The 41,811-nt window shown below is 70.2% G+C and carries 40 protein-coding genes, 1 pseudogene and 2 riboswitches; of the genes and pseudogenes, 22 read left to right on the forward strand and 19 right to left on the reverse strand.

All coding sequences use genetic code 11. The features are described from left to right. The 4 genes from ctaD to IM725_RS10020 form a co-directional block, all read left to right on the forward strand. The coding region (gene ctaD, locus IM725_RS10005) for a cytochrome c oxidase subunit I (protein ID WP_193780443.1) at positions 1 to 1,908 on the forward strand (1,908 nt) is incomplete at its 5' end. Beyond that, entirely contained in the window at positions 1,901 to 2,512 is a 612-nt protein-coding gene (locus tag IM725_RS10010) for a cytochrome c oxidase subunit 3 (RefSeq protein ID WP_193780444.1), read from the forward strand. The genes ctaD and IM725_RS10010, both read left to right, overlap by 8 nt. Then, positions 2,509 to 2,961 (forward strand): hypothetical protein, encoded by a 453-nt coding sequence (locus IM725_RS10015; protein WP_193780445.1) that lies wholly within the window; start codon positions 2,509 to 2,511, stop codon positions 2,959 to 2,961. Before IM725_RS10010 ends, IM725_RS10015 begins: the two co-directional genes overlap by 4 nt. 141 nt (positions 2,962 to 3,102) lie before the next feature. Then, positions 3,103 to 3,732, forward strand: a complete 630-nt coding sequence (locus IM725_RS10020) for a phosphoribosyltransferase (RefSeq protein ID WP_193780446.1) — start codon at positions 3,103 to 3,105, stop codon at positions 3,730 to 3,732. Here IM725_RS10020 and IM725_RS20720 read toward each other — a convergent pair. After that, positions 3,713 to 4,543: a bifunctional aminoglycoside phosphotransferase/ATP-binding protein gene (locus IM725_RS20720; protein WP_321576200.1), complete on the reverse strand. Its 831-nt coding sequence runs from the start codon at positions 4,541 to 4,543 to the stop codon at positions 3,713 to 3,715. The two genes, IM725_RS10020 and IM725_RS20720, sit on opposite strands and share 20 nt — an antisense overlap. 53 nt (positions 4,544 to 4,596) lie before the next feature. On the opposite strand from IM725_RS20720, the gene IM725_RS10030 reads away from it, so the two are divergent. Both IM725_RS10030 and IM725_RS10035 read left to right on the forward strand, forming a co-directional pair. Then, entirely contained in the window at positions 4,597 to 5,034 is a 438-nt protein-coding gene (locus IM725_RS10030) for a hypothetical protein (RefSeq protein ID WP_193780447.1), read from the forward strand. Positions 5,035 to 5,065: 31 nt separating this feature from the next. Next, a complete protein-coding gene (locus IM725_RS10035; protein ID WP_193780448.1) occupies positions 5,066 to 5,791 on the forward strand; it encodes a pseudouridine synthase in 726 nt (241 codons plus the stop codon). A 6-nt stretch (positions 5,792 to 5,797) separates the two neighbouring features. Here IM725_RS10035 and IM725_RS10040 read toward each other — a convergent pair whose 3' ends face one another. After that, a complete protein-coding gene (locus IM725_RS10040) occupies positions 5,798 to 6,568 on the reverse strand; it encodes an alpha/beta fold hydrolase (RefSeq protein ID WP_193780449.1) in 771 nt (256 codons plus the stop codon). Positions 6,569 to 6,637: 69 nt separating this feature from the next. Between IM725_RS10040 and IM725_RS10045 the strand changes: the two genes are divergently transcribed. From IM725_RS10045 to IM725_RS10085, 9 genes are all read left to right on the forward strand, one after another. Continuing rightward, positions 6,638 to 7,615 carry a YncE family protein gene (locus IM725_RS10045; RefSeq protein WP_456096191.1) on the forward strand — a complete coding sequence of 326 codons (978 nt, stop codon included), beginning with the start codon at positions 6,638 to 6,640 and terminating at the stop codon, positions 7,613 to 7,615. Continuing rightward, complete coding sequence (locus tag IM725_RS10050; RefSeq protein WP_193780450.1) at positions 7,581 to 8,423, forward strand: polysaccharide deacetylase family protein; 843 nt, start codon at positions 7,581 to 7,583, stop codon at positions 8,421 to 8,423. The genes IM725_RS10045 and IM725_RS10050 overlap by 35 nt, the downstream gene beginning before the upstream one ends. Before the next feature lie 6 nt (positions 8,424 to 8,429). Further along, complete coding sequence (locus tag IM725_RS10055) at positions 8,430 to 9,413, forward strand: sterol desaturase family protein (RefSeq protein WP_193780451.1); 984 nt, start codon at positions 8,430 to 8,432, stop codon at positions 9,411 to 9,413. Between the two features lie 48 nt (positions 9,414 to 9,461). Beyond that, complete coding sequence (locus IM725_RS10060) at positions 9,462 to 10,268, forward strand: competence/damage-inducible protein A (RefSeq protein ID WP_193780452.1); 807 nt, start codon at positions 9,462 to 9,464, stop codon at positions 10,266 to 10,268. Positions 10,269 to 10,471: 203 nt separating this feature from the next. Next, on the forward strand, positions 10,472 to 11,890 hold the full coding sequence (gene glnA / locus IM725_RS10065) for a type I glutamate--ammonia ligase (protein WP_193780453.1): 1,419 nt from the start codon (positions 10,472 to 10,474) through the stop codon (positions 11,888 to 11,890). 142 nt (positions 11,891 to 12,032) lie between these two features. Beyond that, complete coding sequence (locus IM725_RS10070) at positions 12,033 to 12,539, forward strand: hypothetical protein (RefSeq protein WP_193780454.1); 507 nt, start codon at positions 12,033 to 12,035, stop codon at positions 12,537 to 12,539. Beyond that, positions 12,526 to 13,620, forward strand: a complete 1,095-nt coding sequence (gene glnL, locus IM725_RS10075) for a nitrogen regulation protein NR(II) (protein ID WP_407692516.1) — start codon at positions 12,526 to 12,528, stop codon at positions 13,618 to 13,620. The genes IM725_RS10070 and glnL overlap by 14 nt, the downstream gene beginning before the upstream one ends. Before the next feature lie 36 nt (positions 13,621 to 13,656). After that, positions 13,657 to 15,177 carry a nitrogen regulation protein NR(I) gene (ntrC, locus tag IM725_RS10080; protein WP_193780456.1) on the forward strand — a complete coding sequence of 507 codons (1,521 nt, stop codon included), beginning with the start codon at positions 13,657 to 13,659 and terminating at the stop codon, positions 15,175 to 15,177. 231 nt (positions 15,178 to 15,408) lie between these two features. Beyond that, positions 15,409 to 15,612 carry a flagellar biosynthetic protein FliQ gene (locus IM725_RS10085; protein WP_193780457.1) on the forward strand — a complete coding sequence of 68 codons (204 nt, stop codon included), beginning with the start codon at positions 15,409 to 15,411 and terminating at the stop codon, positions 15,610 to 15,612. Between the two features lie 1,282 nt (positions 15,613 to 16,894). Here IM725_RS10085 and xth read toward each other — a convergent pair. From xth to IM725_RS10115, 6 genes are all read right to left on the reverse strand, one after another. Next, positions 16,895 to 17,683, reverse strand: a complete 789-nt coding sequence (gene xth, locus IM725_RS10090) for an exodeoxyribonuclease III (protein WP_193780458.1) — start codon at positions 17,681 to 17,683, stop codon at positions 16,895 to 16,897. A 10-nt stretch (positions 17,684 to 17,693) separates the two neighbouring features. Beyond that, positions 17,694 to 18,293 carry a DUF4337 domain-containing protein gene (locus IM725_RS10095; RefSeq protein WP_193780459.1) on the reverse strand — a complete coding sequence of 200 codons (600 nt, stop codon included), beginning with the start codon at positions 18,291 to 18,293 and terminating at the stop codon, positions 17,694 to 17,696. 1 nt (position 18,294) lies between these two features. Beyond that, on the reverse strand, positions 18,295 to 18,792 hold the full coding sequence (locus IM725_RS10100; RefSeq protein WP_193780460.1) for a dihydrofolate reductase: 498 nt from the start codon (positions 18,790 to 18,792) through the stop codon (positions 18,295 to 18,297). Between the two features lie 4 nt (positions 18,793 to 18,796). After that, positions 18,797 to 19,615 (reverse strand): thymidylate synthase, encoded by an 819-nt coding sequence (locus tag IM725_RS10105; RefSeq protein ID WP_193780461.1) that lies wholly within the window; start codon positions 19,613 to 19,615, stop codon positions 18,797 to 18,799. A gap of 72 nt (positions 19,616 to 19,687) precedes the next feature. Next, a complete protein-coding gene (locus tag IM725_RS10110; RefSeq protein ID WP_193780462.1) occupies positions 19,688 to 21,100 on the reverse strand; it encodes an FAD-binding oxidoreductase in 1,413 nt (470 codons plus the stop codon). Beyond that, positions 21,097 to 21,483 carry a DUF2069 domain-containing protein gene (locus tag IM725_RS10115; RefSeq protein WP_193780463.1) on the reverse strand — a complete coding sequence of 129 codons (387 nt, stop codon included), beginning with the start codon at positions 21,481 to 21,483 and terminating at the stop codon, positions 21,097 to 21,099. The genes IM725_RS10110 and IM725_RS10115 overlap by 4 nt, the downstream gene beginning before the upstream one ends. A 22-nt stretch (positions 21,484 to 21,505) precedes the next feature. Between IM725_RS10115 and IM725_RS10120 the strand changes: the two genes are divergently transcribed. Beyond that, the gene (locus tag IM725_RS10120) at positions 21,506 to 22,708 is read left to right on the forward strand and encodes a YihY family inner membrane protein (protein WP_193780464.1); all 1,203 of its coding nucleotides are present in this window, start codon (positions 21,506 to 21,508) and stop codon (positions 22,706 to 22,708) included. Between the two features lie 15 nt (positions 22,709 to 22,723). Here IM725_RS10120 and IM725_RS10125 read toward each other — a convergent pair whose 3' ends face one another. Next, entirely contained in the window at positions 22,724 to 23,545 is an 822-nt protein-coding gene (locus tag IM725_RS10125; RefSeq protein ID WP_193780465.1) for an alpha/beta fold hydrolase, read from the reverse strand. A gap of 2 nt (positions 23,546 to 23,547) precedes the next feature. Further along, on the reverse strand, positions 23,548 to 24,846 hold the full coding sequence (locus IM725_RS10130) for an O-acetylhomoserine aminocarboxypropyltransferase (protein WP_193780466.1): 1,299 nt from the start codon (positions 24,844 to 24,846) through the stop codon (positions 23,548 to 23,550). A gap of 97 nt (positions 24,847 to 24,943) precedes the next feature. On the opposite strand from IM725_RS10130, the gene IM725_RS10135 reads away from it, so the two are divergent. The 6 genes and pseudogenes from IM725_RS10135 to IM725_RS10160 all read left to right on the forward strand — a co-directional run bounded on the left by IM725_RS10135 (position 24,944) and on the right by IM725_RS10160 (position 29,544). Then, a complete protein-coding gene (locus tag IM725_RS10135) occupies positions 24,944 to 25,405 on the forward strand; it encodes a CBS domain-containing protein (RefSeq protein WP_193780467.1) in 462 nt (153 codons plus the stop codon). A 43-nt stretch (positions 25,406 to 25,448) separates the two neighbouring features. Beyond that, positions 25,449 to 26,555: a chorismate synthase gene (gene aroC / locus IM725_RS10140; RefSeq protein WP_193780468.1), complete on the forward strand. Its 1,107-nt coding sequence runs from the start codon at positions 25,449 to 25,451 to the stop codon at positions 26,553 to 26,555. Between the two features lie 74 nt (positions 26,556 to 26,629). Beyond that, positions 26,630 to 26,815 (forward strand): DUF3606 domain-containing protein, encoded by a 186-nt coding sequence (locus IM725_RS10145; protein WP_193780469.1) that lies wholly within the window; start codon positions 26,630 to 26,632, stop codon positions 26,813 to 26,815. A gap of 73 nt (positions 26,816 to 26,888) precedes the next feature. Then, complete coding sequence (locus IM725_RS10150; RefSeq protein WP_193780470.1) at positions 26,889 to 27,908, forward strand: SDR family oxidoreductase; 1,020 nt, start codon at positions 26,889 to 26,891, stop codon at positions 27,906 to 27,908. Between the two features lie 28 nt (positions 27,909 to 27,936). Beyond that, positions 27,937 to 28,585 (forward strand): annotated as a pseudogene (locus IM725_RS10155) (DsbA family oxidoreductase). Positions 28,586 to 28,773: 188 nt separating this feature from the next. After that, on the forward strand, positions 28,774 to 29,544 hold the full coding sequence (locus tag IM725_RS10160) for a sensor histidine kinase (protein ID WP_193780471.1): 771 nt from the start codon (positions 28,774 to 28,776) through the stop codon (positions 29,542 to 29,544). On the opposite strand, the gene gcvP is transcribed toward IM725_RS10160, so the two are convergent. The 9 genes from gcvP to IM725_RS10205 form a co-directional block, all read right to left on the reverse strand. Next, positions 29,535 to 32,444, reverse strand: coding sequence for an aminomethyl-transferring glycine dehydrogenase (gcvP, locus tag IM725_RS10165; RefSeq protein WP_193780472.1), 2,910 nt, complete (start codon positions 32,442 to 32,444; stop codon positions 29,535 to 29,537). The genes IM725_RS10160 and gcvP overlap by 10 nt on opposite strands. 65 nt (positions 32,445 to 32,509) lie before the next feature. Next, positions 32,510 to 32,884 carry a glycine cleavage system protein GcvH gene (gcvH, locus tag IM725_RS10170; protein ID WP_193780473.1) on the reverse strand — a complete coding sequence of 125 codons (375 nt, stop codon included), beginning with the start codon at positions 32,882 to 32,884 and terminating at the stop codon, positions 32,510 to 32,512. A 29-nt stretch (positions 32,885 to 32,913) separates the two neighbouring features. Beyond that, positions 32,914 to 34,077 (reverse strand): glycine cleavage system aminomethyltransferase GcvT, encoded by a 1,164-nt coding sequence (gene gcvT, locus IM725_RS10175; protein ID WP_193780474.1) that lies wholly within the window; start codon positions 34,075 to 34,077, stop codon positions 32,914 to 32,916. Positions 34,078 to 34,092: 15 nt separating this feature from the next. After that, positions 34,093 to 34,198, reverse strand: a riboswitch (glycine riboswitch). 21 nt (positions 34,199 to 34,219) lie between these two features. Beyond that, a riboswitch (glycine riboswitch) is annotated at positions 34,220 to 34,293 on the reverse strand. Between the two features lie 808 nt (positions 34,294 to 35,101). Then, positions 35,102 to 35,974 carry an acetyl-CoA carboxylase, carboxyltransferase subunit beta gene (accD, locus tag IM725_RS10180; RefSeq protein WP_193780475.1) on the reverse strand — a complete coding sequence of 291 codons (873 nt, stop codon included), beginning with the start codon at positions 35,972 to 35,974 and terminating at the stop codon, positions 35,102 to 35,104. Between the two features lie 31 nt (positions 35,975 to 36,005). Beyond that, positions 36,006 to 36,815 carry a tryptophan synthase subunit alpha gene (gene trpA, locus IM725_RS10185; protein WP_193780476.1) on the reverse strand — a complete coding sequence of 270 codons (810 nt, stop codon included), beginning with the start codon at positions 36,813 to 36,815 and terminating at the stop codon, positions 36,006 to 36,008. Then, complete coding sequence (gene trpB / locus IM725_RS10190; RefSeq protein WP_193780477.1) at positions 36,812 to 38,077, reverse strand: tryptophan synthase subunit beta; 1,266 nt, start codon at positions 38,075 to 38,077, stop codon at positions 36,812 to 36,814. Before trpB ends, trpA begins: the two co-directional genes overlap by 4 nt. 4 nt (positions 38,078 to 38,081) lie before the next feature. Then, positions 38,082 to 38,762, reverse strand: a complete 681-nt coding sequence (locus IM725_RS10195) for a phosphoribosylanthranilate isomerase (RefSeq protein ID WP_193780478.1) — start codon at positions 38,760 to 38,762, stop codon at positions 38,082 to 38,084. Beyond that, positions 38,759 to 39,541 (reverse strand): tRNA pseudouridine(38-40) synthase TruA, encoded by a 783-nt coding sequence (gene truA / locus IM725_RS10200; protein ID WP_193780479.1) that lies wholly within the window; start codon positions 39,539 to 39,541, stop codon positions 38,759 to 38,761. Before truA ends, IM725_RS10195 begins: the two co-directional genes overlap by 4 nt. A 22-nt stretch (positions 39,542 to 39,563) precedes the next feature. After that, the coding region (locus tag IM725_RS10205; RefSeq protein WP_193780480.1) for a FimV/HubP family polar landmark protein at positions 39,564 to 41,811 on the reverse strand (2,248 nt) is incomplete at its 5' end.

The following is a 41,811-nucleotide window of genomic DNA, read 5'->3' on the forward strand; positions in this document are numbered from 1 at the left end:
GCCGACGACCCCGCCATCGCGCCGCGCCTGCAGGCCCTGTGGGAGACCGGGCCCGGCCTCTGGGGCTGGCTGTGCAGCGTGGACCACAAGGCCATCGGCCTGCGCTACCTGGTGACCTCCTTCCTGTTCCTGCTCGCGGGCGGGCTGGAGGCGGCGGTGATCCGCTGGCAGCTGGCCCAGCCCGGCCAGCGCCTGCTCACGCCCGAGCAGTACAACCAGCTCTTCACCATGCACGGCGTGACCATGATCTTCCTGTACGCGCTGCCGGTGCTCTCGGGCTTCTCCAACTTCCTGTGGCCGCTGATCCTGGGCTCGCGCGACATGGCCTTCCCGCGGCTGAACGCCTTCTCCTACTGGGTCTTCCTGGCCTCCGGCATCTACCTGTACGCGAGCTTCCCGCTGGGCCGTGCGCCCGACGCGGGCTGGTTCAACTACACGCCCTACACCGGGCACGAGTTCAACCCGGGCATCAACATCGACGTGTACGCGCTGGGGATGGTGCTGCTGGGCGTGTCGACCACCGTGGGCGCGGTGAACTTCATCGTCTCGCTGCTGCGCACGAGGGCGCCGGGGATGTCCATCAACCGCGTGCCCATCCTGGTGTGGGGCACGCTCACCGCCTCGGTGGGCAACCTGTTCGCGGTGCCGGCGGTGAGCCTGGCCTTCTTCATGCTGTGGATGGACCGGCAGTTCCACTCCCATTTCTTCGACGTCGCGGGCGGCGGCCAGCCGCTGCTGTGGCAGCACCTGTTCTGGATGTTCGGCCACCCCTGGGTGTATGCCATCGTGCTGCCGGCCATGGGCATCGTGTCGGACGGCCTGCCCACCTTCTGCCGCCGACCCCTGGTGGGCTACACGCCGGTCGCGCTGGCCACGGTGACCACCATGGTGCTGGGCTTCGGCGTGTGGGTGCACCACATGTTCGCCACCGGCCTGCCGCCGGTTTCGCTCTCCTTCTTCAGCGCCGCCAGCTTCGCCATCGTGATCCCCAGCGCAGTGGCGGTGTTCTCGTGGCTGGCCACCATCTGGACCGGGCGGCCCGTGTTCAGGACGCCCTTCCTCTTCTTCGCCGGCTTCGTGGTGCTGTTCGTGATCGGCGGGCTGTCGGGCTTCATGACCGCCTCGGTGCCGGTGGACCGCCAGCTCACCGACACCTACTTCGTGGTCGCGCACCTGCACTACGTGATCATCGGCATCAACGTGTTCGCGGTGGTGGGCGGCATCTACTACTGGTTCCCCAAGTTCACCGGCCGCCTGCTGGACGAGCGCCTGGGCCGCTGGAACTTCTGGATCATGTTCGTGGGCTTCAACCTGGCCTTCTTCCCCATGCACGTGCTGGGCCTGCTGGGCATGCCGCGCCGCATCTGGACCTACAGCGCCGACATGGGCTGGGGGCCGCTGAACCTGCTGGTGAGCGTGGGCAGCGTGGTCTTCGCGCTCGGGGTCGCGATGCTGCTGGCCAACGTGGCGCTGAGCCTGCGGCGCGGCGCCCTCGCGGGGGACAACCCCTGGGACGCGCCCACGCTGGAGTGGTCCGTGCCCTCGCCGCCGCCGCCCTACAACTTCCTGGTCATTCCCCTTATCGCCAGCCGCCATCCCCTGTGGGAGGCGCGCCTGGACGACCGGCGCGCGCGCAGCCGGCTCGATGCGGGCCCGCTGCTGGACCATGGGCGCGAGACCCTGGGCACCACGGCCCTGGACGCCGAGCCCGACGTGATCCTGCGCATGCCGGGCGATTCGCCCGCGCCCCTGCTGCTCACCCTGTCGCTGGTGGGCCTGTTCACCGGCCTGCTGGTGCACGCCTGGTGGGTGGCCGGCGTGGGGGGCGCAGCGGCGGCGCTGGCGATGCTGTTGTGGTTGTGGCCGGAGCGCAAGCTGGGCCAGGTGCGGGAGGCGGCCTATGCCTGACGCCGCGATGGACCTGACGCAGGCGCTGCCGGTGGGCAGCAAGGGCCGGCTCTCCAGCGGCTGGTGGGGCATGTGGTGCGTGGTCGCGACCGAGGCCGCGCTCTTCGCCTACCTGCTGTTCTCCTACTTCTACATCGCCTCGCAGGCACCCGCGCCCTGGCCCGACGGCGGGCCGCCGCCGCTGGGCATCGCCGGCACCGGCACGCTGGTGATCGTGCTGGCCAGCCTGACGGTGTGGTGGGGCGAGCGCGGCATCATGCGCGGCGAAGCGGGTCGGCTGCGGCTGGGGCTCGCGGCCACGTTGGCGCTGGGCGTGTTCTTCATCGGCCTGCAGCTGCACGAGTGGCGCGGCAAGCCCTTCACGCTCTCCAAGGACGCCTACGGCTCGCTCTTCTTCACCATCACCGGCTTCCACATGGCGCACGTGATCGCCGGCCTGCTGGGGCTGGCCGTGCTGCTGGTGTGGTCGCTGCTGGGCAACTTCGACCGCCGCCGGCACGCCGCGATCTCCATAGGCGCGGTGTACTGGCACTTCGTCACCGTGGTCTGGCTGGTGGTGTTCGCCTCGCTCTACCTCAGCCCCTACCTGGGCCTTGCGAAATGAGGGCCGCACCCGCACCCCGCGACGCGGCGCTCGACGCCGGCCATGCCGCCCCGCACCGGGACCGCACCAGCGCCTGGGCCCTGGGCGCCGGCCTGGTGCTGGGGCCGGCGGCCTTCTTCCTGCAGATGGCCGTGGCCGTGCCCCTGCTGTCCAACGGCTGCGACCTGGGCTGGGAGCCGCGCGTGGGTGCCATCCCCGGCCTGCACGGCCTTGCCCTGGCGGTGGACGTGGTGGCCCTGGTGCTGGTGGTGTGTTCGGCCGCGATCGCGGCGGGCGCCTGGCGCCGCACCGCGGGGGAGAAGCCTGGCGGCGGCCACCGCCTGCTGGGCAGCGGTGACGGGCGCACCCGCTTCATGGCCATGGCCGGGCTGATCGCCAACCTCATCGTGGGGGCCGCGGTGCTGTACGTGCTGCTGGCCCATGCACTCCTGACCGTCTGCGGGACCTGACGGCAGGGCGTGGCCGACAACGCGACCGGGCGACGGCCGGCGCCGAGCCGTGGATGGGGCCTCTGCACGGCGCGCGCGCCTTGACGCCGATCAGCCTCCCCGCCTGCACGCGGTCCTAGACTGGGCGCGGAGGTGACGCCCATGTTCGCCGATCGAATCGACGCCGGCCGGCAGCTGGCCCTGGCCCTGGCGCGCTACCGCGGCACCCGCCCCGTGGTGCTGGGCATCCCGCGCGGCGGCGTGCCCGTGGCGGCCGAGGTGGCCCGCGCCCTGGCAGGCGATCTCGACATCGTGCTGGTGCGCAAGCTGCACGCCCCCTGGTCGCAGGAGGTCGCGATCGGCGCGGTGGACGAGACCGGCTGGACCTGGCTCGCGCGCGGCGCTGCCGCCAGCGGCGCGGACGCGCAGGAGATCGAGCGCCAGGTCCACGAACAGCGGGACGAACTGGCGCGGCGTCGTGCCTGCTACGCGCCCGGCCGGCCGCTGCCGGTGCTGCAAGGCCGCGTGGCCATCGTGGTGGACGACGGCCTGGCCACGGGGGCAACCATGGTGGCGGCGCTGCACGCGGTGCGCGGGCGCGGTCCCCGAACGCTGGTGTGCGCGGTGCCGGTCGCCTCGGCCGGTGCGCGCGCGCTGGTGCTGCCGCTGGCGGACGAGGTCGTGGCGCTCTCGGTGCCGCCGGATTTCCGCGCCGTGGGCGCGTACTACATGGATTTCCCCCAGCTCGCGGACGAGGCGGTGGTGGCGCTGCTCAGTCCGGCAGCCGGATGACGTGCGCGGCCTCGTCCGCGTCCAGCGGCTCGTGCGCCGCCTGCAGGCGCTCCAGCACCGCCTCGTCGGCCTCCGAGGGGTCGCCCTGGCGCGTGCGCAACCGCTCGCGCAGCACGGTCGCCGACGCCTCGCAGTGCAGGATGGCGAATGGCAGGCCCAGCGACCGCGCCAGCGCGGCCGCCGCCTCCCGTTCCGCACGGCGCAGGAAGGCGGCGTCCAGCACCACCGGCCAGCCCGCGGCCAGGGCCGCCCGCGCCAGCCCCATCAGCTGCGCGTAGGTGCGCGCCCCGGCCTCGGGGCCGTAGATGTCGAGCCCGGCACTGCGCGAGTCCTGGTCCTGGCGCAGGCCGAACAGGCGCTTGCGTTCCACGTCCGAGCGCAGGCGGATCGCGCCCTCGCGCTCCAGCCAGTGTTGCGCGGCAAAGCTCTTGCCGGCCCCCGGCAGGCCGTGCGTGATCGCCAGCCTTGGGGCGGGCTCCGCCATCCAGCGCAGCGCGGCCTGGACGTAGCGCCGCGCCCGCGCGGATTGGCCTTGCAGCAGGCCGACCTGGGCCCGCACCAGGGCGCGGCTGGCCAGGGCGAAGCGCAGCACCGCCAAGGCCCCGTGGTCACCGCTCCAGTCCAGCCAGCCGTTGAGCAGCCGGAAGGCCAGGTCGCGCCGGCCCTGCGCCTCCAGGTCCATGACCGGGAAGGCGATGTCGTCGGCGACGTCGATCCAGCGCAGGGCGGGGTCGAACTCGATGCCGTCGAAGGCCGCGACGCTGCCGTCGGGCATCTCCACCAGGTTCGCCAGGTGCAGGTCGCCGTGCACCTCGCGCACCCGGCCGGCCGGGCAGCTTCGATCACTTCGAGACGCCGCTGGGCGTGTTCCGCCACAGCCCGTCCAACCCGGACTTCCGGGCCGAGGGCAGCTTCAACGAGAACCACATCCGCGGCTATGGCCTGGCGGGCCTGCGGGTGTTCGATTTCGGCTGGCAGCCGGTGCCCAAGGGCTGGGGCGACCACGCCGTGATCGAGATGCGGCTGCAACTGCACGCCACCGACCCCGATGTGCTGGAGCCCCGGCTGGGCACGGCGCAGAGCAAGGGCTGCATCCGCGTGCCGGCCACGCTGGACCGCCTGCTGGACCTGCGGGGCGTGCTGGATGCCGACTACGAGGCCCTGGCGCGCGACGGCCACCGCCTGTGGGTGCTGCCGCGCGAGCGCGAGCCGCTGCAGTTCGCGGGCCGCTGGCTGGTGGTGCTGGACAGCGGCCGCAGCGAGCGGCCGGCCTGGAGCCCGCTGCCGCGGCCGCGGCGCTGAAAGCGGGCCGCCGGGCGGCGATACTCGCCCCATGGAGATCCAGGAGGTGTTGTATTCGCAGGGCTTCGGCACGCGGCGTGTGTGCGCGGGGCTGGTGCAGCAGGGCCACGTGCGTGTGGGCGGCCAGCCGGTCACGGACGCCACGGCCGAATTCGAGCCCCAGGGGCTGGTGTTCGAGGTCGACGGCCAGCCCTGGCCCTGGCACGAGAAGGCCTACCTGCTGCTGCACAAGCCGGCCGGCACCGAGTGCTCCCGCAAGCCTTCGGCCTGGCCCAGCATCTACACGCTGCTGCCGGGTCCGCTGCGCGCGCGCCCCGTGAAGGGCGCCGAGGACGGCGTGCAGGCCGTGGGCCGGCTCGACCAGGACACCACGGGCATGCTGCTGATGTCGGACGACGGCGCCTTCATCCACCGCATGAACTCGCCGAAGAAGCACGTGCCCAAGGTGTACGAGGTGGGCTGCAAGCATCCGGTCGCGCCCGCCCAGGTGCAGCGGCTGCTGGCGGGCGTGGTGCTGGACGACGACCCGAAACCGGTGCGGGCGGCCGCCTGCGAGGCCACGGGCGAGCAGTCGCTGCGCCTCACGCTCACCGAGGGCAAGTACCACCAGGTCAAGCGCATGCTGGCGGCGGTGGGCAACCGGGTGGAGACGCTGCACCGCTCGCGCATCGGCGGGCTCGCGCTGCCCGCCGACCTGGCGCCGGGGCAGTGGCGCTGGCTGTCGGCCGAGGACCTGGCCCTGCTGCGTCCGGCCTGAACGCGCTCAGGCCAGGCCGGCCAGGAATTCGGCGATGCGCCCGGTGACCAGCGCGGGCTGGTCCTTGTGCGGCGAGTGGCCGCACTGCTCGATCACCTGCATCTCGAAGCGCCCGCGTGTGGGCGCGATCTGCTCGACCTGCGCCAGGGTGCCGTAGGCGTCCTCGCGGCCCTGCAGCGCCAGCACCGGGTCGGCGATGCGCCTGCATTCGCTGCGGATGTCGAAGTCGCGGAAGGCCGGGTCCAGCCAGATATCGTTCCATTGCCAGAACGCCACCTCCACCGCGTCGTGGTAGCGCGCCAGCCGCTCGCGCAGCAGCGGCCAGTCCTCGCGCGCCTGGCGGATCGCCTGCACCGAGATGTCCTCGACGATCACGTGCGGCGCCATCGCCACGCAGGCCGCCACCGGGTGGTGCGCCGCATGGATGAGCGCGATGGTGCCGCCGTCCGAATGGCCCAGCAGCACCGGGCGGGCGATGCCCAGCGCCTGCAGCAGGGCGGGCAGCACCTCCAGCGCCTCCTTGTGCATGTAGTCCGGCCGGTGCCGGCCCTTGCCGCGCACGTCGTGGATGGGGGCGGAGCGGCCATACCCGCGGCGCGAGTAGGCGAATCCGGCCCGGCCGGTGGCCGCACAGACCTGGGCCGGCCAGTCGCGCCACAGGGCCACCGAACCCAGGCCCTCGTGCAGGAAGATGATGGGCGCGCGCGCCTGTGCACCGTCCGGAGCCGCGATGCGTTGTAGCTCCAGCGGGACCCCGTTGACGTCGATCAATTCCATGCCGGGAATGTTACGACGGGTGACGTGTGCCGCCGGGTAAACTCCGCGCTCCCCCTGGAAACGCTCCACGTGACACGCACCCCGCACCGCCGCGCACTCGCGGCCCTGGCCGCCGCCTTCCTGTCCCTCCCGGCGCTGGCTGCGCACCCCATCTTCGTGCTCAATTCGCTGGACGCGAACGTCAGCATCATCGACCCGGTCACTTGGCAGGAAATCCGCCGCGTGCCCACCGGCAAGGAACCGCACCACCTCTACCTCACGCCCGACGAGAAATCGCTGATCGTGGCCAACGCCCTGAGCGACTCGCTGACCTTCTTCGACCCCCGCACGGGCGAGGTGCAGCGCACCGTCACCGGCATCCTGGACCCCTACCAGCTTCGCTTCTCGCCCGACATGAAGTGGTTCGTGGTGGTCGGCAACCGCCTCAACCACGTGGACATCTACCGCTGGGACGGCGCCAACCTGCAGCTGGCCAAGCGCATCTCCACCGGCAAGACCCCCAGCCACACCTGGATCGACGCCGCCAGCCGGATCGCCTACGTCAGCATGCAGGACAGCGACGAACTGGTCGCGATCGACCTGGTGACGCAGACCCTGCTGTGGCGCACCAAGACCGGCTCGCTGCCGGCCGACGTGTTCGGCACCCCCGACGGCAAGTCCCTGCTGGTCGGCATGACGGGCGGCAAGGAGGTCGAGGTCTACGACATCAGCGGCCCCCAGCCCCGCCTCTTCAAGAAGATCCCGACCGGGGAGGGCGCGCACGCCTTCCGCGCGGCCGGCGACGGGCGCCACGTGTTCGTCAGCAACCGCGTGGCCGACACCATCAGCAAGATCGACCTGCAGACCCTGCAGGTGGTCGAGAGCTACCCGGCCCCGGGCGGCCCCGACTGCATGGACGTGCTGGCGGACGGCAAGACCCTGCTGGTCAGCTCGCGCTGGGCCCGCAAGATGTCGGTCATCGACACGGTGCAGAAGAAGGTGCTGCGCCAGGTCAACGTGGGCAAGTCCCCCCATGGCGTCTGGACCCTGGACCACGCGCCGCGCTGAGCGGCGCGCGCTGCTGGCCGCCGCGCTCGCGGCGCCCTTCGTGCGGCCCGCCCCGGCCTCGGCGGCGGCCCCGGCGGCCGGCGGCGACGCGTCCTGCGGCCACCCCCTCTACCTCACCCTGGACACCGGCCACATGGGCGTGGCGCCGCTCATCGCCGAGGTGCTGCAGCGCCAGCAGGTCAGCGTCACCTTCTTCGCCGCGAACGAGCGCACCCAGGCGGGCGACGGCAGCCTGGGCGCGTACTGGGCGCCCTGGTGGAAGGCGCGGGCGGCGGAGGGCCACGAATTCGCCTCCCACACCTACGACCACGTGTACTGGCGGCGTGACCTGCCCGGCAGCCCGCCGCGCTTCGAGGTCCGCCCCTCCGCCGGCCCCGACGAGGGCCGCAGCTTCACCTGGACCGGCGCGCAGTACTGCGAGGAGATCGCGCGTGCCGCCGACCGCCTGCGCGAGATCACCGGCCGCCAGCCGCTGCCGCTGTTCCGCGCGCCCGGCGGCAAGACCTCGCCGGCGCTGCTGGCCGCGGCGCGCGCCGGCGGCTGGGCGCACGTGGGCTGGGCCCCGGCCGGTTTCCTGGGCGACGAGCTCCCCAGTGAAACTTTTTCCAATGAAGTGCTTCTCACACGGGCGCTGCAGCACATCCGCGGCGGCGATATCCTCGTGGCGCACCTGGGGATCTGGTCCCGCAAGGACCCCTGGGCCCCGGCGGTGCTGGAGCCCCTGATCGCCGGGCTCAAGCAGCGGGGCTTCTGTTTCCGCACGCTGCGCGAGCACCCTGGCTACCGTGACTGGATCGCGACGCATTAAGACCTGATGGATTTCCTGGACAACCTCTTCGGCCTGGCCCAGCAGTGGGTGTTCCAGACCTTGCTGCAGCCGCTGATGTTCCACGTCGGCCTGGGCGACATCCTGGAGGACGGCTATGCCGCCGCCGGCTGGCTGCTGGTCGGCCTGGTGCAGGTGCTGGTGCTGGTGGCCGTTATCGGCCCACTGCAGCGCTGGCGCCCGGTGGAAGACCTGCGCGACCGCCGCGCGGTGCGCACCGACGTCTTCTACACCCTGATCCACCGGCTGGGGCTGGTGCGCGTGGCGCTGTTCTTCAGCGTGCAGCCCCTGTTCGACGCCTTCTTCGGCTGGGTGCACCTGCAGGGCGTGGGCCCGGCGCAGCTGGACACCCTGGTGCCCTGGCTGGGCCAGCATGCGCTGGCGCTGTTCTGCGTCTACCTGGTCATCTTCGACTTCGCCGACTACTGGATCCACCGCGCCCAGCACAGCGTGGAATGGTGGTGGCAGCTGCATTCGCTGCACCACTCCCAGCGCCAGATGACGATGTGGTCGGACAACCGCAACCACCTGCTGGACGACCTGCTGCACGACAGCCTGTTCGTCATCCTGGCGCAGCTCATCGGGGTCGCGCCCGGCCAGTTCGTGGCCCTGGTCGCAGTGACCCAGCTCAGCCAGAGCTTCCAGCACGCCAACCTGCGCGTCTGGTTCGGCCGCATCGGCGAGCGGCTGTGGGTCAGCCCGCGCTTCCACCGCCTGCACCATGCGATCGGCCTGGGTCACGAGCGCGCCGCGGGCGTGCAGCCGCTGGTGCGGGGCCGAAGCCCGGCGCTGGGCGGCCACAACTTCGGCGTGCTGCTGCCCTGGTGGGACATGCTGTTCCGCACCGCCAATTTCGAGCTGCGTTGGGACGCCACCGGCATCCGGGACCAGGTCGAGAAGGGCCGCAACTACGGCAGCGGCTTCTGGTCGCAGCAGTGGCTGGGCCTCAAGCGCCTGGCCGGCCGCGCCTAGGCGGGTGGGCGCCCGCGCCCTGCGTGGCGCTCGGCTACGATTGCGGCCATGAGCCATCCTTCTTTCGGGCTCGTCATCGTGGGTGACGAGATCCTGTCCGGCAAGCGCAGCGACAAGCACATGGCCAAGGCCATCGAGCTGCTGGGCGCGCGCGGCCTGGCGCTGTCCGGGGCCGAGTACGTGGGCGACGATCCGGCCCGCATCACCGCCGCCCTGAAGCGCGCCTTCGCCTCGGGCGACGTGGTCTTCTCCTTCGGCGGCATAGGCGCCACGCCCGACGACCACACCCGGCAATGCGCCGCCGCGGCGCTGGGCGTGCCCCTGGTGTTGCACCCCGAGGCCGAAGTGCTGATCCGCGAGCGCATGCAGGACGTGGCGCGCGAGCAGGGCACGCCCTACGAGCCGGACCGCCCGGACAACGTTCACCGCCTCAACATGGGCGTGTTCCCCGAGGGCGCGCAGATCATCCCCAACCCGTACAACAAGATCCCGGGCTTCAGCGTGGGCACGGTGCACTTCGTGCCCGGCTTCCCGGTGATGGCCTGGCCCATGCTGGAGTGGGTGCTGGACACGAAGTACCCGCACCTGTTCCGGCGCGAGGCCTACCTGGAAAAGTCCGTCATCGTCTTCGGCGCCATGGAGGCGGCGCTCACGCCGCTCATGGAAACCGTGGAGCGCGAGCACCCTGGCATCAAGGTCTTCAGCCTGCCCAGCGTGGACCATCCCACCTGGGGCCGGCACATCGACCTGGGCGTGAAGGGCGAGCCGGCGCGCGTGGACCCGGCCTACGTCCGCCTGCTGGAGGGCCTGCGCGCCCTGGGCGTACCGCTAGGCCCCGAATTGGTGCGTCCCTGACGCCCTGTTTCTGTGCAGAGCTGATTTGCACCAATTCGGTGCTATTTTGTAGGCCCCGAGCCAGCGTTTTGTAGGGAAAAGCCGCAAATATCGCGGAGAATCGCACGGCTCCGCAGGCGCCGCCATGCACCAGCTTTGGCACAGAAACTGCATTCCCGAGCCCGATCATTCTTTTTGACAACCCTTCCAAACTGGAGAACCTGATGGCAGCCAAGACCGTCGCAGACGTGATGAAGATGGTGAAGGAGAACGAGGTCAAGTTCGTCGACTTCCGCTTCACCGACACCCGCGGCAAGGAACAGCACGTGACCGTGCCCGTGTCCCATTTCGACGAAGACAAGTTCAGCTCGGGCCACGCGTTCGACGGTTCCTCCATCGCCGGCTGGAAAGGCATCGAAGCCTCGGACATGCTGCTGATGCCCGATCCGGAAACCGCGAACATCGACCCCTTCTTCGAAGAGACCACGCTGTTCCTGACCTGCGACGTGCTCGAGCCGGGCGACGGCAAGGCCTACGACCGTGACCCGCGTTCCATCGCCAAGCGCGCCGAGGCCTACCTGAAGGCTTCCGGCCTGGGCGACACCGCCTTTTTCGGTCCGGAACCCGAATTCTTCATCTTCGACGACGTGCGCTGGGGCGCCGACATGTCCGGCTCCTTCGTCAAGGTCGACGAGTACGAGGCGTCCTGGAACACCGGCAAGCAGATCGAAGGCGGCAACAAGGGCCACCGTCCCACCGTCAAGGGCGGCTACTTCCCGGTTCCCCCGGTCGACAGCACGCAGGACATGCGCGCCGAGATGTCCCTGATCCTCGAATCCATGGGCATCCCGGTCGAGGTGTTCCACCACGAAGTGGCGGGCGCTGGCCAGAACGAGATCGGCACCCGGTTCAACACGCTGGTGCGTCGTGCCGACTGGACCATCCTGCAGAAGTACATCATCCAGAACGTCGCCAACGCCTACGGCAAGACCGCGACCTTCATGCCCAAGCCCCTGGTCGGCGACAACGGCTCCGGCATGCACGTGCACCAGTCCGTGTGGAAGGACGGCAAGAACCTGTTCGCCGGTGACGGCTACGCCGGCCTGTCCGAGTTCGCGCTGTACTACATCGGCGGCATCATCAAGCACGCCCGTGCGCTGAACGCCATCACCAACCCCGGCACCAACAGCTACAAGCGCCTGGTGCCCGGCTTCGAAGCCCCGGTGAAGCTGGCCTACTCGGCCCGCAACCGCTCGGCCTCGATCCGCATCCCCTTCGTGTCCAACCCGAAGGGCCGCCGCATCGAAGCGCGCTTCCCGGACCCCCTGATGAACCCCTACATGGGTTTCGCCGCGCTGCTGATGGCCGGCCTGGACGGCGTCGAGAACAAGATCCACCCGGGCGAAGCCGCCACCAAGGACCTGTACCACCTGCCGCCGGAAGAAGACGCGAAGATCCCGACCGTCTGCCACAGCCTGGACCAGGCCCTGGAATACCTGGACAAGGACCGCGCGTTCCTGACCAAGGGCGGCGTGTTCACCGACACCATGATCGACGCCTACATCGAGCTGAAGATGCAGGAAGTGACCCGCTTCCGCATGACGACGCACCCGATCGAGTTCGACATGTACTACTCGCTGTAATTCCATCCAGCGTGTTGTGTAAAAGGACCGCCTCGGCGGTCCTTTTTCTTTGTGGATCAAGGGCTTGGTTTGCTTTTTTGATGAGTTGCGTGATACTGAAAGGCCGTCCACCGCACGTTTGCGGATGACACGAAAGCCCGTCATGAAACACGCCGTCATGCTCGCGCTCGCGGCTGCCGCGGCTGCCGCCGGCGCCCAGGCGCAGACCAAGGTCTGGCGCTGTGGCAACACCTACACCAACAGCGCCATCGAGGCCCAGGCCCAGGGATGCAAGCCGCTCGAGGGCGGCAACATCACCGTGGTCCAGGGCACCAAGCCCAATGCCAGTGCCGTGGCCGCCGGCGCGGCCACCCGCATCGCCCTGGCGCCGCCGCAGGCCGGCGGCGGCCAGCGCATCGACGCCGCTGACCAGAAGGCGCGCGATTCCGACGCCCGCCAGATCCTCGAGGACGAACTGCGCAAGGCGCAGGCGCGCCAGGCCGAACTCCTGAAGGACTACAACAACGGCGAGCCCGAGATGCTGGGGCCCGAGCACCGCAACCACCAGAAGTACCTGGACCGGGTGGCCGACATGAAGGCCAGCATCGCCCGTACCGAGAGCGACATCGCCGGCATCAAGCGGGAACTTGCGCGCATTGCGTCAAAATGAGGGCTTGAAACCCTCGACCGCCGCCAAGCCCGCACAACGTTTCCAGTCGCTGGACCTGCTGGCCACGCTCGTGGCCGTGGTCACCCGCGAGGGCGCGGTGCTCTTCGCCAATGCCGCCCTGGAAGACGCGCTGGGCATCTCGCGCAAGAGCATCGAAGGCTCCAGCCTTCCCCAGCACTTCACCGAACCGCAGCTGCTGCAGAACGCCCTGGCGGGCGCCAGCAGCAACGAGTTCGCCGCCTTGCGCTATGACGCGGCGCTGATGCGCCCGGGCAGCGAGCACTGGCCGGTGCACGTGGTGGTGGCCCAGACCGAGCGCGCGGGCGAGTTCGTGGTGGAACTGCTGCCCCTGGAGGCGCAGGCCCGCCAGGACCGCGAGGAGCGCCTGATCGACCAGGCGCAGGCCAACAAGGAACTGATACGCAACCTCGCGCACGAGATCAAGAACCCGCTGGGCGGCATACGCGGCGCCGCGCAGCTGCTGGAGATGGAGATCGAGTCGCCCGGGCTGAAGGAATACACCCAGGTCATCATCCATGAGGCGGACCGCCTGCAGACCCTGGTGGACCGGCTGCTCGCGCCGCACCGGCGGCCGCACGTGGTGGGCGACGTCAACATCCACGAGGTCTGCGAGCGCGTGCGTTCGCTGATCCTGGCCGAGTTCCCGCGCGGCCTCAGGGTCGTGCGCGAGTACGACATCTCCATTCCCGAGTTCCGCGGTGACCGCGAGCAGCTGATCCAGGCCGTGCTCAACATCGCGCACAACGCCTGCGAGGCGCTCACCGACCGCATCGGGGCGGGCGATGCGCAGCTGGTGTTCCGCACCCGCGTGGCACGGCAGGTCACTTTCGGCAAGCAGCGCTATCGACTGGCACTGGAATTGCATGTCATCGACAACGGGCCGGGCGTACCGGACTCGATCAGGGACAGGATCTTCTTCCCGCTGGTGTCAGGGCGGGAAGGGGGTTCGGGGCTGGGGCTCACGCTGGCGCAGACCTTCGTGCAGCAACACCACGGACTGATCGAATGCGACAGCGTCCCGGGGAGGACGGATTTCAAGATCCTCATCCCGCTGCCCTAGTGTTCGACTGACAAACCCGAGGTGACAAGCCATCCCATGAAGCCGATCTGGATCGTTGACGATGACCAATCCATCCGCTTCGTGTTGGAGAAGGCCCTGCTGCGTGAAGACCTGCCGACGCGCAGCTTCACCAACCCGCGCGAAGTGCTGCAGGCGCTGGAATCCGACGACGAGCAGGGCCCGCAGGTCCTCGTGAGCGACATCCGCATGCCGGGCGGTTCCGGCCTGGACCTGCTCACCAAGGTCAAGGAGAAGCACCCCGGGCTTCCCGTGATCATCATGACGGCCTTCTCCGACCTGGACAGCGCGGTCTCCGCCTTCCAGGGCGGCGCCTTCGAGTACCTGCCCAAGCCCTTCGACCTGCCCAAGGCGGTGGAGCTGATCCGCCGCGCGGTGGACGAGAGCCAGCGCGAGGAGGTGGCCGAGGAGCGCATGGCCGCCGCGCCCGAGATGCTGGGCCAGGCGCCCGCCATGCAGGACGTCTTCCGCGCCATCGGCCGGCTCTCGCAGAGCAACGTCACGGTGCTGATCACCGGCGAATCGGGCTCGGGCAAGGAGCTGGTGGCGCGTGCGCTGCACAAGCACTCGCCGCGCGCCAACGGGCCCTTCGTGGCGATCAACACCGCGGCCATCCCCAAGGACCTGCTGGAGTCCGAGCTCTTCGGCCACGAGCGCGGCGCCTTCACCGGCGCGCAGACCATGCGCCGCGGCCGCTTCGAGCAGGCCGAGGGCGGCACCCTGTTCCTGGACGAGATCGGCGACATGCCCTTCGACCTGCAGACGCGCCTGCTGCGCGTGCTGTCGGACGGCCACTTCTACCGCGTGGGCGGGCACAACGCGGTGAAGGCCAACGTGCGCGTCATCGCCGCCACCCACCAGGACCTGGAGCAGCGCGTCAAGGAAGGCGTGTTCCGCGAGGACCTGTTCCACCGCCTGAACGTGATCCGCCTGCGCCTGCCGGCGCTGCGCGAGCGGCGCGAGGACATCGCCATGCTGGCGCGTCACTTCCTGCAGCAGAGCGCCAAGCAGCTGGGCGTGGAGCCCAAGCGCATCACCGACGCCGCGCTGGTGCGGCTGTCGGGCTTCGCCTTCCCGGGCAACGTGCGGCAGCTGGAGAACATCTGCCACTGGCTCACGGTGATGGCCCCGGCGCAGCTGATCGAGGCCAAGGACCTGCCGCCGGAGGTGGGGCTGGGCGAGGTGGCGGCGGCGGCGGCCGCGGCCGAGCGGCCCGCCACGGTGCCGGCGGGGCAGGGCGCGGCGCCCGCCCGCGCCGACGAGCCCCTGGCCCCCGCGAGCCTCGCGCCCGCGGGCACGTCGCCGCTGATGGCGGCCCTGAACGGCGGCACCTGGGAGACCGGGCTGGAACAGGAGGCGCTGGAGCTGCTGGCCTCCGGCCGCCACGACGTGTGGGACGCGCTGACCAAGCGCTTCGAGTCGCGGCTGATCCTTACGGCGCTGGCGAACACGCGCGGGCGCAGGATCGAGGCGGCGCAGAAGCTGGGCATCGGCCGCAACACGATCACGCGAAAGATCCAGGAACTCGGGTTGGAATAGAGCCCTTCGGCTGCAGACCGAAGGGCTCTCACTGAAGGCGAGCCGCACGGAAGCACCCGCTCGACGCCACCTGGGGAGGTGGCGGCCCCTTTCCTTGCCGATGCATGGGTGAGGATTTCCAGCCGTGACTATTCGGCTTGCGCCTCACGGCCAGCCACCTATCCTGTCGTTGTTCGGCCTCAGCCACGACAGGGCGAGGTTCTCCTGCAACGTTGAACCAGGGACGGTGGCATGCAATCAGATTTCGCGCTCAACCTGATCGCAGACTTGTTCTGGACTGGTTTTGTCGTGTCCATGCCGCTGCTGGCCTCGACCATGCTGGTCGGGCTCTGTATCAGCCTGCTGCAGGCCATCACCCTCTGGCGGCTCTGCGCCTGCGCACCGCACTCCGACAGGTCGAATCGTCCCGATAGTGCCGCCACTGCCGCCTATTGAGTGAGGTTGCCTGTGATTCGACTATTTTGGCTTGCACTGCTCACGTACTTCATCGTCGCGGTGCTCGCCCTAATGCTCTATGTCGCCATAGGACTCGATCTATTGGGCGAGAGCGTAGTGCCACTCGGTGGGCGCCTCCTTGCGATTCCGATCTTGCTGTTGGAGGCGCCTATTTGGTTTGTGCGCGACACGTTCGCAGCATCGGTTCCTGCGGCGACGAGACTGCTGCGCGTGCTAGGAGCGTTTGCTGCCATAGCAATAGCAGTCGTCGTGTCAAGGAGGATTCTGAGAAAGAGTGCAGAGCGCGAAGCGAAGTGGTGGGTTGATGTGATCTCTTAGAAGAACAACCTCTCGCCACTCCCAGCCGCTAAGAGCTGGAGTTCCCACAACGCAAGGGCCGCGCGGAGCGGCCCTTCGTTCGTTCAGCGCTTGCTGCGCGGCTCGCCGGCCGCGTGCGCGCGACCTTAGTCTTTGCGCTTGACTTACCCGCGCTCGATGAACGCGTCGATCACCTGCAGCACCCGGCGCTTCTAGTTCGGCTCGAGCTTTCCCGATCGTGAGCAACCGACGGCGCAGGCGCGAGTTGCCTTCCTGCTGGAAATTCACGCATTTGGGGAGACGCTTCGCCCGCAACTCAGGAAGCGTCGATTGAGGCGCTTATGAATTGGGCGGGAGGACTTGCTGATCGCGTTGATCAATCGCGCGCATCAGGCAATCGACGCACCGCATTACCAAGCGCTGAGTGGTCCTTCGTGCATGCGAGTACCGTTGCCGGCCTGGGCGAACATGACGCCGCGCCAGAGCCGCATCGCATCGGCCGCGTGGCGCTTACCGTGGTGAAGGCCATCGTGCCTTCCCTGGTCCCGATCTCTTTCGGCTACGGAAGAGAGCCCCGTGCGATGGTCGCTGACTGTGACCCTCGCTCTTTCTTTCCCCATCCCTTTCCATGAGGTGAACCATGAAGCGCGTGAACAGCAAGAAACACCCGGAGCTGAAGAATCTGGCATCGTCCGCCCACGAACGTTCGTTACGCCAAGAGCCTGGGCGGGCTCCGTGGCAGTCCAGTTTCTCCAGGCGCGTGTCTGCACGGATCGGCCAGCCGCTTTCCTCCGACACAGGCGGGGCCTCTTACGCCTGAGAAGCCGACTGCGGCGTATCGTGTCACGGCCTTCAAGGTGCGCGGGAGACATGCGCGCCTAGCCTGTGCCGAGGCTCTGGGTGAAAGCGCGCTTCAGCGCGGCTGGGCTAATGCGGCTTGGCTGAAGCTTCCTCTCTCGGCAGGTCAAGCGCCCCTGGCGATGTCCAAAATCACCGGCGCGTGGTCACTCGGCTTTTCCCACTTCCTGGGCGTGCGGTCGACCGCGCAGGCCTTGACGTGGGGCTTGAGCCCCTCGCTCACCAGGATGTGGTCGATGCGCAGGCCGCGGTTCTTTTGGTAGCCCAGCATGCGGTAGTCCCACCAGCTGAAGCTCTTCTCCGGCTGCTCGAACATGCGGAAGCTGTCGACCAGGCCCAGCGCCAGCAGGGCGCGGAAGTGCTCGCGTTCTTCGGTCGTGTGGTGGATGGTCTCGCGCAGGCCCTCGGGGTCGAAGGAGTCGCGGTCCTCGGGGGCGATATTGAAGTCGCCCAGCAGCACCAGGCGCTCATGGCGCGCCATCTGCGCCTGCACGAAGGCGCGCAGGCCGGTCAACCAGGCCATCTTGTAGGCGAACTTTTCAGAGCCCGGCTCCTGGCCGTTGACGAAGTAGCCGTTCATCACGCGCACCGGGCCATGGGCGGTGTCCACCGTGGCGGCGATGACGCGCGCGTGCTCGTCCTCGAAGCCCTCGATGTTCTTCACGACCTCCTGCAGTGGATGCCGGCTGAGGATGGCCACGCCGTTGTAGGTCTTCTGGCCGAAGGCGGCGCAGTGGGCGTAGCCGGCCTCGCGCAGCGCGTCGTGGGGGAACTTGTCGTCCGTGAGCTTGAGCTCCTGCAGGCACAGCAGGTCGACCGGGTTGGCGGCCGTCCACTGCAGCACGTGGGGCAGGCGGGCGGTGAGCGAATTGACGTTCCAGGTGGCGATCTTCATCGGCGGGCGCTCACAGGTGCAGCGCCGCGGCGATGCCGATGCCCACGCCCAGCACGCCCATGCCGAACATGCCCATCTCCAGCCACCTCTTCTTGGTCAGCAGGGCGATGGCGGCCAGGGCGATCGAGACCTGCAGCACCGTGGTGGCCTGGGCCCAGCGGTGGTGCTGGTGCATCTGCGCCTCGCTCTGGTGGTCCCACTCGGTGGCCTCGGCCTCCAGCTTGTCGGCGGCGAGCTTGATCTCGGCCTTCTCGCCCTTGTAGCGCTCCACCTCCTTGGCGTAGCCCGGCTTCCTGTCTTCGCTCACCAGCGCCAGCGCGAGCTCCGACATGTTCTGCTTGCTGCTCTTGGACTGGTAGAAGTTCCACTGGTTGGAGGCTTCGGTCTTCTTGATCGCGGCGTTGTTCTTGTAGAGGCCCGCGTTGGCCTGGGTGGCCCCGGCCATGTACGAGAAGATCGCGCCCACCGTGGCGATGACCGCGGTGAACATCGCGACCTGGTTGGTCAGGCTGCCGCCCCCCACGCCGTGGTGGCCCTCGGCCGCGTGCTCGGTCGCGTGTTCGATCGCATGGTCGTGCGGGCCATGCACGTGGAATCCGCCTTCGGACATGTCAGGCTCCTCTGTGTTCTCGGGTGTAGGTGACGAAACTGTAGGCCAGGCCGGTGGTGGAGACGTGACGGCTGCGTGCGACTTCGTGCCAGGACGCATCCAGCGCAGGCATGAAGGTGTCGCCCTCGAAATCGGCGTCGAGCTCGGTCACTTCGGCGCGCTGCGCCAGCGGCAGGGCGCTGTGGTACAGCTGCGCGCCGCCGATCACCCAGGCCAGGGGCTCGCCCTGGCACAGCGCGATCGCGGATTCCAGTGAGCCCACGGCCTCGGCGCCTTCGGCCTGCCAGGCGGCCTGCCGGGTGACCACGATGTTGCGCCGCCCCGGCAGGGGCCGGAAGCGCGGCGGCAGGGAGTCCCATGTCTTGCGGCCCATGATCACCGGCTTGCCGGTGGTCATCTGGCGGAAGTGGGCCAGGTCTTCCGGCAGGTGCCAGGGCATGGTGCCGCCCTGGCCGATCGTGCCGTTGCGGGCGCGGATGTAGATCAGTGCCAGTTCCATGCGCTCAGACCGCGACCGGGGCCTTGATGGCCGGGTGGTGCTGGTACTCCAGCACCTCGAAATCCTCGTACTCGTAGTCGAAGATGGAGTCGGGCCGGCGCTTGATGTGCAGCACGGGGTAGGGGTGGGGCGCGCGCGCCAGCTGCGTCTGCACCTGCTCGTGGTGGTTGCTGTAGATGTGGCAGTCGCCGCCGGTCCAGATGAAGTCGCCCACCTGCAGGTCGCACTGCTGCGCCATCATGTGCGTGAGCAGCGCGTAGCTCGCGATGTTGAAGGGCACGCCCAGGAAGATGTCGGCGCTGCGCTGGTAGAGCTGGCAGGACAGCTTGCCGTCGGCCACGTAGAACTGGAAGAAGGCGTGGCAGGGCGCCAGAGCCATCTTCGGGATGTCGGCCACGTTCCAGGCGCTGACGATGATGCGGCGCGAATCCGGGTTGGTCTTGATCGTCTTGACGGCCTCGGCGATCTGGTCGACGTGGCCGCCGTCGGGCGTGGGCCAGCTGCGCCACTGCACGCCGTACACCGGGCCCAGGTCGCCGTCCTCGCGCGCCCATTCGTCCCAGATGGTGACGCCGCGCTCGCGCAGCCAGTTGTTGTCCGACGAGCCCTTCAGGAACCACAGCAGCTCCTGGATGATGGACTTCAGGTGAACCTTCTTGGTGGTCACCAGGGGGAAGCCCTCGGCCAGGTCGAAACGCATCTGGTAGCCGAACACGCTGCGCGTGCCGGTGCCGGTGCGGTCGGTCTTGGGGGTGCCATGCTGGTACACATGGCGCATGAAATCCTCGTATTGCGAGCGTACGGGGCGGGGCGCGGCGGTCATGCCGCGATTATCCCGTTTTGCCGCGGCGCCACCTCCGGGCGGGCCCCCTTGCGGCCGGGGTGGCGCAAGGCTTCAGGGGTGAAGCACCCGGCCCGGGTTCATCAGCCCCTGGGGGTCCAGCGCCTGCTTGATCGCCCGCATCAGGCCCAGGGCCACCGGGCTCTTGTGATGCGGCAGCTTGTCCACCTTCAGCGACCCCACGCCGTGTTCGGCGGAGATGGAGCCGCCGAACTCCTGCACCGTGTCGTAGACCAGGGTGTTCACCGGGTCCTCCCACTCGCGCAGGAAGGCCGGGCCGTCGGCGCCAGCGGGCGCCTGCACGTTGAAGTGCAGGTTGCCGTCGCCCAGGTGGCCGAAATTCACCAGCCGCACCCCGGGAATGGCCCGCAGCAGCCGCTCCTCGGCGCTGCGGCAGAAGGCCGGGATGCTGGACACCGGGATCGAGATGTCATGCTTGATGTTCAGGCCTTCCTGGGCCTGGGCCAGCGTGATGCTTTCGCGCACGTGCCAGAGCTCGGCCGCCTGCGCCAGGCTCTCGGCGACCACCGCATCGGTGGCGCAGCCGTCCTCCAGGGCGCGCTCCAGCAGGCGCTCGAACTGCGCCCGGGCGTGGGCCTCGGACTCGTGGTCCGAGCACTCCAGCAGCACGCCGAAAGGCGAGCTGTCGGCGAAGGGCACGCGCAGCTGCGGGAAGTGCTTGCGCACCAGCGAGAGCGAGAAGCGGCCCATCACCTCGAAGCCCGTGAGGCTGGCGCCCAGCCCGCGGTGCGCCAGGCCCAGCAGCGCCACCGCGGACTCCATGTCCGGCACGGCCGCCCAGGCGGTGAGGCTGGCCGCCGGCTGCGGGAACAGCTTCATGGTGGCGGCGGTGATCACGCCCAGCGTGCCCTCGCTGCCCACGAACAGGTCGCGCAGGTCGTAGCCCGTGTTGTCCTTGCGCAGGCCGCTGAGGCCGTCCCACACCTCGCCCTGGGGCGTAACCACCTCCAGCCCCAGGCACAGCTCGCGCGCATTGCCGTAGCGCAGCACCTGGGTGCCGCCGGCGTTGGTGCCCAGGTTGCCGCCCAGGGTGCAGCTGCCCTCGGACCCCAGGCTGAGCGGGAACAGGAAGCCGGCCGCCTGCGCCGCCTGCTGCACCGACTGCAGCACGCAGCCCGCCTCGGCCGTGATCGTGAGGTTGGCCGGGTCGATGGCGCGCACCCGGTTCATGCGGCCCAGGCTGAGCAGCACCTGCGTGCCCGACGCGTCGGGGATGCCGCCCACCACCAGGCCGGTGTTGCCGCCCTGGGGGACGATGGCGGTGCCTGCCGCCGCGCACAGGCGCACCACGGCCGCGACCTCGGCCGTGGAGCCGGGCCGCACCACGGCCAGGGCCTTGCCACGGCTGCGGCGCCGCCAGTCCTGCTCCCAGGCGCCCAGGTCGCCCTCGGTCAACACCTGGGCGTCGCCCAGCGCGGCGCGCAGCTTCGCGATCAGTTCACTCATGGCCGGGCTTTCGCGAGCCGCACGCGCACGTGCACGGCGCAGGCGGCAAAGAGCAGCAGGCACAGCAGCACTTCCAGGGCCGCCAGGGGCCGGCCGGCGCCCGGGTCGCTGGTGGCGCGCACCACGCCCTCGATGAAATAGATCCACACCAGCAGGCTCACCCAGCGGTAGGTGTACATGCGCCGGCGCAGCAGGCCGGCCAGCGGGACGCACTGGGGCAGCACCTTCAGGGCCAGCATGGAGCCGCCCGGGCGCAGCGGGGCGAGCCAGAGCTCCCAGGCCAGGCCCAGGGCGATCAGCCCGAGCAGGCTGCCGACGGCGACCCAGCGCGAGGCCTCGACCCACGCGCCGGGACCGGTTGTGATGCGGTGGTCCTCGTCCATGCCGGTGGCATCATAGCGGCCGATGAACCTGCCCGAGCTCGCCGGCCGCCTTCGCCGCTTTCCCTGGAAGGCCACCGCGCTGACGCTGCTCGAGCGTTTCCGCGAGGACAGGCTGGGCCTGACGGCCAGCAGCCTGACCTTCACCACCACCATGGCGCTGGTGCCCTTCTTCACCGTGGCGCTGGCGGTGTTCACCGCCTTCCCCATGTTCAGCCAGATGCAGAACGCCCTGCAGGCCTGGCTGGTGCAGAGCCTGGTGCCGGATTCGATCGCCCGCCAGGTGCTGGGCTACCTGACCCAGTTCGCCGGCAAGGCCAGCCGCCTGGGGGCGGTGGGCGTGGCCGTGCTGTTCGTCACCGCGCTGGCCCTGGTGCTCACCATCGACCGCACGCTCAACGGCATCTGGCGGGTGCGCACGCCACGCCCGCTGGGCCAGCGCGTGCTGGTGTACTGGGCCGTGATGACGCTGGGCCCGCTGTTCCTGGGCGCCTCGCTCAGCCTCACGCTGTGGGTGCTGACGGCGTCCAAGGGCCTGTTCCGGGCCGTGCCGGGCGGCCTTCAGCTGCTGTTCGACCTGATCGAATTCGGTCTGCTGGCCGCCGGCATGATGGCGCTCTACCGCTGGGTGCCCAACACGGCGGTGCGGCGCGAGCACGCCTGGGCGGGCGGGCTGTTCGCCGCGGTGGGCTTCGAGGTGGCCCGCCGGGTGCTGGCCTTCTACCTGTCCAAGGTGCCCACCTATTCGGCGGTGTATGGCGCCTTCGCGACCCTGCCCATCCTGCTGCTGTGGATCTACATCGCCTGGCTGATCGTGCTGTTCGGCGCCGTGGTCGCGGCCTACCTGCCCAGCATCGTCGAAGGCACGCACCGCCGCGGCCGCGTGCCGGGCTGGCACTTCCAGCTGGCGCTGGAGGTGCTGCGGGCGCTGCGCGACGCGCGCGGCGGCGAAGCGCGTGGCCTCACCATGCAGGGGCTGGCGCGGCGGCTGCGCGTGGACCCGCTGCAGCTGGAGCCGGTGCTGGAGACGCTGGTGGACCTGGACTGGGCCGGCCGCCTGAACGAGGCGCAGGACGAGGAGCACACCCGCTACGTGCTGCTGGCCGAGCCCGCCGCGACGCCGCTCGCGCCGCTGGCGGCACGCCTGCTGCTGGAGCGCTCCGAGGGCACGGCCCCGCTGTGGAGCGCGGGGCCGCTGGACAGGCTGCGGCTGGCGGACGCGCTGTAACGCGGCCGCCAGCCTTCAGCCCTTGGCGAGGAAGTCGCGTAGGGTGAACAGCGTGGGGTCCGGCGACTCGGTCATCTGGTGGTGGCCCACGGGCACGTGCGCGACCTCGACACGCGTGCCCGAAGCCCGGGCCCGGGCGATCAGCGATTGCGCCGCCTTGGGCGGCGTCATCTGGTCCGTGTCGCCCAGCAGGAAGAGCACCGGGCAGCGCACGGCGGCCATGGCCTCTTCCCCGTGGGCGTAGCTGTCGCAGGCCTTGAAACCGCGGTGGAAGAGGTTGACCCTCGGGTTGCTCGCCAGCACGCGGCGGCCCAGCGCCAGGCTGGCGCCGTAGACCCAGGTGCCCGGCCCCAGCGCCGAGGGTGGCGGCGCCAGCGTGCTGCGTGAGAACACGTTGATCATGCGAAGCGCCTTCTCGGGCTGGTGCAGCGAAGCCTCCAGCAGGGCGGCCGAGACCTTCATCGGGTAGGCCGTGCCCACCAGCACCAGGTGCGTGATGCGCGCCTGCAGCCGCGCCGCGGCCTCCAGCGCGATCAGCGAGCCCCAGCTATGGCCGACCAGCGCCGCGCGCTGCAGCCCCGCCGCGTCCAGCAGGGCGGCGATGAAGTCCGCCGCCTCCTCGACGCTGGACGGCGGCTCGCCGCCGCTGCGGCAGTGGCCGGGCAGGTCCACCGCCAGCACGTTCCAGCCGTGGTTGGCGAGGTAGCGGCTCTGCAGGATCCAGACGCTGTGGTCGTTCAGCACGCCGTGGATGAAGACCACCGTGGGCTTGGCCGGATCGAAGGCCTTGCCGCCCGTGTAGCAGTAGGCCCGGTGGCCGTTGACGGTGAGTTCCATGCTCAGCTCGCTTTCTCGGCCGCCTTGAGCGCGCGCTGCAGGTCGTCGATCAGGTCGTCCGCGTCCTCCAGGCCGATGGACAGGCGGATGGTGCCCGGGCCGATGCCCGCGCCCGCCAGGGCCTCGTCGCTCATGCGGAAGTGGGTGGTGCTGGCCGGGTGGATCACCAGCGAGCGGCAATCGCCCACGTTGGCCAGGTGGCTGAACACCTTCAGGGTCTCGATGAAGCGCTTGCCCTGCTCGCGGTGGCCCTTGATGTCGAAGGAGAACACCGAACCCGCGCCGCGCGGCAGCAGCTTTTTCGCCAGTTCGTGGCTGGGGTGCGAGGGCAGCATGGGATGGCGCACCTGTTGCACGAACGGGTGCGCGGCCAGGAACTCCACCACCTTGCGCGTGTTGGCCATGTGCCGCTCCATGCGCAGCGGCAGCGTCTCGATGCCCTGCAGGATCAGCCATGCGGTGTGCGGGCTCATGCAGGCGCCGAAGTCGCGCAGGCCCTCGCGCCGCGCGCGCAGCAGGAAGGCGCCCACCGTGGACTCTTCGCTGAACACCATGTTGTGGAAGCCATCGTAGGGCTGTGTCAGCTCGGCGAAGCGGCCCGAGGCCTCCCAGTCGAAGCTGCCGCCGTCGACCACGATGCCGCCGATCACGGTGCCGTGGCCGGAGAGGAACTTGGTGGCCGAGTGGTACACCAGGTTGGCGCCCAGCGAGAGCGGCTGCATCAGCCAGGGCGGCGTGAAGGTGCTGTCCACCAGCAGGGGCAGGCCGGCCTCGTGCGCGATGGCGGAGACGGTGGGGATGTCCAGCACGTCCAGGCCGGGGTTGCCCACGGTCTCGCCGAACAGCAGCTTGGTCTCGGGCCGTATCGCGGCGCGCCAGCCCTCGATGTCGCCCGGCTTGACGAAGGTCGTCTCGATGCCGAAGCGCCGCAGCGTGTAGTGCAGCAGATTCTGCGAGCCGCCGTACAGCGCCGTGCTGGCGACGATGTGCGAGCCCGCGCCCATCAGCGTCGCGATGGACAGGTGCAGCGCGGCCTGGCCGCTGGCGGTGGCGATGGCGCCTATGCCGCCCTCGAGCGCGGCCACGCGCTGCTCCAGCACCGCGGTGGTCGGGTTGCTGATGCGCGAATAGACGTGCCCGGAACGCTCCAGGTTGAACAGCGCGGCCGCGTGGTCGCTTGACTCGAAGACGAAGGAGGTCGTCAGGTGGATGGGAACGGCGCGGGCGCCGGTGGCGGGGTCGGGCGCGGCGCCGGCGTGCAGCGCCAGGGTGTCGAAGCCGGGGTCTGAATATCCGGGCATTGCGGGCTGTCTCCTCGGGAAGGGTCCTCTATGGAACTGCCCCGGATTGTGGGCTATATTGGCCGCAAGGGGAGCCGTGAGCTTCCGAGGAGACACCATGAAAGTCAGCGACATCCTTCGCGTCAAGGGCAACACGCTCTACACCGTCCAGCCCGAGGAGCCGCTCTCGCGCGCGATCGAGATCATGGCCGAGAAGGACATCGGCTCGCTGGTCGTGATGGAGCACGGCGACCTGGTGGGCATGCTCACCTTCCGCGAAGTGATCGTGCAGATCGTCAAGAACGGCGGCGCCGTCGGCAACACCGTGATCCGCACCGCGATGGACGACCACCCGCTGACCTGCACCTCCGAGACCGAGCTCGACGAGGTGCGCCGCATGATGCTGGAGCGCCATGCGCGTTACATGCCGGTGATGGACAGGCGCATGCTCATGGGCGTGATCAGCTTCTACGACGTCGCCAAGACCGTGGTGGACAGCCAGAACTTCGAGAACCGCATGCTCAAGGCCTACATCCGCGACTGGCCTTCGGCCGGCGACGAGGTCCAGCCCACGCTGTAGGGCAGGCCGGGGTGCCGGCCGGCCCTCTGGGATAATCCACCCCATGAGCGGCAACACCTTCGGCACCCTGTTCGCGGTCACCAATTTCGGCGAGTCCCACGGGCCGGCGATCGGCTGCGTGATCGACGGCTGCCCGCCCGGCATGGCGCTGTCCGAGGCCGACATCCAGCCCGACCTGGACCGCCGCCGCCCCGGCACCAGCCGCCACGTCACGCAGCGCCAGGAGCCCGACCAGGTCGAGATCCTGTCCGGCGTGTACGAGGGCCGCACCACGGGCACGCCCATCGCCCTGCTGATCCGCAACACCGACCAGCGCAGCAAGGACTACGGCGACATCCTGCAGACCTTCAGGCCCGGCCACGCCGACTACACCTACCTGCAGAAGTACGGCCTGCGCGACCCGCGCGGCGGCGGCCGCTCCTCGGCCCGGCTGACGGCACCCATGGTCGCGGCCGGCGCGGTGGCCAAGAAATGGCTGGCCCAGGCGTACGGCACCGTGCTGCGCGGCTGCATGCAGCAGGTGGGCGAGGTGAGCATCCCCTTCGAATCCTGGGACCACGTCGCGCACAACCCCTTCTTCGCGCCGGTGGCCGACACCGCGCACCTGGAGGCCTACATGGACTCGCTGCGCAAGGCCGGCGACTCCTGCGGCGCGCGCATCCGCGTCACCGCGCAGAACGTGCCGGTGGGCCTGGGCGAGCCGCTGTTCGACAAGCTGGACGCGGACATCGCCTGGGCCATGATGGGCATCAATGCGGTGAAGGGCGTGGAGATCGGCGCCGGCTTCGCCAGCGTCGCGCAACGCGGGTCCACGCACGGCGATTCGCTCAGCCCGCAGGGATTTCGCAGCAACAACGCCGGCGGCGTGCTGGGCGGCATCAGCACCGGCCAGGACATCGAGGTGTCCATCGCGATCAAGCCCACCAGTTCCATCCTCACGCCGCGCGAGAGCGTGGACATGCAGGGGCGAAGCACCGAGGTCGTGACCAAGGGCCGCCACGACCCCTGCGTGGGCATTCGTGCGACGCCCATTGCCGAGGCCATGCTGGCCCTGGTGCTCATCGAGCATGTGCTGCGCCACCGTGCGCAGAACGCGGACGTGCGCGCGCCCATGGCCGCGATCGCCGGCAGCGCGGCCGCGGCCGGCTGAGCAGGCGCGCTGCGCGACCACGGGAACTGCGGCGCCCGGGCTCGGGTCTGACCTGGCACACAAGGAGATGCCGCATGGAGCAGCCCGACATGATTCCGCAATCCTCTCTGATCGACCTGACCCGGCAGACCGACGTGGCCTTCTGGTGCCGCGTGTTCGACCTCGACATGGCCGAACTGCGCGACGCCGTGCACCACGCTGGCCATGAAGTGGCCGAGGTGCGCCGCTGGCTGGAGCGGCATCCGCCGGCGCGGCACTGAGGCCGCCACGCGCCGCCCTCCGACACGCCAGGGCCGGCGGCGCGCCCATAGTGCCCCTTTTCAGGAGCACCTTATGGATGAGAAACCCTCCGCGAAGGCCCCGTCGCGCGGCCCGGAGACTGGCGGCGGCTCGGCCACCGGCGAGCGCCAGCGCGAGATCCAGCGCGAGCAGGACCGCAAGGACGCCGGCCAGGCCGGCCAGAAGCCCGGCGCGGAGGGCGCCCCACCGCAGGCCGGTGCGCGCCAGCAGCCCACCCGCATGCCGGCCCAGCACGTGGCCAAGCCGGGTCATGAATCCGAACTCGAACTCGCGCCGCGCTTCGAGGCGCCCGGCTATCTGGGCAGCCGCAAGCTCGAGGGCATGACGGCGATCATCACCGGCGGCGACTCCGGCATAGGCCGTGCCGTCGCGGTGCTGTTCGCACGCGAGGGCGCCGACGTCGCCATCGTCTACCTGGAATCGCACGAGGACGCGCAGGAAACGCAGCGCTGGGTCGAAGGCGAGGGCCAGCGTTGCCTGCTGATCGCGGGCGACGTCCGCGACTCGGGCTTCTGCAAAGACGCGGTGCAACGCACGGTGGAAGCCTTCGGCAAGCTGGACATCCTGGTCAACAACGCGGCCTTCCAGGAGCACGCCCAGTCCATCGAGGATGTCACCGACGAGCGGCTGGAGGAGACCTTCCGCACCAACATCTTCGGCTACTTCTACATGGCGCGCGCCGCGGTGCCGCACATGAAGGCCGGGGCGTCCATCATCAACACCGGCTCGGTGACCGGGCTGGAGGGCAGCGCGCGCCTGCTGGACTATTCCTCCACCAAGGGCGCGATCCATGCGTTCACGATGTCGCTGGCCAGCAGCTTGCTGGACAAGGGCATACGCGTCAACGCGGTCGCGCCCGGCCCGGTGTGGACGCCGCTGAACCCGGCGGACAGCCCGGCCGCCCAGGTGGAGAAGTTCGGCCAGGACACCGACTTCAAGCGCCCCGCGCAGCCGGAAGAGCTTTCCCCCGCCTACGTCTTCCTGGCCTCGCCGGTGTGCGCGGGCTACATCAACGGCATCGTGCTCCCGGTCACCGGGTCGGTGGGCAACTGAGGCGGCGCCGCAAGGGTATAAAGCGCGGATGACCAAGACCGTCAAAGTCGATTTCGTCTCCGACATCGCCTGCCCCTGGTGCGCCATCGGGCTGGCCTCGTTCGAGCGTGCCCTGGCCCAGGTGCAGGGCGAGGTGGAGGTGCAGCTGCACTTCGAGCCCTTCGAGCTCAACCCGGACATGCCGCCCGGCGGCGAGGACGTGCATCGGCCGCAAGTACGGCCGCACGCCCGACCAGGTGCGCGAGGCGCAGCGCATGATCCGCGAGCGTGGCGAGGCCGTGGGCTTCGCCTTCAGCCCGCAGGGTCGCGACCGCATCTGGAACACCTTCAACGCGCACCGCCTGCTGTACTGGGCCGGCGAGCAGGGCGCGGCGCAGCAGCTGGCGCTGAAGAAGGCCCTGCTGCAGGCCTACCACGGCGAGGGCCGCAGCACGGAAGACAAGGCGGTGCTGCTGGCGGCGGTGGAACAGGCCGGCCTGGACACCGCGCGTGCGGGCGAGATCCTGGCGGGTGAGGAGTTTGCCGGCGAGGTCAAGGCCCGCGAGCGTCGTTTCCAGCAGCTCGGCATCTCGGCCGTGCCCTCCGTCATCCTGAACGACAAGTACCTGGTGCAGGGCGGCCAGCCGCCCGAGCTGTTCCAGCAGGCCCTGCAGCAGGCCGCCGCCGAAGCGGCCTGAGCACCTGGGCCTGAGCGCCCGCCACGCCGGCTGACGCTGCCGGCCCGCTTCGTGGAAGCGCCGGGGGATGACGTGCCTTGGCGCGCCGTCCTACAGCCGCAACCTGTTGCGGCTGGACACAATCGGCAACGACGGCCCGGCAGGACCGGTGCGGGTGCCGCACCTCGGCCGGCCCACAGGAGCATGCCATGAGCCGCATGGGCGAGACCTACGAGGCGCTGCCCGACGCCACCGGCGACGAGGCCCACGCCCTGCGCGCGGCCCTGGCTGCGCGCGACGAACTGCTGGCGGTGGTGGCGCACGAACTGCGCGCGCCCCTGGGCGCGATCGTGGGCTGGGCCCACCTGCTGCGCGACTGCGCCAACGAGCAGGATTTCGAGCGTGGGCTGGAAGTCATCGAGCAGGCCGCCCAGGTGCAGGCCCGCCTGATCGAGGACCTGCTGGACATGGGGCGCGTGAGCTCGGGCAACCTGCGCCTGGACCGCCAGCGCGTGCATCCCCGCGACGTGGTGGATGCGGCGGTGGATGCGGCCCGCCCCGACGCCGCCTCACGCCACATCGCCCTGCGCAGCCGCTTCGACGTGGGCGTGGGCCCGGTGCTGGGCGACGCCACGCGGCTGCAGCAGGTGGTCGCCAACCTGCTGCAGAACGCGCTGAAGTTCACGCCCGAGAACGGCGAGGTGGTGGTGGCGGTGGGCCACGAGGGGCCCCATGCCGTGATCCGCGTCTGCGACAACGGCCCCGGCATCCCGGCGCCGCTGCTCGCCCAGGTGTTCGAGCCCTGGCGCCAGGGCTTCGCTGCCCAGGGCCAGGGGCTGGGCCTGGGCCTGGCCATCGCCCGCACCCTGGTGCAGATGCACGGCGGCAGCATTCGCGCCGACAGCGCCGGCGAAGGCCGCGGCGCCTGCTTCACCGTCCGGCTGCCCCTGGCCCTGGACGGCGGCGACGCTCAGGCGTAGGCCGAGACCGGCACGCAGCTGCAGAACAGGTTGCGATCGCCGTAGACGTTGTCCACCCGGCCCACGGGCGGCCAGTACTTGGCGTGGCGGCGCTCGTCCAGCACCGCCGCGCCGGCTTCGCGCGGGTAGGCATGCGACCACCCATCCGTCATCAGCGAGGCCGCCGTGTGCGGCGCGTGCTTGAGCGGGTTGTCGTCCTGCGGCCACTCGCCGCGCTCCACGCGCCGGATCTCCTCGCGGATGGCGATCATGGCGGCGATGAAGCGGTCGATCTCCTCCAGCGTCTCGCTTTCGGTCGGCTCGACCATCAGCGTGCCCGCCACCGGGAAGCTGAGCGTGGGCGCGTGGAAGCCGTAGTCGATCAGGCGCTTGGCCACGTCCTCGGCCGTCACGCCGCTGGTCTCCTTGAGCGGGCGCAGGTCCAGGATGCACTCGTGCGCCACGTGGCCGTTGCCGCTGGCGTACAGCGTGGGGTAATGGTCGCGCAGGCGGGCGCTGATGTAGTTGGCCGAAAGGATGGCCACCTCGGTGGCCTGGCGCAGCCCTTCGGCGCCCATCATGCGGCAGTACATCCAGCTGATCGGCAGCACCGCGGCGTTGCCCAGGGGGGCCGCCGAGACGGCGCCCACCGCGTGCCCGGTCCTGCCGCCCGTGGCATGGCCGGGCAGGAAAGGCACCAGGTCCTCCACCACGCACACCGGCCCGACGCCGGGGCCGCCGCCGCCGTGCGGGATGCAGAAGGTCTTGTGCAGGTTCAGGTGGCTGACGTCGCCGCCGAATTCACCCGGCGCCGCCACGCCCACCAGCGCGTTCATGTTGGCGCCGTCCACGTACACCCGGCCGCCGTGGCGGTGCACGATCTCGCACAGCGCCTTCACCTGGGTCTCGAACACGCCGTGCGTGCTGGGGTAGGTGATCATCACGGCGGCGAGCTTGTCCGAATGGGCCTGGCACTTGGCTTCCAGGTCGGCCAGGTCCACGTTGCCCATCTCGTCGCAGGCCGTCACCACCACCTGCATGCCCACCATCTGGGCGCTGGCGGGGTTGGTGCCGTGCGCGGAGGAGGGGATCAGGCAGACCTTGCGGTGGCCCTCGCCCCGGCTCTCGTGCCAGGCCTTGATCGCCAGCAGGCCGGCGTACTCGCCCTGCGAGCCCGCATTGGGCTGCAGGCTCACGCCCGCATAGCCGGTGGCTTCGCACAGCCAGGCGCGCAGCTGGCGGTCCAGCTCGGCGTAGCCGGCCAGCTGCTCGGGCGGCGCGAAGGGGTGCACGTCGGCGAACCCGGGCCAGGTGATGGGGATCATCTCGCTGGTGGCGTTCAGCTTCATGGTGCAGCTGCCCAGCGGGATCATGCTGCGGTCCAGCGCCAGGTCCTTGTCGGACAGCGCGCGGATGTAGCGCAGCATGCCGGTCTCGGAGTGGTGGCTGTTGAACACCGGGTGCGTGAGGAACTCGCTGCTGCGGCGCAGCTCGGCGGGGATGCGGGGCTCGATGCCTTTCTCGAAGCGCTCGAAGCCGGGCAGGGCCTGGCCTTCGGCCGCGAACACGCGCCACAGCGCCTCGATGTCGGCGCGGGTGCTGGTCTCGTCCAGGCTGATGCCGACGCAGCGGCCGTTCGCCCAGTGCATGCGGCGCAGGTTCATGCCCGCGGCCTGCGCGCGCAGGTGCACCGCGTCCGCCGCCTCGGCGCTGCCCAGGTCCAGCGTGAGGGTGTCGAAGGCGGTGTCGTGCAGGCGCTTCACGCCCAGCTGTTCCAGGCCGGCGGCGAGCACCGCGGTATAGGCCGCCACGCGCTGCGCGATGCGGCGCAGCCCCTGCGGCCCGTGGTAGACCGCGTACATGCTGGCGACCACGGCAGGCAGGACCTGCGCGGTGCAGATGTTGGACGTCGCCTTCTCGCGGCGGATGTGCTGCTCGCGGGTCTGCAGCGCGAGGCGGTAGGCCGGGTTGCCGTGGCTGTCCACGCTCACGCCCACCAGCCGGCCGGGCATGGAGCGCTTGTACTCATCGCGGCAGGCCATGTAGGCCGCGTGCGGGCCGCCCGCGCCCATGGGCATGCCGAAGCGCTGCGTGGTGCCCACCACGATGTCGGCGCCCATCTCGCCCGGGGTCTTCAGCAGCACCAGGGCCAGCAGGTCGGCCGCCAGGATGAAGGCGGCCTGCTTCGCATGGATCGCCTTCGCGGACTCGGTCCAGTCGGCCAGCCAGCCGCTGGTGCCCGGGTACTGGTTCAGGGCGGCGAAGTAGTCGTCGCCCTGGATGGCCTCGATCCACTCCTCGGACGAGCGGATCACCTTCACCGTGATGCCCAGCGGCGCGGCGCGGGTGTGGATCACCTCGATGGTCTGCGGGTGGCACTCGCCCGAGACGATGAAGGTGTTGCCCTTGGCCTTCACGCTGCGCCGGGCCAGCGTCATGGCCTCGGCCGCGGCGGTGGCCTCGTCCAGCATGGAGGCGTTCGCGATGGGCATGCCGGTCAGGTCGCACACCAGGGTCTGGAAGTTCACCAGCGCTTCCATCCGGCCCTGGCTGATCTCGGCCTGGTAGGGCGTGTAGGCGGTGTACCAGGCCGGGTTCTCCAGGATGTTGCGCAGGATGACCTTGGGCGTGTGGGTGCCGTGGTAGCCCTGGCCGATGAAGCTGCGCAGCACGCGGTTGCGCGAGGCGATGGCCTGCAATTCCTCGAGCGCTGCGGCCTCCCCCACCGCGGGCGGCAGCTTCATCTCGCTGGCGCGGGCGATGGAGCGCGGCACGATGCCTTCGATCAGCGCGCGGCGCGAGGCCTCGCCGATCACCGACAGCATGCGGGCCTCGTCGGCCTCGGAGATGCCGATGTGGCGCGGGATGAATTCCGTGGGGTTCTCGAGCTCGCCAAGGGGGCGGGCGGCTTGCATCAGCATGGTGTGGTTCTCTCCGTCATCGCGGGCGTGCCCGCAACCCTGTGGCCCGGTGGGCCGCTTTGTCCTCAGCTGTTCTGGCTGAACTTGGCGTAGTCGGGCTCGTCCATGAGCACGTCGAATTGCGCCATGTCCTTGATCAGGATCTTGAAGAACCAGCCGCGGCCCATGGGGTCGCTGTTGGCCAGCGAGGGGTCCGCGCGCAGTTCCTCGTTCACCTCGGTCACTTCACCCGCGATGGGCATGTACACGTCGGCCGCGGCCTTGACCGATTCCACCACCCCGGCCACCTCACCCTGGGTGTAGCTGCGGCCCACCTCGGGCAGGTCGACGAAGACGACGTCGCCCAGGGCATCCTGCGCGTGCAGCGTGATGCCGACGACGGCGGCCTCGTGGTCCTCGAGCTGGATCCACTCGTGCTCCTGGGTGTACTTCACGGTCATGGGGTGTTCTCCTGTGGGTGGGAAAGGGGTCAGCCGCGCCAGTAGCGGTGCGGCACGAAGGGCATCTTGACGACTTCCATGGGCACGGGCTTGCCGCGCACGATGGCGTCCACGCGGCTGCCCGGCGCGGCATGGGCGCTGGCCACGAAAGCCATGGCGATGGGGCGGTCGATGGTGGGGGCCAGCAGGCCGCTGGTGACTTCGCCCACGCGCTGGCCGCCCAGCTGCAGTTCGGTGTGCTCGCGCACGGGCACGCGCTCCAGTGCGACCAGGCCGACGAGCTTGCGTTCCACGGGCAGGCTGCCGTCGAGCTGGCCCAGCACGCGCTGCGCGCCGGGGAAGCCGCCGGCGCGCTCGCCGCCGGTGCGCCGCACCTTCTGCATCGCCCAGTTCAGCCCCGCCTCGACCGGCGTGGTGGTGGTGTCTACGTCGTTGCCGTACAGGCACAGGCCGGCTTCCAGGCGCAGCGAATTGCGCGCGCCCAGGCCGATGGGCTGCACTTCGGGCTGCACCAGGAGCGCGCGGGCCAGGGTTTCGGCGTGGTCGGCGTGGACCGAGATCTCGAAGCCGTCCTCGCCGGTGTAGCCGCTGCGCGTGATGTACAGGTCCGCGCCCTGCCAGTCGAATGCGCTGCCCGTCATGAACACCAGGCCCGTGACGCCGGGCACCAGGCGCGAGAGCGCGGCCACGGCCTGGGGACCTTGCAGGGCGAGCAGGGCGCGCTCGGGCATGGGGACCACCTGGCAGCGGCGGCCGATGGCCTTCTGGATGTGGGCGATGTCGCCCACCTTGCAGGCGCCGTTGACGATGACGAAGAGGTCGTCGCCGCGGTTGACCATCATCAGGTCGTCGATGATGGTGCCCTCAGGCGTGAGCAGCAGGCCGTAGCGCTGCCTGCCGGGCGCGAGGCCCTGCACGTCCACAGGCACCAGGGTCTCGAACGCCGCGGCGGCGTCGGGCCCCACGAGGCGCAGCTGCCCCATGTGCGAGACGTCGAACAGGCCCGCGGCCTGGCGCGTGTGGCGGTGTTCGGCCATCAGGCCGGTGGGGTACTGCACGGGCATGGAATACCCCGCGAAGGGCACCATGCGGGCACCGAGTTCGAGGTGCAGGCCGTGCAGTGGCGTGCGTTGGAGGTTGTCTTCGGGGCTGGCGGACAAGCGGCTCTCCGGGCAGGGGGCGGGCGAAACCATCGTACACACGATGGGACGGCCCCGGCTGTCCGCTTTACCTGAGAGATTCACCCGTTACGGGTTTGCTCCTTCGGTGGACCGGCTGCCGCGAGGGCGCCGGTCTCTCTCCAGCTGGGAGGACGCCCCGCGATGGAGGCGCTTGCCAGTCCTTTTGCCTGAGCGTTCGGCTGTGCGCCTGCGCCTTCGGCGGCTCCCTCGGGGGGAACTCTCTCCTGGTGCCGGGATTGTAACCATGCGGCGGCGGCGTGAACTCATCTTTGGCTTTGAGCCTTCGAGTGCGCCCTGCGCTGTGTCTCTTGCACATCCTCCGTGGTGTCCGCATGCGCCGGGCTGCGGGGCAGTTGTCGCGTCGGGTTTCATGCCTGCGTGACCTCAGGCCCACCCGGCCCCGGCAGCCCTGTGCCGCGCCGACTGTGGCGGTCGGCACTTCGTGTCCGACTTCCCCTGCGATGCTCGGTCCAGGCCCCGCGGCGTAACTCGCTACGCGCCCGCCTGCGGCGACCGCTTCGCTCAGACAGACGCCGCAAGTCAGAGGACGAAGGGCCTGGCCCTGCGCTTCTCGGGCGCCCCACACGGCGCGGCACAGGGCAGCCGTGGCCGGGTGGGCCCAGCACATGTGGGCGCGCAGCCGTGGAGCGCCAGCGTCAATTCATGCTCGGGTGATGCGGACGCTCCACGGCGGCGCGCCCAGATGGTCTTCTCGCCCCGCTGGCCGGCCTGTGGCGGGGGCGATTTGTGACGCGGCTGGAATTTGCGGCCTGGGGTCGGGAGCGCGGTCCGCAGGTCCGCGCGTCGTCTCATGCTCACGGCGCCTGTTTGAGCGAAGCGGTGGCGCAGCCAGCGCGTAGCGAGTTGCGCCGTGCCGGCCCCAGGCCGCAAATTCCAGCGGAGTCCGCGCAGCGGACCGCGGCAGTATGAGCCCCCGTCACAGGCCGGCCAGCGGGGCGAGCGCGAGGTCGAAGAGCGCAGCGCGACGCCAGCCAAACCAGGCCGGCAAGCGCCAGGTCTCAGCGGAGAAACGCGCTTACTCGACCGCGTCCGCCGGCTGACGCTGGAGCATCGCCAGCGCGTGTGCCACCGTCTTGCGCAGTTCGCGGCGGTCGCAGATGAAATCGACCGCACCCTTTTGCTGCAGGAACTCGGCGCGCTGGAAGCCTTCCGGCAGCGTCACGCGCACGGTGGACTCGATCACGCGCGGGCCGGCGAAGCCGATCAGCGCCTTGGGTTCGGCGATCACGATGTCGCCCATGAAGGCGAAGCCCGCGCTCACGCCACCCATGGTCGGGTCGGTCAGCACGCTGATGTAGGGCAGGCCCTTCTTGGCCAGCCGCGTCAGTGCGGAGTTGGTCTTCGCCATTTGCATCAGCGACAGCAGGCCCTCCTGCATGCGCGCGCCGCCGGTGGCGGTGAAGCACACGAAGGGCACCTTCTGCTCCACGGCCGTCTCCACGCCGCGGGCGAAGCGCTCGCCCACCACGCTGCCCATGGAGCCGCCCATGAAGTCGAATTCGAAGGCCGCGGCCACCAGCGGCAGGCTGTGCACCGCGCCGCCCATCACGATCAGCGCGTCGGTCTCGCCGGTGTTCTCCAGGGCTTCCTTCAAGCGCTCGGGGTAGCGGCGGCTGTCCTTGAACTTCAGCGGGTCCACCGGCAGCACTTCCTGCCCGATCTCGTAGCGGCCCTCGGCATCCAGGAAGCCGTCCAGCCGCGCCCGCGCACCGATGCGGTGATGGTGGCCGCAGCTGGGGCAGACGTTCTGGTTCTGCTCCAGGTCTGTCTTGTAGAGCACGTTCTCGCAGCTGGGGCACTTGATCCACAGGCCCTCGGGCACCTGGCGCCGGTCGGCCGGGTCGGTCTGCTGGATTTTGGGAGGCAGGAGTTTTTCGAGCCAGCTCATCGGAGGGTCCTCAGGCGAAAGCAGGGAGGGATTATGCGTCCAGCGCCGCGCGGATCTCGCGCAGGAAGCCGGACACCGCGGGCACCACGCCGTCGCGCGGCTGGTCCTCCACGATCTGGATGATGCGCGTGCCGATCACCACCGCGTCAGCCACCCGGCCCACCGCACGAGCGCTCCCCGCGTCGCGGATGCCGAAGCCCACGCCCACCGGGATCTTCACGTGCTCGCGGATGCGCGGCAGCATGGCTTCCACCGCGCCGGTGTCCAGGTGCCCGGCGCCCGTCACGCCCTTGAGCGACACGTAGTACACATAGCCGCTGGCCACGCGGGCCACCTGCGCCATGCGCTGCGGTGTGCTGGTGGGCGCCAGCAGGAAGATCAGGTCCAGGCCCGCCGCCTTGAGCTTGGCCGCGAAGGCCTCGCACTCCTCGGGCGGGTAGTCCACGATCAGCAGCCCGTCCACGCCGGCCGAGGCCGCGTCGCGCACGAAGGCGTCGGCGCCGTGCTGCAGGTCGTAGCGCTCGACGGGGTTGGCATAGCCCATGAGCACCACGGGCGTGTCCTTGTCGGTCTCGCGGAAGCGCCGAACCATGCCCAGCACCTCGCGCATGCCCACGCCCAGGGCCAGCGCACGCTCGCCGGCGCGCTGGATCACGGGGCCGTCGGCCATGGGGTCGGAGAAGGGCACGCCGAGTTCAATCACGTCGGCGCCCGCGGCGACCATGCCGTGCATCAGCTCGGGCGTGAGGTCGGCGTAGGGGAAGCCGGCGGTGATGTAGGGGATCAGTGCCTTGCGCTTCTGCGCAGCCAGCTTGGAGAAGGTGGTGGCAATGCGGCTCATCGCGGCATCTCCACGCGCACTTCGCCCTTGACGCTCTGGCCACGGCAGCTGGGGCGGCAGTAGAAGTCGGCCTTGGACAGGTCGGCCACGGTGCCTATGTCCTTGTCGCCGCGCCCGGAGAGGTTGACCAGGATGGTCTGCTCCGGCTTCATGGTCCTGGCCAGCTTCATCGCATAGGCGATCGCGTGGCTGGACTCCAGCGCCGGGATGATGCCCTCGGTGCGGCACAGGTAGTGGAAGGCCTCAAGCGCCTCGCCGTCGGTGATGCCCACGTACTCCGCACGGCCGCTGTCCTTGAGCCAGGCGTGCTCGGGGCCCACGCCGGGGTAGTCCAGGCCGGCGCTCACGCTGTGCGTCTCGGTGATCTGGCCGTTCGCGTCCTGCAGGATGTAGGTGCGGTTGCCGTGCAGCACGCCCGGGCTGCCGCGCTGCAGCGAGGCCGAGTGCTTGCCGCTCTCCAGGCCTTCGCCCGCCGCTTCCACGCCGATGAGGCGCGTCGCCTCGTAGTTGATGTACGGGTGGAAGATGCCCATGGCGTTGCTGCCGCCGCCTACGCAGGCCACCACCACGTCGGGCTGGCGGCCGCCGGTCATCTCGGGCATCTGCTCCAGGCACTCCTTGCCGATCACGCTCTGGAAGTCGCGCACCATCATGGGGTAGGGGTGCGGGCCGGCCACCGTGCCGATGATGTAGAAGGTGTTCTCCACGTTGGTGACCCAGTCGCGCATGGCCTCGTTCAGCGCGTCCTTGAGGGTGCGGCTGCCCGATTCCACCGGCACCACCTTCGCGCCCAGAAGGTTCATCCGGTAGACGTTGGGGCTCTGGCGCTTCACGTCCTCCGAGCCCATGTACACCACGCACTCCAGGCCGTAGCGGGCGCAGATGGTGGCGGTGGCCACGCCGTGCTGGCCGGCGCCGGTCTCGGCGATCACGCGCGGCTTGCCCATGCGGCGGGCCAACAGGGCCTGCCCGATCACATTGTTGATCTTGTGCGCGCCGGTGTGGTTCAGGTCCTCGCGCTTGAGGTAGATCTGCGCGCCGCCCGCCTCGCGGCTCATGCGGGCCGCGTGGTAGATCGGGGAGGGGCGGCCGACGAAGTGCTTGAGCTCGTAGTGGAACTCGGCCAGGAAAGCCTCGTCGTGCTGGTACTTCGCGTACGCATCGCGCAACTCGCCGATGGCGTGGGTGAGCGTTTCGGAGACGAAGCTGCCGCCATAAATGCCGAAGTGGCCCGTGGCGTCGGGCTGGGAGTACGAAATCATGGGTTCAGGCCCTCTGGAGCCCATCGGCGGCCTGCACGGCCGCGATGAAGCGATGGATCTTGCCGGGGTCCTTGATGCCCTTGGCGGACTCGACCCCGGAACTCACGTCAACGGCCAGCGACAGGCATCGCGGCCGCAAGGCGCGAATGCCATCGCCCACATTTGCAGGTGTCAACCCACCAGACAAGACGAGGTGAGCGGCGACGCTTGGAGGAAGACGTGACCAATCGAAGGTTTTTCCGCTCCCGCCGTATCCCTCGACGTGCGCGTCGAGCAGGATGGCGCGAGCCATGGGGTAATCCCCCGCGAATTTTACCAAGTCGAAGGCCGGCCCCGCCAGGGGGATGCGCGCCACCTTGAGGAAGGGGATGCGGCCGCCGTCGGTTGAGTCCGCGCACTGACGGGGCGTCTCGTCGCCATGGAACTGGGCCATGGACCCGGGGATGGCCTCTAGCGCGGCCCGGGCGGCCGCAGGATCCTCGTCGACGAAGAGCAGGACGGGCGTGACCCAGGGGGGCAGGCGCCGGGCCAGCTCGGCCGCGCGGACCGGCGTCACCGCGCGCGGGCTGGGCGCGTAGAGCACGAAGCCCACGGCATCCACGCCCGCCGCGGCGGCGGCGTCCAGGTCCGCCTCACGCGTGAGGCCGCAGACCTTGATACGGGAGCGGGTCGGGGGTGCGGTCATGGCAGCCAATCATACGCAGGGGTCCGGCTGGGCAAGCCCCAGCGGTCCTCGTAGACCGGCCCCAGGAAGTACAGCCCGTCGGGCGAAAACGTGGGCGCCGCGGCGTCACGGCTGCGGGCGGACAGCACCTGCGCCATCCAGCCCGGCGGCTTCAGCCCCTGGCCCACCTGCAGCAGGCAGCCCATGAGGTTGCGGATCATGTGGTGCAGGAAGGCATCGGCCTCGAAATCGAAGCGCCAGTACCTGCCGCGGCGGCTGACCTCGATGCGGCGCAGGGTCTTCACCGGGCTGCGCGCCTGGCACTCGCTGGCCCGGAAGGAGCTGAAGTCGTGCTCGCCCAGCAGGTGCTGCGCGGCCGTGCGCATGGCCTCGCCGTCCAGGGGGCGGAACACCCAGCCGACGCGGCCGGCGTCCACGCTGGGCCGCACCGGCGACTCCAGCACCACGTAGGCGTAGCGGCGGCCGGTGGCGCTGGCGCGCGAGTGGAAGGCTTCGGGAACGGGCTGCGCCCACTCGACGGCAATGTCGGACGGCAGGAAGCGGTTGGTGCCGCGCACCCAGGAAAAATTCTCGCGGGCCAGCGGGGTGTCGAAGTGCACCACCTGCATCAGGCCGTGCACGCCGGAATCCGTGCGGCCGGCGCAGACGGTGGAGACAGGCTGGGCCGCGAACTGGGCGAGGGCGGCCTCGAGGTGGTCCTGCACGGTGCGGCCCGACGGCTGGCTCTGCCAGCCGTCGTAGGCACTGCCAAGGTAGCTGATGCCCAGGGCCATTCTCATGGCCCGCATCCTAGCGTGCGGATCAGCCGATCTCCGCCAGGAACTTCTGGGCCCGGCTCTTGAGCTCGCCCGAGGCTTCGGCAATCACCTCCTGGGCCAGGCTGCGGGCACCGTCGGGGTCGCCGATGGCGTTGAACTCCTGGGCCAGCGCCAGCTTGGTGGCCAGCGGATCGCCCGTGGACTCGTCGAAACCGCCCATGGACAGGCCCATGCTGTGCGGGCCCTCGTCCTCGGACGCCAGCTGGGTCGCGGCCGTCGAGGCCGGCGCGGACGCCGTGCTGCCGGGCAGGTCCAGCGAGAGTGCGCCCAGGTCGAACTCGATCATCCCGCCATCGGCGGCCGCGGCCGCCGGGGCTGCTGCGGCAGGCGCGCTGGGCGGCATGTCGAGGTCGAAGCTGAGCGCGTTGGCGTCCAGCGCCGGGGCCGCTTCCAGCGGGGCGGGCGGGGTGGCCGTCAGGGCAGCCGCCTCGGTGTGCATGTCCATGGGCTGGGTCAGCGGCGGCAGCTCGGGGACGGGCGTGTTGCCGAAGTCCATGTCCAGCGGGGCCACGGCTTCCGGGGCCTGCGCGACCAGGGCCTGGGTGCGCTCGGGCTCGGCGGCCACGGCCGGCGTGTCGTCGAGCGAGAAGTCCAGGTCCAGGTCGAGGTCGGGCGCGGGCGCCGCACTGCCGCCCGGCAGTTCGGAACGGGGCAGCGCCTGGGTGGCCATGCTGGGGGCCTCCGCCGCCAGCGCCGCCATGCCCACGCCGGCCGCCGCGGGCACGCCGCCGCGATAGAGCGCATTGGCCGGATCCAGGTCCTGGCCGAGTTCGCAGATGTGCTCCCACTCGGGGCCCTGGCCTTGCGTGAGCGCGTGGGCCTGGGCGGCCAGGGACTCGAAGGAGCGCGCGTCGCGCCGCTTGGCGTAGATCTCCAGCAGCTTGGCGTGGATCGCCACGCGCTGCGGGTTGCTGCGCAGGGCTTCCTTCAGGATCTCCTCGGCCTGCAGGTCGCGTCCGTAGGCGAGGTAGACGTCGGCTTCAGCCACCGGGTCCACGTCGCCGGCTGCGTCGAGCTGGCTGGGCGAGTACACCATGGAGGAGCCGGTGGGTGAACCGGTCTCGTTGGTGTCTATGCGCTGGCCGCCGCTGGCGCCGAAGAAGGAATCGGGCTGCAGGCGGCTTTCCAGGAAGGAGCTGTCGACCTGGGCCGACTTCTTGCGCTGGCGCAGCTTGTAGGCACCGAAGCCCAGCAGCACGGCCAGCAGGCCGCCCGCGCCGGCGGGCAGCATGGGGTTGTCGAGCAGGTCGTCGAGCAGGCTGGGCTCGGGGGCCGGCGGCGCGGGCTTGCGCACGGCCGGGGCAGGGGGCTTGGCCACCGAGGCCGCAGCCTGGGGCGCCGCTGCGGAGGCGGCCAGGGCGCTGGCCGGTGCCGAGGCGTCGGCGGAGGCCGTGGCTGCCGCGGGCGTTGCTGCAGAGGCCGGTGCGGAGGCCGCTGCCGCGACAGGTGCCGTGACCGAGGCGGCTTGCACCGCGGGCGCGGCGGCGGCGGGCGCGGAGGCGGCCGCCGTCACGGCCGGCTTCGCCACGCTGGCTGCGCCCACCGGCAGGGCCACGCCCTTGGCGGCGCTGGCCGCGCCGGCGGGGCCGCTGGGGCCGATCTTGGCCAGGTCGGAAATATTGCGGTTGAGCGCGGCCACTCGCTCGGACGCATCGCGGGCTGCGCGGTCGCGGGCGATCTTGTCCTCGGCGGCGTTGCCCTTGGCAGCGCCCTTGGAGAGCGTGAGCTTGTCCGGCGCAGCGGCGGCAGGACGCTTGTCCTCGACCTCGGCCGTGATCTTGCCGGAGGACTGGCGTTCGCCGCCCGCACTTCGGGCGGTGGTGGGCACCGCCTCGGCGAGGCGGCGGCGGAACTCGTTGAAATCGCGGCTCTGCGCGACCAGGGTGCGGCGCGCGTCGCCGGCGTCGACCTGGGCGGCTTGTTCCGCCGTCGGCATGTCGAGGATGGCGCCCGCACGCAGGCGGTTGATGTTGCCGCCCACGAAGGCATCCGGGTTGGCGCGCAGCATGGCCACCAGCATCTGGTCCAGCGAGACACCCTCGGGCTTGGCGGCCGCGGCGATCTTGCCGGCGGTGTCGCCTGCACGGGCGGTGACGGTGGTCCCGGTTCCGGCCGCCTTGGACGGCGCTGCCTTGGCCTCGGCGGCCGGGCCCGGGCCGGCCGGGCTGCGGCGCCCGGCAACGGCCGGGGCGGTGGCGGCCGGCGCGCGGGCCGGCGCCGGCGCCCCGGCC

This window comes from Ramlibacter aquaticus, assembly GCF_015159745.1.
Taxonomy (GTDB): domain Bacteria; phylum Pseudomonadota; class Gammaproteobacteria; order Burkholderiales; family Burkholderiaceae_C; genus Ramlibacter; species Ramlibacter aquaticus.

Excerpts from the sequence above, each read along its gene's own strand:
- glnA (WP_193780453.1), top strand. The coding sequence starts at position 10,472 with ATGGCAGCCAAGACCGTCGCAGACGTGATGAAGATGGTGAAGGAGAAC.
- IM725_RS10085 (WP_193780457.1), top strand. The coding sequence starts at position 15,409 with ATGCAATCAGATTTCGCGCTCAACCTGATCGCAGACTTGTTCTGGACT.
- IM725_RS10115 (WP_193780463.1), bottom strand. The coding sequence starts at position 21,483 with ATGGACGAGGACCACCGCATCACAACCGGTCCCGGCGCGTGGGTCGAG.
- IM725_RS10035 (WP_193780448.1), top strand. The coding sequence starts at position 5,066 with ATGGAGATCCAGGAGGTGTTGTATTCGCAGGGCTTCGGCACGCGGCGT.
- IM725_RS10120 (WP_193780464.1), top strand. The coding sequence starts at position 21,506 with ATGAACCTGCCCGAGCTCGCCGGCCGCCTTCGCCGCTTTCCCTGGAAG.
- IM725_RS10050 (WP_193780450.1), top strand. The coding sequence starts at position 7,581 with ATGGCGTCTGGACCCTGGACCACGCGCCGCGCTGAGCGGCGCGCGCTG.
- gcvT (WP_193780474.1), bottom strand. The coding sequence starts at position 34,077 with ATGGTTTCGCCCGCCCCCTGCCCGGAGAGCCGCTTGTCCGCCAGCCCC.
- aroC (WP_193780468.1), top strand. The coding sequence starts at position 25,449 with ATGAGCGGCAACACCTTCGGCACCCTGTTCGCGGTCACCAATTTCGGC.
- IM725_RS10020 (WP_193780446.1), top strand. The coding sequence starts at position 3,103 with ATGTTCGCCGATCGAATCGACGCCGGCCGGCAGCTGGCCCTGGCCCTG.
- IM725_RS10125 (WP_193780465.1), bottom strand. The coding sequence starts at position 23,545 with ATGGAACTCACCGTCAACGGCCACCGGGCCTACTGCTACACGGGCGGC.
- IM725_RS10100 (WP_193780460.1), bottom strand. The coding sequence starts at position 18,792 with ATGGAACTGGCACTGATCTACATCCGCGCCCGCAACGGCACGATCGGC.
- gcvP (WP_193780472.1), bottom strand. The coding sequence starts at position 32,444 with ATGCTGATGCAAGCCGCCCGCCCCCTTGGCGAGCTCGAGAACCCCACG.
- IM725_RS10135 (WP_193780467.1), top strand. The coding sequence starts at position 24,944 with ATGAAAGTCAGCGACATCCTTCGCGTCAAGGGCAACACGCTCTACACC.
- trpA (WP_193780476.1), bottom strand. The coding sequence starts at position 36,815 with ATGAGCCGCATTGCCACCACCTTCTCCAAGCTGGCTGCGCAGAAGCGC.
- trpB (WP_193780477.1), bottom strand. The coding sequence starts at position 38,077 with ATGATTTCGTACTCCCAGCCCGACGCCACGGGCCACTTCGGCATTTAT.
- IM725_RS10055 (WP_193780451.1), top strand. The coding sequence starts at position 8,430 with ATGGATTTCCTGGACAACCTCTTCGGCCTGGCCCAGCAGTGGGTGTTC.
- IM725_RS10095 (WP_193780459.1), bottom strand. The coding sequence starts at position 18,293 with ATGTCCGAAGGCGGATTCCACGTGCATGGCCCGCACGACCATGCGATC.
- IM725_RS10110 (WP_193780462.1), bottom strand. The coding sequence starts at position 21,100 with ATGAGTGAACTGATCGCGAAGCTGCGCGCCGCGCTGGGCGACGCCCAG.
- truA (WP_193780479.1), bottom strand. The coding sequence starts at position 39,541 with ATGAGAATGGCCCTGGGCATCAGCTACCTTGGCAGTGCCTACGACGGC.
- IM725_RS10010 (WP_193780444.1), top strand. The coding sequence starts at position 1,901 with ATGCCTGACGCCGCGATGGACCTGACGCAGGCGCTGCCGGTGGGCAGC.
- IM725_RS10105 (WP_193780461.1), bottom strand. The coding sequence starts at position 19,615 with ATGACCGCCGCGCCCCGCCCCGTACGCTCGCAATACGAGGATTTCATG.
- IM725_RS10130 (WP_193780466.1), bottom strand. The coding sequence starts at position 24,846 with ATGCCCGGATATTCAGACCCCGGCTTCGACACCCTGGCGCTGCACGCC.
- accD (WP_193780475.1), bottom strand. The coding sequence starts at position 35,974 with ATGAGCTGGCTCGAAAAACTCCTGCCTCCCAAAATCCAGCAGACCGAC.
- IM725_RS10015 (WP_193780445.1), top strand. The coding sequence starts at position 2,509 with ATGAGGGCCGCACCCGCACCCCGCGACGCGGCGCTCGACGCCGGCCAT.
- IM725_RS10145 (WP_193780469.1), top strand. The coding sequence starts at position 26,630 with ATGGAGCAGCCCGACATGATTCCGCAATCCTCTCTGATCGACCTGACC.
- IM725_RS10070 (WP_193780454.1), top strand. The coding sequence starts at position 12,033 with ATGAAACACGCCGTCATGCTCGCGCTCGCGGCTGCCGCGGCTGCCGCC.
- IM725_RS10150 (WP_193780470.1), top strand. The coding sequence starts at position 26,889 with ATGGATGAGAAACCCTCCGCGAAGGCCCCGTCGCGCGGCCCGGAGACT.
- ntrC (WP_193780456.1), top strand. The coding sequence starts at position 13,657 with ATGAAGCCGATCTGGATCGTTGACGATGACCAATCCATCCGCTTCGTG.
- IM725_RS10160 (WP_193780471.1), top strand. The coding sequence starts at position 28,774 with ATGAGCCGCATGGGCGAGACCTACGAGGCGCTGCCCGACGCCACCGGC.
- IM725_RS10060 (WP_193780452.1), top strand. The coding sequence starts at position 9,462 with ATGAGCCATCCTTCTTTCGGGCTCGTCATCGTGGGTGACGAGATCCTG.
- xth (WP_193780458.1), bottom strand. The coding sequence starts at position 17,683 with ATGAAGATCGCCACCTGGAACGTCAATTCGCTCACCGCCCGCCTGCCC.
- gcvH (WP_193780473.1), bottom strand. The coding sequence starts at position 32,884 with ATGACCGTGAAGTACACCCAGGAGCACGAGTGGATCCAGCTCGAGGAC.
- IM725_RS10195 (WP_193780478.1), bottom strand. The coding sequence starts at position 38,762 with ATGACCGCACCCCCGACCCGCTCCCGTATCAAGGTCTGCGGCCTCACG.
- IM725_RS10040 (WP_193780449.1), bottom strand. The coding sequence starts at position 6,568 with ATGGAATTGATCGACGTCAACGGGGTCCCGCTGGAGCTACAACGCATC.